At 53.2% G+C, this 57,671-nt stretch carries 45 protein-coding genes (1 of these 45 running past the window's edge); 20 read left to right on the top strand and 25 right to left on the bottom strand.

Annotated elements, in window-relative coordinates; translation table 11 throughout:
• Positions 1–944, top strand: the final stretch of a protein-coding gene (gene lpdA, locus KDM89_RS16395) for a dihydrolipoyl dehydrogenase (RefSeq protein WP_212689005.1). 1,174 nt of this gene lie to the left of the window's left edge; 944 of the gene's 2,118 nt are visible here — the last part of the coding sequence; its start codon lies beyond the left edge, outside the window; its stop codon occupies positions 942–944.
• Between the two features lie 289 nt (positions 945–1,233).
• Here the strand turns inward: lpdA and KDM89_RS16390 are convergent, their stop codons facing one another.
• The gene (locus tag KDM89_RS16390) at positions 1,234–1,656 is read right to left on the bottom strand and encodes a helix-turn-helix domain-containing protein (RefSeq protein ID WP_212689004.1); all 423 of its coding nucleotides are present in this window, start codon (positions 1,654–1,656) and stop codon (positions 1,234–1,236) included.
• A gap of 82 nt (positions 1,657–1,738) precedes the next feature.
• On the opposite strand from KDM89_RS16390, the gene tmpT reads away from it, so the two are divergent.
• Together tmpT and KDM89_RS16380 are read left to right on the top strand one after the other, a co-directional pair.
• Positions 1,739–2,377 (top strand): thiopurine S-methyltransferase, encoded by a 639-nt coding sequence (gene tmpT / locus KDM89_RS16385; RefSeq protein ID WP_212689003.1) that lies wholly within the window; start codon positions 1,739–1,741, stop codon positions 2,375–2,377.
• 448 nt (positions 2,378–2,825) lie between these two features.
• Positions 2,826–3,431 carry a DUF4124 domain-containing protein gene (locus KDM89_RS16380; RefSeq protein WP_212689002.1) on the top strand — a complete coding sequence of 202 codons (606 nt, stop codon included), beginning with the start codon at positions 2,826–2,828 and terminating at the stop codon, positions 3,429–3,431.
• 9 nt (positions 3,432–3,440) lie between these two features.
• On the opposite strand, the gene KDM89_RS16375 is transcribed toward KDM89_RS16380, so the two are convergent.
• A complete protein-coding gene (locus KDM89_RS16375; protein ID WP_212689001.1) occupies positions 3,441–3,905 on the bottom strand; it encodes an Lrp/AsnC family transcriptional regulator in 465 nt (154 codons plus the stop codon).
• A 169-nt stretch (positions 3,906–4,074) separates the two neighbouring features.
• Between KDM89_RS16375 and KDM89_RS16370 the strand changes: the two genes are divergently transcribed.
• Entirely contained in the window at positions 4,075–5,301 is a 1,227-nt protein-coding gene (locus tag KDM89_RS16370; protein ID WP_212689000.1) for a methionine gamma-lyase, read from the top strand.
• Positions 5,302–5,418: 117 nt separating this feature from the next.
• On the opposite strand, the gene KDM89_RS16365 is transcribed toward KDM89_RS16370, so the two are convergent.
• Positions 5,419–5,745 (bottom strand): TrbG/VirB9 family P-type conjugative transfer protein, encoded by a 327-nt coding sequence (locus KDM89_RS16365; protein WP_212688999.1) that lies wholly within the window; start codon positions 5,743–5,745, stop codon positions 5,419–5,421.
• Between the two features lie 252 nt (positions 5,746–5,997).
• On the opposite strand from KDM89_RS16365, the gene KDM89_RS16360 reads away from it, so the two are divergent.
• Positions 5,998–7,107, top strand: a complete 1,110-nt coding sequence (locus KDM89_RS16360) for an HD-GYP domain-containing protein (RefSeq protein ID WP_212688998.1) — start codon at positions 5,998–6,000, stop codon at positions 7,105–7,107.
• Positions 7,108–7,226: 119 nt separating this feature from the next.
• Here KDM89_RS16360 and KDM89_RS16355 read toward each other — a convergent pair whose 3' ends face one another.
• Positions 7,227–8,786, bottom strand: a complete 1,560-nt coding sequence (locus KDM89_RS16355) for a DUF4139 domain-containing protein (protein ID WP_212688997.1) — start codon at positions 8,784–8,786, stop codon at positions 7,227–7,229.
• Between the two features lie 237 nt (positions 8,787–9,023).
• On the opposite strand from KDM89_RS16355, the gene KDM89_RS16350 reads away from it, so the two are divergent.
• A complete protein-coding gene (locus KDM89_RS16350) occupies positions 9,024–9,986 on the top strand; it encodes an alpha/beta hydrolase (protein ID WP_212688996.1) in 963 nt (320 codons plus the stop codon).
• A 178-nt stretch (positions 9,987–10,164) separates the two neighbouring features.
• Positions 10,165–11,040 (top strand): DUF2189 domain-containing protein, encoded by an 876-nt coding sequence (locus KDM89_RS16345; RefSeq protein WP_212688995.1) that lies wholly within the window; start codon positions 10,165–10,167, stop codon positions 11,038–11,040.
• A 27-nt stretch (positions 11,041–11,067) separates the two neighbouring features.
• On the opposite strand, the gene KDM89_RS16340 is transcribed toward KDM89_RS16345, so the two are convergent.
• Both KDM89_RS16340 and KDM89_RS16335 read right to left on the bottom strand, forming a co-directional pair.
• Entirely contained in the window at positions 11,068–11,961 is an 894-nt protein-coding gene (locus KDM89_RS16340; RefSeq protein ID WP_212688994.1) for a hypothetical protein, read from the bottom strand.
• Positions 11,962–12,373: 412 nt separating this feature from the next.
• Positions 12,374–15,778: a S41 family peptidase gene (locus tag KDM89_RS16335; protein ID WP_212688993.1), complete on the bottom strand. Its 3,405-nt coding sequence runs from the start codon at positions 15,776–15,778 to the stop codon at positions 12,374–12,376.
• Positions 15,779–15,960: 182 nt separating this feature from the next.
• Here KDM89_RS16335 and KDM89_RS16330 point away from each other — a divergent pair, with 182 nt between their 5' ends.
• Positions 15,961–17,739, top strand: a complete 1,779-nt coding sequence (locus tag KDM89_RS16330) for a glycoside hydrolase family 44 protein (RefSeq protein WP_212688992.1) — start codon at positions 15,961–15,963, stop codon at positions 17,737–17,739.
• Between the two features lie 473 nt (positions 17,740–18,212).
• Here the strand turns inward: KDM89_RS16330 and KDM89_RS16325 are convergent, their stop codons facing one another.
• Both KDM89_RS16325 and KDM89_RS16320 read right to left on the bottom strand, forming a co-directional pair.
• A complete protein-coding gene (locus tag KDM89_RS16325) occupies positions 18,213–19,403 on the bottom strand; it encodes an acetylornithine transaminase (protein WP_212688991.1) in 1,191 nt (396 codons plus the stop codon).
• A gap of 414 nt (positions 19,404–19,817) precedes the next feature.
• The gene (locus tag KDM89_RS16320; RefSeq protein WP_212688990.1) at positions 19,818–20,846 is read right to left on the bottom strand and encodes a CDP-6-deoxy-delta-3,4-glucoseen reductase; all 1,029 of its coding nucleotides are present in this window, start codon (positions 20,844–20,846) and stop codon (positions 19,818–19,820) included.
• A 12-nt stretch (positions 20,847–20,858) separates the two neighbouring features.
• Here KDM89_RS16320 and KDM89_RS16315 point away from each other — a divergent pair, with 12 nt between their 5' ends.
• On the top strand, positions 20,859–21,776 hold the full coding sequence (locus KDM89_RS16315) for an NAD-dependent epimerase/dehydratase family protein (protein ID WP_212688989.1): 918 nt from the start codon (positions 20,859–20,861) through the stop codon (positions 21,774–21,776).
• Positions 21,777–21,870: 94 nt separating this feature from the next.
• Here the strand turns inward: KDM89_RS16315 and KDM89_RS16310 are convergent, their stop codons facing one another.
• The 4 genes from KDM89_RS16310 to KDM89_RS16295 all read right to left on the bottom strand — a co-directional run bounded on the left by KDM89_RS16310 (position 21,871) and on the right by KDM89_RS16295 (position 27,875).
• Positions 21,871–24,561, bottom strand: a complete 2,691-nt coding sequence (locus KDM89_RS16310) for a CHASE domain-containing protein (RefSeq protein WP_212688988.1) — start codon at positions 24,559–24,561, stop codon at positions 21,871–21,873.
• A gap of 10 nt (positions 24,562–24,571) precedes the next feature.
• The gene (gene tfpB / locus KDM89_RS16305; protein ID WP_212688987.1) at positions 24,572–26,350 is read right to left on the bottom strand and encodes a type IV pilus assembly ATPase TfpB; all 1,779 of its coding nucleotides are present in this window, start codon (positions 26,348–26,350) and stop codon (positions 24,572–24,574) included.
• A complete protein-coding gene (locus KDM89_RS16300; RefSeq protein WP_212688986.1) occupies positions 26,347–27,183 on the bottom strand; it encodes a spermine/spermidine synthase domain-containing protein in 837 nt (278 codons plus the stop codon). The genes tfpB and KDM89_RS16300 overlap by 4 nt, the downstream gene beginning before the upstream one ends.
• A 179-nt stretch (positions 27,184–27,362) precedes the next feature.
• Positions 27,363–27,875, bottom strand: coding sequence for a DNA-deoxyinosine glycosylase (locus tag KDM89_RS16295; protein ID WP_212688985.1), 513 nt, complete (start codon positions 27,873–27,875; stop codon positions 27,363–27,365).
• Between the two features lie 245 nt (positions 27,876–28,120).
• Here KDM89_RS16295 and KDM89_RS16290 point away from each other — a divergent pair, with 245 nt between their 5' ends.
• Both KDM89_RS16290 and KDM89_RS16285 read left to right on the top strand, forming a co-directional pair.
• Positions 28,121–28,576: an outer membrane lipoprotein gene (locus KDM89_RS16290; protein WP_212688984.1), complete on the top strand. Its 456-nt coding sequence runs from the start codon at positions 28,121–28,123 to the stop codon at positions 28,574–28,576.
• Positions 28,577–28,645: 69 nt separating this feature from the next.
• Entirely contained in the window at positions 28,646–29,158 is a 513-nt protein-coding gene (locus tag KDM89_RS16285; protein ID WP_212688983.1) for a DUF3016 domain-containing protein, read from the top strand.
• A gap of 68 nt (positions 29,159–29,226) precedes the next feature.
• On the opposite strand, the gene KDM89_RS16280 is transcribed toward KDM89_RS16285, so the two are convergent.
• From KDM89_RS16280 to KDM89_RS16245, 8 genes are all read right to left on the bottom strand, one after another.
• Positions 29,227–29,868 (bottom strand): putative metalloprotease CJM1_0395 family protein, encoded by a 642-nt coding sequence (locus tag KDM89_RS16280; RefSeq protein WP_212688982.1) that lies wholly within the window; start codon positions 29,866–29,868, stop codon positions 29,227–29,229.
• A gap of 302 nt (positions 29,869–30,170) precedes the next feature.
• Positions 30,171–33,287 carry an efflux RND transporter permease subunit gene (locus KDM89_RS16275; protein WP_212688981.1) on the bottom strand — a complete coding sequence of 1,039 codons (3,117 nt, stop codon included), beginning with the start codon at positions 33,285–33,287 and terminating at the stop codon, positions 30,171–30,173.
• A gap of 14 nt (positions 33,288–33,301) precedes the next feature.
• Positions 33,302–34,468 carry an efflux RND transporter periplasmic adaptor subunit gene (locus KDM89_RS16270; RefSeq protein WP_212688980.1) on the bottom strand — a complete coding sequence of 389 codons (1,167 nt, stop codon included), beginning with the start codon at positions 34,466–34,468 and terminating at the stop codon, positions 33,302–33,304.
• 12 nt (positions 34,469–34,480) lie between these two features.
• Positions 34,481–35,899: an efflux transporter outer membrane subunit gene (locus KDM89_RS16265; protein WP_212688979.1), complete on the bottom strand. Its 1,419-nt coding sequence runs from the start codon at positions 35,897–35,899 to the stop codon at positions 34,481–34,483.
• A 35-nt stretch (positions 35,900–35,934) separates the two neighbouring features.
• Positions 35,935–36,585, bottom strand: a complete 651-nt coding sequence (locus tag KDM89_RS16260) for a TetR/AcrR family transcriptional regulator (RefSeq protein WP_212688978.1) — start codon at positions 36,583–36,585, stop codon at positions 35,935–35,937.
• A gap of 576 nt (positions 36,586–37,161) precedes the next feature.
• On the bottom strand, positions 37,162–39,069 hold the full coding sequence (gene htpG, locus KDM89_RS16255) for a molecular chaperone HtpG (RefSeq protein WP_212688977.1): 1,908 nt from the start codon (positions 39,067–39,069) through the stop codon (positions 37,162–37,164).
• 183 nt (positions 39,070–39,252) lie between these two features.
• Entirely contained in the window at positions 39,253–40,626 is a 1,374-nt protein-coding gene (gene cysS / locus KDM89_RS16250; protein WP_212688976.1) for a cysteine--tRNA ligase, read from the bottom strand.
• A 301-nt stretch (positions 40,627–40,927) separates the two neighbouring features.
• A complete protein-coding gene (locus KDM89_RS16245; RefSeq protein WP_230427921.1) occupies positions 40,928–42,349 on the bottom strand; it encodes an aminotransferase-like domain-containing protein in 1,422 nt (473 codons plus the stop codon).
• A gap of 204 nt (positions 42,350–42,553) precedes the next feature.
• Between KDM89_RS16245 and KDM89_RS16240 the strand changes: the two genes are divergently transcribed.
• The 7 genes from KDM89_RS16240 to KDM89_RS16210 all read left to right on the top strand — a co-directional run bounded on the left by KDM89_RS16240 (position 42,554) and on the right by KDM89_RS16210 (position 49,130).
• On the top strand, positions 42,554–42,850 hold the full coding sequence (locus KDM89_RS16240) for a DUF2917 domain-containing protein (RefSeq protein WP_212688975.1): 297 nt from the start codon (positions 42,554–42,556) through the stop codon (positions 42,848–42,850).
• Between the two features lie 293 nt (positions 42,851–43,143).
• The gene (locus KDM89_RS16235; protein ID WP_212688974.1) at positions 43,144–43,602 is read left to right on the top strand and encodes a RidA family protein; all 459 of its coding nucleotides are present in this window, start codon (positions 43,144–43,146) and stop codon (positions 43,600–43,602) included.
• 231 nt (positions 43,603–43,833) lie between these two features.
• Entirely contained in the window at positions 43,834–44,442 is a 609-nt protein-coding gene (locus KDM89_RS16230) for an outer membrane lipoprotein (protein ID WP_212688973.1), read from the top strand.
• Positions 44,443–44,640: 198 nt separating this feature from the next.
• Positions 44,641–45,468, top strand: coding sequence for a substrate-binding periplasmic protein (locus KDM89_RS16225; RefSeq protein ID WP_212688972.1), 828 nt, complete (start codon positions 44,641–44,643; stop codon positions 45,466–45,468).
• 12 nt (positions 45,469–45,480) lie between these two features.
• Positions 45,481–47,532 (top strand): ATP-binding protein, encoded by a 2,052-nt coding sequence (locus tag KDM89_RS16220; RefSeq protein ID WP_212688971.1) that lies wholly within the window; start codon positions 45,481–45,483, stop codon positions 47,530–47,532.
• 56 nt (positions 47,533–47,588) lie between these two features.
• A complete protein-coding gene (locus KDM89_RS16215; protein WP_212688970.1) occupies positions 47,589–48,326 on the top strand; it encodes a pseudouridine synthase in 738 nt (245 codons plus the stop codon).
• A gap of 219 nt (positions 48,327–48,545) precedes the next feature.
• Positions 48,546–49,130, top strand: coding sequence for a lysophospholipid acyltransferase family protein (locus tag KDM89_RS16210; RefSeq protein ID WP_212688969.1), 585 nt, complete (start codon positions 48,546–48,548; stop codon positions 49,128–49,130).
• A 475-nt stretch (positions 49,131–49,605) separates the two neighbouring features.
• Here the strand turns inward: KDM89_RS16210 and KDM89_RS16205 are convergent, their stop codons facing one another.
• Positions 49,606–50,643 carry an acyltransferase family protein gene (locus KDM89_RS16205; RefSeq protein WP_212688968.1) on the bottom strand — a complete coding sequence of 346 codons (1,038 nt, stop codon included), beginning with the start codon at positions 50,641–50,643 and terminating at the stop codon, positions 49,606–49,608.
• A gap of 210 nt (positions 50,644–50,853) precedes the next feature.
• Between KDM89_RS16205 and KDM89_RS16200 the strand changes: the two genes are divergently transcribed.
• Positions 50,854–51,474, top strand: coding sequence for a flagellar basal body-associated FliL family protein (locus KDM89_RS16200; protein ID WP_212688967.1), 621 nt, complete (start codon positions 50,854–50,856; stop codon positions 51,472–51,474).
• Between the two features lie 105 nt (positions 51,475–51,579).
• Here KDM89_RS16200 and KDM89_RS16195 read toward each other — a convergent pair whose 3' ends face one another.
• The 3 genes from KDM89_RS16195 to thiL form a co-directional block, all read right to left on the bottom strand.
• A complete protein-coding gene (locus tag KDM89_RS16195) occupies positions 51,580–52,065 on the bottom strand; it encodes a CinA family protein (protein ID WP_212688966.1) in 486 nt (161 codons plus the stop codon).
• Positions 52,066–52,228: 163 nt separating this feature from the next.
• Positions 52,229–52,750: a phosphatidylglycerophosphatase A family protein gene (locus KDM89_RS16190; protein WP_329604683.1), complete on the bottom strand. Its 522-nt coding sequence runs from the start codon at positions 52,748–52,750 to the stop codon at positions 52,229–52,231.
• On the bottom strand, positions 52,747–53,715 hold the full coding sequence (thiL, locus tag KDM89_RS16185; RefSeq protein WP_212688964.1) for a thiamine-phosphate kinase: 969 nt from the start codon (positions 53,713–53,715) through the stop codon (positions 52,747–52,749). The genes KDM89_RS16190 and thiL overlap by 4 nt, the downstream gene beginning before the upstream one ends.
• 414 nt (positions 53,716–54,129) lie before the next feature.
• On the opposite strand from thiL, the gene KDM89_RS16180 reads away from it, so the two are divergent.
• Positions 54,130–56,439 (top strand): NADP-dependent malic enzyme, encoded by a 2,310-nt coding sequence (locus KDM89_RS16180; RefSeq protein ID WP_212688963.1) that lies wholly within the window; start codon positions 54,130–54,132, stop codon positions 56,437–56,439.
• A gap of 58 nt (positions 56,440–56,497) precedes the next feature.
• On the opposite strand, the gene KDM89_RS16175 is transcribed toward KDM89_RS16180, so the two are convergent.
• Positions 56,498–57,394, bottom strand: coding sequence for a 5'-nucleotidase (locus KDM89_RS16175; RefSeq protein ID WP_212688962.1), 897 nt, complete (start codon positions 57,392–57,394; stop codon positions 56,498–56,500).
• Between the last annotated feature and the right edge of the window lie 277 nt (positions 57,395–57,671).

Below are 57,671 nucleotides of genomic sequence, written 5' to 3'. Positions count from 1 at the left end.
TGGACAGCACCGGCGCGCTGGAATTGCGCCAGATTCCTAAACGCATGCTGGTCATCGGCGGCGGCATTATCGGTCTGGAAATGGCAACGGTGTATTCCACACTCGGCGCACGCATCGACGTGGTTGAGATGATGGATGGCCTGATGCAGGGCGCAGACCGCGACATGGTCAAAGTCTGGCAGAAACACAATGAGCACCGCTTCGACAACATCATGGTGAAAACCAAAACGGTTGCCGTAGAAGCTTTGCCGGAAGGGATCAAAGTCAGTTTCGCTGCTGCAGTCGAAGGCGAAAAAGCGCCGGAACCGCAACTGTACGATCTGGTACTGGTTGCTGTTGGCCGCAGCCCGAACGGTAAGAAACTGGCGGCTGATAAAGCCGGTGTGATTGTGAATGAGCGCGGCTTTATTCCGGTTGATAAGCAAATGCGCACCAATGTGCCGCATATCTTCGCGATCGGCGATCTGGTCGGTCAGCCTATGCTGGCACACAAAGCAGTGCATGAAGCGCATGTGGCAGCAGAAGCGGCACACGGCGAAAAAGCTTACTTTGATGCACAGGTGATTCCATCCGTTGCTTACACTGATCCTGAAGTTGCATGGGTAGGTGTGACCGAAGATGAAGCCAAAGCCAAAGGCCTGAAAGTCGAAAAAGGCGTGTTCCCGTGGATGGCTTCCGGTCGTGCGGTGGCCAATGGTCGCGATGAAGGTTTCACTAAACTGATTTTTGATGCGGAAACCAAACGCATTATCGGCGGCGGTATCGTGGGTACCCACGCCGGTGACATGATCGGTGAAGTGGCGCTGGCGATTGAAATGGGGGCAGATGCGATCGATATCGGCAAAACCATCCACCCGCATCCGACCCTCGGTGAATCCATCGGTATGGCGGCAGAAGTGTACAAAGGCGTTTGTACCGATATGCCACCGCAGCGTAAGAAGTAATCATGCTGTGCTGCAGGAGCAATCCTGCAGCAGACAAATCCGGTAGTCAGAAGCCCGTGAATATTGCAACGCAATCTTCACGGGCTTTGTTTTTGTGCGCTGACTTTTCTCTGGCGCGGATACTGATACTGATGCTGAGGATGTTTTTGTGCAGAAATCGTCATTCCCCGATTTTGAAAGCCCGGACTTTCTGCCGACGACCGCCAGATCGCTGTGCTGAACACCGCATTTGAGGCTAAAACGGCGGTGTCGGCCTGTTTTCTCAGCTGCTCCTGCATCTGCTACTGAGTCAGCGCGGTTCTTCCTTCCTGCCACCACGTAATTTCCTTTGCTTGCGCTTCTGCGCTATCTGCAACAGTTGCTGAAACTTCGGACAATCCAGATGCTGCGGGTGAGGGCAGACGGCGGCGTGGGACAGGGCGTTGCGTACTGCTTTCAGCTGGCGTATTTGCTGATCGAGTTCTGCGATTTTTTCATGCAGCGGTTCCCGTGCAATCTGCCCGTCGTCACCCAGCATCGCTGCGATTTCCTGCAGAGAAAATCCGGCTTGCTGACCGAGGCTGATCAGCGCCAGTCTGGACAGCACGGCGGGCGCGTACTGGCGGCGCAAGCCTTTTCTTCCGGCTGACTGTATCAATCCCAGTTCTTCGTAATAGCGCAAGGCCGAAGCGGGTATGCCGCTGGCCTGACTGACTTCGCTGATATCGCGCATCGCTTTCCCCCGCTTGACTTCAAGTTGACTTGAACTGCTATTCTAGGCGCAATCAAAATACATTTTGCAGAAGGAGTACGGAATGGAAGCAGATTTCTGGCATCAGAAATGGGAGCGTGGCGAATTAGGGTTTCATCTGAGTGAAGCCAATCCGCTGCTGGTACAGCATTTCAGCGCGCTCGGTTTGCAGCGCGGGCAAACGGTATTGCTGCCTTTGTGCGGTAAGACCCGCGATATGGTGTGGTTGCTGGAACAGGGTTATCAGGTGCGCGGTGCGGAACTCAGTCAGCTGGCGGTGGAAGCGTTTTTTGCTGAACTGGGTGTGACGCCTGAAGTGTCGGATTGTGGTGCGCTGACTTGCTATCAGGCGGAAAGCATCGCGATTTACTGCGGCGATTTTTTCAGCCTGCAGGCGGATCTGCTGGGGACGGTGGATGCGGTGTACGACCGCGCGGCACTGGTTGCCCTGCCGTCGGACATGCGCAGCGCGTACACCCGGCATCTGCGCGCTTTGTCGGGACATGCACCGCAATTGCTGATTGCGTATGAATACGATCAGCTGGCGGCAGACGGGCCACCGTTTGCGATTCTGCCTGAAGAAATCAGCCAGCATTACGCCGACAGTTATCAACTGCATTTGCTGGACAGGGTGGATGTGGAAGGTGGCCTGAAGGGCAAGGTGGCGGCAACGGAAGCGGTATGGCATCTGACGCCGCTGTAGTCAGCATGGCGGTTGTTGTGGACCGAGTTTGTCCCAACGCCTGAGGGACGCTTTCGCAGCATCTGTCAGCGTCCAGAACTGCCGGAATGTGCCGGAAAGCGCCTGAAAATGCCTCAAATGCAGATTCCGGCACAGCGATCCGGCGGTCGTCGGCAGAAAGTCCGGGCTTCCGGAAATATGTAATGACGATCTTTGCATAGTACGGCCTTCGTTCAGCCTTTGTTGATGCCGATATAAGGGTGCGAACGGACTTGGGTTTGCCGGTAAGCAAGCAATGTTCGTCTGGCAAATAGCTGCTTTTTCGGAGGCGGGTTGGTAGCGGAAGGAAACCTTGTGCATAAATTGCCGCAATCCGCAAAAAATGATTCGCTGCGATGCGTTTTTACATGTCACTGATTCCGGCGGCAGGTAGAATCATGCATTCCGTATAATTTTCTGTTCATCCGGTATGTCGATTTCTCCTTCTCTTCGTTGGATTGTGTGCGCTGTTGGTTTGCTGTGCTGTAGCGCAGCCAGTGCACAGATTCGTAAATGCGTGACGGCCTCCGGTCAGTCCATCTATACCGACAAACCTTGTGAAGCGGCAACGCCGGAAAAAAGTAAGGAAGTGGCTGATCCCGGTGTCGCCAAGCGTTTGTCTGAAATGAATGGCCAGAATGATCTGGACAAGTCGTGCTGGACTATCAACTACCGCATGGGGCAGTGCTATGCGCGGATACAGGAAGATATCCGGATGATTTTTCGTGATCAGTGTGAAATCCCGCAGCGTCGCTTCGTGAAAAATCAGGAAGCAGCGCTGTACAGCAATCGTCGTCAGGCACAGTACGTTGCAAAGCAGCGTGAGGAAGAGCTGGATACGATTGAATACCATCAGCGCCATGCACCGAAAAGCCGTGCGGTGCTGCGTTGTGAAGAGCTGGAAAGCGATACCTGGAAATTCCTGAATCAGAATTTCGCGTCCAAAATCCAGCCGGAAGAGCGTCAGCGTATCGAGTACAAACTGAAATACCAGCCGGAAAAAGCGACAGAAAACCGTTCCGGTTCCCGTCGCTGATCGTTTGTCTTACAGCACCGGCACCACGTCGGTGCGTTTCACTTCTTTCAGCGAAAAGCTGGTCGAAATTTCTTTCACGCCCGGAATGCTGCGGATCTGATTGCGCAGCAGATTCGAAAATTCTTCCAGATCCGCTGCAATCACTTCCAGCATGTAGTCGTATTTGCCGGATAAGTTGTGACAAGCCACGACTTGCTGCAGCGCCACCACTTCGCGTTCAAACGCATTGGTAATTTCCGGAGAATGCCCTTCCAGCTGTAAATGCACGAAGCCGGTCACGCCGAAGCCCATGCGGTTGCGATCCAGCCGTGCGCCATAGCTTTGCACCACGCCTTGCTGCTCCAGCTGACGTACACGTCGCCAGCACGGCGATTGCGACAAGTTCACTTTGTCGGCCAGCTCTGCGATGCTCTGGCGACCGTCACGCTGTAATTCTGTAAGAATTTTTTTATCCGTTGCATCTATCGTTTTCATGGCAAGAATCTTGTTTCATCAGGCTGATTGAGGGATAAATCTGCCTTAGATGCTAGTGGAAGTCTGAGATATTTGCCAGAACTTTGTTTCCTTACAAGCGCAGAATAGGCAGGTAGCGGTCATCCCGCACATCATTGCCGGAACAGGCGAAAACAATAACGGAGACAATATGCAAAACGATGCACAGGCTGCACACAGCCACGATACCGAAGCCGGTTTTGATACCCGCGCCATCCACTTTGGCTATGACGCACAGGCGCATCAGGGCGCACTGGTGCCGCCACTGTTTCAGACCTCGACTTTTTCTTTTCCGAATATTGAATACGGTGCCAAGTGTTTCGCCGGCGAAGAAAAAGGTCATTTCTACACACGCATTTCCAATCCGACGCTGGCTTTGTTTGAAGGACGTATGGCCAGTCTGGAGCAGGGCGGTGGTGCAGTCGCGTTTGGCTCAGGTATGGGCGCAGTGACGGCAACCTTGTGGACGATGCTGGAACCGGGCGATGATCTGATCGCCGATATCACGCTGTATGGCTGCACATTTGCCTTCTTCAATGCTGGTCTGGCGAAATTCGGGATCAATCTGACATACGTTGATATGAACGATCACGCCGCGCTGCAAAAGGCACTGGCGGCCAGCAAGGCGGCGCGTAAAGTCGTGTATTTTGAAACGCCGGCCAATCCGAATATGCGTATGGTGGATATTCCTGCGGTCTGTGCGCTGGCAACCCAGTACGGCGCGAAAACCGTGGTCGATAACACTTACTGCACGCCGTATCTGCAGCGTCCGCTGACGATGGGCGCGGATGTCGTGCTGCACTCTGCCACCAAATATCTGGGCGGACACGGTGATCTGATCGCCGGTGTTGCGGTATTCAAAGATCCTGAGCTGGCGCTGAATGTGCGCGTCTACGGCTTGAAAGATATGACTGGCGCAGCTTTGTCACCGCATGATGCGCAGCTGATTATGCGCGGTATGAAAACCTTGTCGCTGCGTCTGGAACGCCATTGCGACAGCGCAGAAATCATCGCAGAAAAACTGCAGGCGCATACGCTGACCGAAGTGGTGTATTACCCGGGTCTGAAGAGTTTCCCGCAGCATGAACTGGCAAAACGTCAGATGAAGCGTTTCGGCGGCATGATTGCCTTTGAACTGAAAGGCGGTTTGGAAGCCGGTATTCGTTTTATGAATGCACTGAAACTGATCAGTCGTGCGGTCAGCCTTGGCGATGCTGAATCGCTGGCACAGCATCCGGCCAGCATGACGCATGCAACCTACACACCCGAACAGCGTGCAGCCCATGGCATCAGCGATGGACTGGTGCGCTTGTCGGTGGGTCTGGAAGATGTGGCCGATATCTGGGCAGACATCGAGCAGGCTTTACGGGCAGTCTGAACATCCTCAGACTGACACCGGCAACCGGTTACCACCGGTTAACGAAAAATCCCCTGTACAACAGGGGATTTTTTTATGTGAGCTGAACGCGAAAAGCAAGGCCTGCGGAGTGGCAAGTCAGTCTTTTTCCAGAACAATATCCGCAACAGTCTGCTGTCCGTTCAACAGTTTCAGATGACGGAATTTGCGCGGTATCAGCAAATAATCGCCGTGACGTTCACCAGTGAATGCTACCTGACGGCCATCTTCTTCAATGACCACCATTTCCGGTGTCGGAGCACCCGGATTCAGCGTAATACGAACTTCTTCACTGATATCTTCCACAGCCAGTGGCCACAGTGGATTGCTGCTGTCTCCACGAATCACATAGTGGTGTTTCTCCGGCGGATTCACTGCTTTCTGGCAGCCAGCCAGTGTGCAGAGCGAAACGCATACACCCAGCAATATGGCTTTCGAGTACCGGTTTGAGTTGTTCAGGTAATTTGTTGCAGCCCTGCTAAGCATTGTAAGAATTTGTGGCATGAGAGACAGAAATCAATAAGAAATGAAAGTTTATGCACTATAGTAACCTCAATCTCCGGCAATAAGAACAATACATTGTCAGGTGTTGATGCTGCGTCAACCATTGACCGAAGCCTCCACTTTCAGCCATACGGGAGCCAAGGTCTGTTTCGTCTGTCACAGAAAGTGTTTACGATGAATAGCCCAGACACGAGCGCTACCTTTACCTGCCCAGAATTCCTGAATATGGAACGGGCCATCATCGACGAATTTGTCGACTGCACCACCGAATGCCATACCGAGGTCGAAGCCTGCGTCAGAGCACTGAATCAGCATGGCGGCCCCGAATACATCCACCGTATGTTCCGCTCTATGCATTCTCTGAAGGGTAATTGCCAGATGGTGGGGCTGACGCCGTTTAAAGATCTGATGCACAGGGTGGAAGAAATTTTTGCCCAATTGCGCGCAAATCCCGATCAGTACTTTCAGGAGCTCGGCGACTTTCTGCTGATGGCAACCGATCAGATTGTTGATCTTCTTTACGAGTTACTGAAAAACGGACACGCCGATGAAACAAGGCGCGCACTGCTGGCGGGTGTTTGTGAAACCCTGCGTCAGCAAACTGCCGGCGGTTTGCGTCCGGAAGCTTTCCGCGAAGCGATTGAAATGCTGGGCGGACGTGCTGCTGAAAAAATATCCAATGATCGCGGAGAACGTGTCAGCCTGCAGTTGCAGGATGATTTCACTCTGATGCGTTATCTGGCTGAAAAAATCGATGCACTGACAGTATTCCGTAAAGACCGCAATATACGTAGTGTGGATATGGCGCGCGAACTGAATGCCGCACTGGGGCAAATTGTCGATCCACGCCAGCTGGAAGCAGCTGTGCTGATGCATGATATGGGCATGGCCTTCATTCCGCATTCTATCTTCAACAAAGAAACCAACCTTTCGCGCGAAGAAATCCGGATTGTGCAGGAGCATGTGCAAATCGGTGCGCAATTACTGATGCGTCTGGGTGGATGGGATGAAGCGGCGGCTATCGTGCTTGATCATCATGAGCGCTATGATGGAAGTGGCTATCCGAACCATAAAAAAGCGGAACAAATCCATGTTGGCGGGCGTATGCTGACGATCATCGATACGTTCTGCTCCATTACGACAGAACGTTCTGATCGTAGTTATAAGAAGAGCTTACTGAGTGCGATATCAGAAATTAACGCGAATATTCACACGCAGTTTGATCCGAATATCGTTGGTGCTTTTAATGATGTGGTGCGTAGTATGATGATGCGATCTTCTTAATTTTTTAATGTAAAGATTTTCGTTTTTAATTTGATGTTGAATAAAAAAAGGGATCGCTCAGCGATCCCTTTTTGTTTGTGCCGGACAGTACCTTGAACAGTCCGAAGTTTTTCGCGATATCAGCGCAAACCGGTAATGCCGGGTTCTTTCGGAAAGCTGATCTGATAGATTGCCTGCAGATCGCTGCTTTGTCCCGGTGCCAGTGTGAATTTCCAGACGCTGACGCCAGCCTGTTTATTCCAGTCGGTTTCAGTGAATGCCGGAGTGACTTGCTTCTCAACTTTAATATCCTGATGCAATGCCACCGGCGTTGCTTCCAGCACCTGTATCACACGCGGCTGCTGATGCTGATTTGTGATGCGGTAAGCATGTTTCAGCGTTTGCTGCTGGCGGCTGCCGGTAAAGCCTTTGTCTTCCGCATCTTTACGTGTTGGTGTCACGCTGACCAGAATTTTTTCATCTTTACCGAATGGCAGTTCGACTTTATCTTCGGTGCCAAAATTCAGCGGCATTTGCGAAATGTATTCCTGATCACGGTACAGCTGTAATTGACCTTGTGGCCAGCTGCCGGCAGGGCGGTCAAAACGCGCCAGCAGCCATGCACTGTTATTTTGCGCAGGCAGAATGCGTGTCAGCACTTCTGCTGTTTGCTGCACTTGTTCCAGTGCATAACTGAGCTTGCGGCCATCGGAAGGCAGGCTGACTTTACCCGGTACTTTGTATTCAGCGCTGAATGCGCCCTGGAATACGCTGATATCAAAATCAGCTTCCGCCGTACGACGTGAGCCTGTAACAGAAACAGCCTTCGCTGCCATCACGGGCGAGGGGATAGGGACGGGCTTCGGCATGGCATACACTGGTTCCGGCTGGCGTAAATCCAGTTGCCACGCGCTGGCAAACGGCAGACGGTTGAACTGATTCGGTTGTGTGGTCGATAACACCAGATTCACTTGCTGCCATTCTTCACCACTGCGCTGACTGACTTGCGCATGTTTGTCGAAACGCAGATTTCCATTGCGGGTATCTAAAGTGGCGCGGTAAACCGGTGTCCAGCCGGCGCCCGGCACCATGTACTGCAATTGCAGATTGCCTTCCTGCGCGGCAGATACACGGATGCTGACACTGCGCACTTCACGCACATTGCCGGATTGCTCGTCGCGTTCTGCAGTCAGGTTCGCCAGTTCTTTATTCAGCAAACTCAGGCGCCGTTCAGTCTGCGCCTGCTTGTTCAGCAAATCCTGACTCTGGCGGCGTAATGGTTCAACCGCAGTCAGCGGTGCTGCGGCATTTTTGTCGCCGGGAAAACGCCGTAAATAATCCAGTGCAATATTTCCGGCCTGAATCTCTGCATTTCCAGCAGCGATCTGTTCTTCGAGTTCGCGAATACGCTTATTCTGCGGCGAGTCTGCGCATTCCGGTGCCCGCTCAACGGGGATATTCTGTACGCGGATGTCACCAAACCGGATACCGTTGTCGGCCTGTACGCGCAGACTGTCGGTGTCGAATATCGCACTCAGACAAGGGATGGTGATTTCTTTATCGCCAGCGCCGATATGCAGTTGCCGTTCAACTTTTGCCATACCCGGATATACCGTAACCTGAGTGATTTTTGCCTGTGTGCTCTGTGCTTGTGCCAGTACCGGGAGCAAACCCGCAGTCAGTAACAATATAGTGCGCATACCGTTTCCTTTTCTGTGATGAGTCTTCATAACGTCCTAGCGTTATTGTAGTTGACAATATCCTCATGAAAATGACATCTCCGTAGGTCGCTTTGTGGTCGCTTATGGTCGTTTACTGTCGGAACAGTTCATCATTTGGAGAAAAAGCAACAACTGAAAACATGAGATTGTCTGTGCTTGATGCACTGCGCAAACAGGCGTAAGGTGCCGAGTCAGGTTGAATCAATGGAAATAAATATGTTGAAAAAGCTGTTGTTCATGCTGCTCACCGGCAGTCTGCTGTTTGCTGCAGTTGCCAGTGCAAAAGAGTCCGGTGTCAGCGTGCAATCCGGTATTTATACACTGATGGGTTCGCTGGAATTACCGGATCGCGCAGATAAACCACCGGTGGTGCTGATCATTGCCGGTTCCGGCCCGACTGACCGTGACGGCAATACCATAGATTTGAGAAACCCTGCCGGCGGCAAGCGCAATACCCTGCGCATGCTGGCGGAAGGCTTGTCGGAAGCCGGCATTGCGTCTGTGCGCTATGACAAGCGCGGTGTCGGCGCCAGTCATCTGATGTCGGTGCCGGACAATTTGCGTTTTGAAGATTTTGTTGACGACGCTGTAGCATGGCTGAACTGGCTGCAGCAAAGCGGCAGATTTTCGAAAATCATCATCATGGGACACAGCGAAGGCGCGCTGATCGGCATGCTGGCGGCCCAACGCACCGAAGTACAGGCGTTTATTTCGCTTTGCGGTCCGGCAGACAATGTTGGCGATTTACTGCAATGGCAATTGTCGAAGAAAATCACAGCAGCAGACAGCAAGGCGAATCAGCTTTTTCTGCAGCAGTTAAAGCAGGGAAATCTGCAAGCGGAACCGCCATTCTATTTGCGGGATTTATATCCGGTGCATGTGCGCGGTTTTCTGAGTTCAGAAATGGCATACACACCGACAGCGGAAATTCAGAAACTGAAAGTGCCGGTTTTACTGATCGGCGGTACACACGATATTCAAGTGTTGCCTGAGCAGGCGCAGAAACTGGCAAAGGCTCAGCCCGGTGCACAACTGACTGTGATTGAAGGCATGAATCATGTACTGAAACAAAGTCCGGAGGGCGAAATAGCACAAATGCCGACATACAGCAATCCGCTGTTGCCGCTGGCGCCGGAACTCATGCCGGCTGTGTTGTCATTCGTTCGTCAGCTTCCGTAAATACGGCCGCAGTCATTGTGAGGCAGCTCCGGCGCTGCCGTCTTTATTTTCTATTGCGCTGCAGCGTTACGCCCGTATTGTCGCCCCTCCTTTTTCTGCACTAGACTGAGCTATCTGCACCGACAGGCATCCGGTGCATGTTGGCGGCTTTCAGCAGTTCTTTCTGGCAGGAGAGGCTATGACGCATGACGCACAGGGTGACAGCGCACATCCCGATATCACCACAATGATTGATAAAAACACCGCATTTCCGCCTATCCGGCGGGTGACGGTGGCAGCGCCTTTCCGCTGGCTTGCAGCAGGCTGGCGCGATTTGCGTGAATCCGGTGGCAGCAGTCTGTTTTACGGTGTCTGTTTCGCGCTGATGGCAACGCTGATACGCATCGCGCTCAGTAACGCGCCGCAGTTTTTATCGGCACTGACCTGCGGCTTTTTACTGCTGGGGCCATTGCTGGCACTGGGTGTGTATGACATCAGCCGCCGTCTTGAAAATGCACGCTCGGGCTTACTTGGCAGTGTGTTTTCTATGCGTGGTCGCTGGGGCAATATCGGCGTGCTGGCGCTGGTACTGGCCGTGATTATGATGGTCTGGGCGCGCGCGTCGCTGGTGATTTTTGCGCTGTTCTACAACAAAGGCATGCCGACGATGGAGCGCTTTCTGGCGCAGTTATTTTCTATCGAAAATCTGGAATTTGTATTTGTTTATCTGTGCGTCGGTCTGGTGTTTGCCAGTATCGTTTTTGCGATCAGCTGGGTATCAATTGCCCTGATGCTGGATCGTGATACCGACGCCATCACTTCCATGATTATCAGTTGCGTCTCATTATTTATTAATTTTCCGGCAGCGATGCTGTGGGCGGGTATCGTCGTGCTGTTTGTCATTGCCGGTTTTTTTACATGGAATATCGGCATGATTGTACTGATGCCATGGATAGGTCATGCGACCTGGCATGCCTATAAAAACGTAGTAGGGAAGGAAGATGACAGAGCGCAGATGCCGCAGTATCAGTCTTCCGCCGCAGAGCAGACGAGTGAACAAAGCCATGCAGGCTGATTATCAGCCTGCATGGAAATATGGTGCTTAATATTCTGACGACGCAGGGCATTTCACCTTACTGACGGGTTTAATCTCCAGCAATTGCAATTTGCTGTCGATCATCCATGCGCTGACGGGTTTAGATTTGCTGCCTTTTGTTTTGTGATAGCTGTCCAGAAATATCACCAGTGTTTTGTCGTATTTACCATAGATACAGTCGCCTCTGAAGGAAATGCCTTCATCTTTAGCCATTGGCGGTAAAGGCAACGGAAACATTTGCAACGGAGCTTTTGCTTGCTGTGCAGGCGGCAGTTCGCGTGCGATTTCAACACTGTCGATAAAGAATGCAGCCTGTGTGAAACGCTCCAGCGGGATATCGGGAGATACTGATCCGCCGGATTTTGCAAACATTGCGATATGTTTTCCTGCAATACCATCGATCATGATGTTCGACCATGATGACAACAGCTCTTTACGGCTCGGCAGAGAGGGTGTCGCAGTGGCTGCAGTACTTGCAGCAGTAACTGCAGGTACTTGAGTAGCCGGAGTCGTAACAGCACTTACCGGTTTTGCTGCCGCAACAGTGCTGTTCATGCTTGCTGGTTTGGAAGTAATTTCACCTGCCAGTTTATATTTTCCGTCAAAGCTGACATCTCCCCAATTGCTGCTGCACCCTTCTACGTGCATCTGCATGCCGCCCATTGCGCGTTTCAGCGTCATTGTGCAGCGCCCCTGACTGAAGTCCCAGCCACCCGGTGCATCGTTAAGCTTTCCACTGCCACTTCCGCTGCGTGCAGAGCCATTTTTGCTTTTCTCACTGACTTCCAGCGTGAATTTACCATCCGCAGTGATGATTAACTCCCGATTGAAGTGCGCGTCGCTGCCGTCATACACACCCGGTTTTGGGTAAAGGCTGTATTCGGCTGAAAAAGCATTCATGGAAAGTCCTGCGCAGGTGAGCGCAATCGCAATTTGCAGCGGAGTTTTAAGCAGAAAAGGTGTCATGGCCAGGCATTCGGAAAGAGAATAGAGGGAAATCGCAATGTATGCATCACCGGGTATGCGGTATGAATATAGCATTGCCATTATGGAAATTTCTGGGTCGAATGCGAATAATGTTTACTTATGTAACCGTTGTTTCAAATACAAAACAAATATTTGCTTAGCGATAAATATTTCCTCATGCTAGCTAAACAAAATTGCCAAGCTTTTTCGCAAATGATGTTTGTAGTTAATATTAATGAAGGTTATTAAATGCGCGGATAAAATTAAATGGATTCGTAAAGTAACATTCAACAAAAAAAGCCGCCCATCCATGAAGGATGAGCGGCTTTTCAGTGTGTAGGCAGAATTACTTCTGTGCAGCAGAGCGTGACGGGATTGCCTGCGGAATCAGCGGTTTGAGTGGCTGTTCCTTCATTTTTTCCATCAGCATGCGGATCGCAGTTTCCAGCTGCTGATCACGGCCTTCGAAAGTCGCGTTCGGCATGTTTTCGACTTCCACATCCGGTGCAACGCCGACACCTTCCACCAGCCACTGACCATCCATACCGAACTGTGCCGTTTCGGCAGCACGGATCTGGCCGCCATCGGTCAGGCGGTTGCCGTCCGATAACCAGACACCGGCACCTGCAGTGCGTTTACCAACCAGTGGTGCCAGCTTGAGTGCTTTGATACCGGCAGCAAATGTTTCGCCGTCAGAGTACGTCAGTTCATCGACCAGCACGATCAGATGACCACGGAAAGTCTGTTGCATATTGGTGTATGGTGCGACACCTTTTTTAGACCAGAAAGCCCAGGTTTTGCGTAACAGTTTTTCGATGATCCAGCTGTCAATATTGCCGCCACGGTTGCGACGCACGTCGATAATCAGACCTTCGCGGTTGTAGTTCGCATAGAACTCGCGCGCAAATGCGTTGATATCCTGAGCACCCATTGCACGTAAATGCAGGTAACCGATTTTGCCGCCGGATGCCTGATTTACTTTGGCTGCCATGGTTTGTTCCCAGTCTGCATAGCGCAGATCTGCATTTTTCGGCATGCTGATCGGATGCACAATCACTGCATGCGGCGCACGGTTGCCACGGCGCACGTGCAGCAATACTTGCTTGTCGGCCTGATTCAGCAACAGATCAGAAATATCACGTGCTTCGCTGACCGGCTGACCATTCACTGCAAGAATCACATCGCCTTCTTTCACATCCACGTCCGGCTGTGCCAGTGGTGCGCGTTCGTTCGGCAGATCCGGTTCACTGCGGTAGATATGATCTACACGCACGCCGCCCTGTACGCGGCTCAGTACCGCGCCCAGTGTTGCCGGTGTGCCTTCGCTGCCTGCACGACGGGTTTCGCCCGGACGGAACTGAGAGTGCAGGGTGCTGACTTCCGCCATCATCATGCTCAGTAAATCATTCAGCTCATGACGGTCGGTGATGCGGTCTACCAGCGGCTCATATTTGCTGCGGATTTTTTTCCAGTCCATGCCGCGCATATTGGCGTCAAACAGATAATCGCGGTGCATACGCCATGCATCGTTAAACATCTGTTTCCATTCCGATTTCGGATCAACACGGAAAGACCAGTCATTTAGCGCGACTTTGGCTTTGGCAGTGTCAGGCGGTGCTTTGGCTCCGGCATCAACAACATAGAAGTCACCCGGAGCAGTAGGAGATACAGTACGGAACACGATACGTTTGCGGTCCAGTGACAAATCAAATGACTGAATGTTTCCGGCGAATACTTCCACAGTTGCGCCGGTGCGGCTGAAAGCCACCGTTTTAACCATTGGTACATTGTCAAAGTCAGCCAGATACAAGCGTTTGTCATCGGTGTGCAGACTGCGGTAATTACCTGCAGGAACCGGAACCTGATACAGACGTTGTTCGATACCTGCCCAGTCAATCGCTGGTGCGCGCGGTGCAGGTGCTGCGGCCGGTGCGCTTGCTTTGTCATCGGTTTTTGCAGCCGTCTTGTCCGCCGCTTTTTCTGCAGGCTTATCGGCTGGTTTGTCTGCCGGTTTGTCGTTGCCCAGATCAGCACCGGACGCAGGTTTATCCGCTGGTTTTTCAGCCGGTTTCTCCTCTGTTTTCGGTGCGGCTTTACTCAGTTCATCATCGGCTTTGAAAGGGAAGCGTGCGCCCGCCTTCAGTGCGATTGCAAATACGCCGGTACGTTTGCCGAAGGCCGGGCCCATATTGCGGTCGCCCCATGGAGAGCCATTCGATACCTGGAAGTTGCGTTCCGACAGGAAGTACAGCCACTGACCATCGGCAGAGAATACCGGTGCGTGGGAATCAAAGCGGTCGCTGGTGATGAATTGCAGCTTGTGGCTATCCAGACTGTAGAGGCCGATCTGGCTGCGCTGCATACTGTTATCGCTGCGTACGATCGCGAGAGTTTTGCCGTCGACAGACCAGACAACACCGTTATGACCACGCTGGCCCAGTTTGCCTGCGTCATCAATCACTTTGTTCTGACGGGTTTGTAAATCCAGCAGCCACAGGCGACCCAGTTTATCGGTGTGTGCCAGATGCTTGCCATCCGGCGACGGGAAAATATTTTCGCGGTGAAACTGACCATCATTCGTCAGCATTTCACCTTTGCCGATGCCATTTGCCGGGAAGCGCCAGATTTCATTTTCGCCGCTGGTATCGACGAAAGCGAATACCCATTTGTCGTCAGCGGAAAACACGGCACTGCGCGCGCGGGAACCCGCTGGCAGCGGAATGTTGATACGACGCTGAGAACCAGGACCGGCAATCGCGATATGACCGTGCGCGGTAATGACCACTTTGTCGCTGCGGGACGCGATTTCGGAATCTGTTAAAAATTCCAGTGGATTGCGGATCAGCTGACCGCGTTGCTGATCAAAATCGGAAACCAGTTCGACAGAAGGTGTGCTGTCGTTACCGCTGGCGATGTCGTACACATGCAGATCAGCACCGAGCTGATACACGATTTTGCCGTCACCCTGCGCAGCATTGCGCACTTCCCAGTCTTTATGGCTGGTCAGGGCTTTCGCCTGTGTGCCATCCGCTTCGGCTACCCACAGATTGAATACGCCGTCTTTATCGGCAGTAAAGTACAGTTTGCCGTTATAGAACATCGGGCGACGGTGATTCCATTCTTCGCCGCTGAACAGGCGCTGCGCTTCACCTTTCGCTTTCAGATCATAGCGCCAGATACTAGCCATCGCACCGCCACGGTATTCACGCACATTGTCGTTGGTCATTTGCAGACCAAAGCGGGTGAAATACAGGTAACGTCCACTGTCATCCAGTACCGCTTCATTCGCATCAGCGACCGGGAAAACGCGGCGCTTCAGGGTTTGCGGATTAACTGCGGCGATGATGCGGTGCGCATTCGGGCCGGTACTGTTCAGGGTGCTGACCAGCACTTCGCCTTCCGGTGTCCAGCCCAGTACATTCACCACTTCGTTTTCAAAGGTAATGCGCTTCGGTACGCCACCCTGTGCCGGCATCACATAGGCTTCGCTGCTGCCTTCATAGGCGGCGACGAAGGCCACCCACTTTTTATCAAAAGAAATCGCAGATTGCGTTTCCGCTGCCGGATGCGTGGTCAGACGCTGCGCCTGACCGCCTTGCAGACTGGTTTTCCATAAGTCGCCTTCAGCGGTAAACACCAGCTGATCGCCACGCACCGCAGGGAAACGCAGATATGCCGGTGCTGCCCATGCACTTCCCAGAACACCCCCGAGTGCGAGTGACAACACCATTTTTTTCATTATTAATTTCATAATTTATTTTCTTGATAAAAAGATCAGAAAAATGCAACAAACCGGCAGCGGATTCCCTGCAAACGTAAAAAATGTTACCGCTGTGTAAGTAAAGTTGATGCAGGGAAACTCTCTGTTTATAACGACTCCCGACGATAAAAAATATTTCCAACTGGAAATAAATTAAATTCAGGGAGAGCTGTATGAGACCGACCACTCTGGCAAAAGTTCTGCTGACAGCAGGCTTACTGACACAAATTCCACTGGCGCTGGCGCAAAACGTGACATTTACCGTCAATACCCAGACCGAACGCAAAAATATCAGTCCGCTGATTTATGGCTTTAATGCCTATGCCGATGGCAGCGGACGCGCTGGCTGGGATGCGCACGGCGGTCGTGCCAGTCTGGAAGGCTTGAATCTGACTTCCCGCCGCCTCGGCGGTAATAATATGACCAGCTATAACTGGGAAAACGGCGTCAGCAATTCCGGCGCTGATTTTTGCCATTCATCGAACTTCGGCGTGACTTACTCCACCGGAGCTGGCTGGCCGAATCAGCAAAATGGTCTGGCGTATTACACACCGGGTGCAGGGCTGATCAGTTTTCATGATCAGTCGCTGGCGCTGAATACCTTCTCTTTGTTGCAATTACCAGCCGCCGGAAAACTGCCGAAAGATATTCAGTTTCTGAATCCGCCCGGCAATTGCAATGGTCAGCAATTATGGCAATCCACTGCCGGTGCTTCGAATGTGGAAACTGCGCGCTGGCTGACAATCGTCAATGATAAGCCTGCCGCCGCCGGTGCTGTATCGCTGAATCCATCGCTGAACGATAACGTGGTGTATATCGATGAAGAACTGAATTTCCTGATTAAGAAATACGGTAAAGCATCTGCTGCGAAAGGCGTGAAAGGCTATGAGCTGGATAATGAACCGGATTTGTGGCACTTGTGGCCAACCTATCTGGGAGCGGGAACGCATGAAAATCTGCATCCGGATCTGACTACGGTTGCCGAAGTTTTGCAGAAAAATGTATCGCTGGCACAAACTGTTAAACGTATGGATGCATCGGCCAAAACCTTTGGTCCTGCACTCAGTGGCTATCTCGGTTTATACAGTCTGTGGTCTGCATGGGATGGCAGTGCAGCGCACCAGCCATCCGACTGGACACAGTACAACAAAGAGCCTTACATCACGAAAAGCACCGGTGACCGCTATCGCTACAACAATATGACGTTTGCCAATGTGTATTTAGATACGATGAAGCAGGCATCGACCACGGCCGGTAAGCGTTTGCTGGACGTTTTCTCTTTCCATTACTATCCGCAGGCTTCGTACGATCAGGCCACACGTTCACAAGCCTCGCGCAGTCTGTGGGACCCGCAATACGTAGAACCAACTTGGATTACGCAGCCGGGCTACGGCTTTACCGACGGTAACGGTTTGCAAATGTTGCCGAAGCTGAATCGCGCGATTGCCGATTTTTATCCGGGCACCAAACTGGCAGTCACTGAATATGATTTCGGTGGCATGTACGATGCAACCGGCGCGATTGCGCAAGCCGATGCGCTGGGCGCTTTCGGTAAAAACGGTGTGTATCTGGCGACCTACTTTGGTGACGTAGAAGGTTATATCGCATCGGCCTTCCGCCTGTTCCGTAACTACGATGGCAATAAATCGGTGTTTCCGGAAATTTCGGTACGCGCTGTGTCGACCAATAACGCGAATGGCACGGTGTACGCTGCGGTCAGTGCTGCCGATCCGAATACCGTTCACCTGATCACAATTAACCGCTTGCCAACCGCACTGAATGCCAGCGTGCAAATCACGCATCCTGTAGCGCTGAACTATGTGCAGGCATGGGGTGTGGACAGCAGCAGCCCGAACGTCAGCGCACGTCAGGTACAAACCACACTGAATGCAAACAAATTCAGCACTTCGCTGCCACCGTACTCTGTCATGCACTTTGTGCTGAAACCCTGATCCCTTCCCCCGGGAATTCCGGCCGGACATCCCCCGTGTCCGCACCGGCAAACCGCTCACCGGCAACGGCGGGCGGTTTTGTTTTGTGCTGCGTTTGCAGTTTGGACAGGGGTAACTTTTCCCCGACGCATCACCATGCCAGCCCGGATGCTGTCTGAACCGCCGGAATTGCCCGAAAATGGCTCAAATGCGGTGTTCTGCATAGCGATCCGGCGGTCGTCGGCAGAAAGTCCGGCTCTCCGGAAATGCTAAATGACGATATTTGCACAATGAGCAGAGGGTGAATCTGCGTGCGATTGGATAGATGGGATACAGCGCTTGCGTCGTGTCAGCAAGGCCTGAGACGGAAACTAGAACTGAAACAAAAAAGCCATGCAATTGTCAGATTGCATGGCTTTTTTTTAATGCGGCGTGCAGGGCTGCTAGTTTACTGATGCAGCACTGCGTCGCCGGCTTACGGCGAATCAGCTTTATCAGCCTTTGATTTCGCGCAGAATGTCTTTCAGGCCGTTCAGCATCAGGTCCAGCTCTTCGCGGGTGACGTTCAGGGCTGGCATGAAGCGCAGCAGGTCAGGGCGCGGGGAGTTCAGCAGCAGGCCGGCAGGTTCCAGATTACGTGCTTTCTCTACGATTTCAGCGCCGATGTTGCTGCCCAGTTTCAGCGCGCGCAGCAAGCCTTCGCCGCGTTCGCCTTCCAGACCGAATTCTTCCGACAGTTTGATCAGTTCTGCGCTCAGGTAAGCTGCGTTTTCACGTACTTGTTCCATGAAGCCCGGTTTCAGCAATTCCTTCAGTACAGCCAGACCCACAGCCGTCATCAGCGGTGCACCGTTGTATGTACCGCCCTGATCGCCCGGCACGAAGCAGGCGACTGCTTCGCGGCACAGCAACGCGCCCAGCGGGACGCCGCCGCCGATGCCTTTGGCCAGTGTCATGATATCCGGTGTGATGCCGGACAACTGATAGCCGAACAGTTCACCGGTACGACCCATACCGGTTTGCACTTCATCCACGATCAGCAGAATGTTGTGGCGTGTGGTCAGTTCGCGCAGCGCCTGCATGAATTCACGTGTCGCCGGAATAACGCCACCTTCGCCCTGTACCGGTTCCAGCATGACTGCAACGGTTTTGTCGGTGATCAGTTTTTCAACGGAAGCGATATCGTTCAGATCTGCTTTCGGGAAGCCGGTGACTTGCGGCGCAAACAGCGTATCCCAGCCCGGTTTGCCGGACGCGGACATGGTGGCCAGTGTACGGCCGTGGAAGCCGTGATCAAACGTGATGATTTCAAACGCGCCGTTTTTGTTTAATTGTCCCCATTTACGCGCCAGTTTGATCGCGCCTTCATTCGCTTCTGCACCGCTGTTGGTGAAAAATACGCGGTCGAAGCAGGAATTTTTGGTCAGCGCGTCGGCCAGTGCAATCATGCCTTCGTTGTAAAACGCCGGTGACGGGTTCAGCAGTTTTTTGGACTGCGCAACCAGTGCTTCGTGGATGCAGGCAGGGCTGTGGCCCAGGCAGTTGACTGCCCAGCCTTGCAAAAAGTCCAGATAGCGTTTGCCTTTGTGATCGGTCAGCCACATACCGCTGCCTTCGGTAAACACGATGTCAGGGCGTGGGGTGATATACATCAGGGCATTCACGTTGTACTGGCTGAATTCCATTTCTACAGACTCCTTCAGAGGTCAAAGCAACAGGGATGAGGGACAAACAAAAACGAAAGGGCGTAAAAAAAGCCACAGGTGCGGCCTGTGGCTTTTGGGTACTGTGCTGCGCATTCAGAATGCGCGCGTGCACTGACACATCGGCCCAGGCTCACTGTGTGAGCGGCGACGTAGGATGATATTCGGTGAAGACATGTCAGGTAGCATTTTCATAGTGCGGATGGTAGGACTTTTTTCGCACTGCGTCAAAGCAAATTTTGCGGAATTTTGCTGAAATATTTTCAGAGGCGGCACAGTGTTGGCATGTGATTAAGCATGCTGTAACGATTGCGGGTGTTCAGATATAAAAAAACGGGAAGCAGCGGCTTCCCGTTTTTCCTGCTGTGCAGCGCAGCGTGTGCCGGTGCGATCAGATTAACCTGCAGCCAGATCTGCTTCGGAAGTGAAAGAGTCCGCGTAGAACTCATCTGCCGGTAACTGGCATTGTGCGCTGAAATCGCGTTTCGCCGATTCCACGACCACCGGTGCACCGCAGGCATAAACCTGATAGCCGGACATATCGGCGATATCTGCCATCACCGCCTGGTGCACGAAGCCGGTGCGGCCTTGCCACTGATCTTCGGCTTGTGCATCTGAAATCACCGGTACATAACGGAAGTTCGGCAGGCTGGCGGCCCATTCTTCACACAACGCGCTCATGTACAGATCAGACGGACGACGTCCACCCCAGTACAGCACGACCTGACGTTCTGATTTCAGATGAATCAGTTGCTCCATCAGCGCTTTGATCGGTGCAAAACCAGTGCCGGAAGCCAGCAGAATAATCGGCTTATCGCTGTCTTCGCGCAGGAAGAAACTGCCGTGCGGGCCTTCAAAGCGCAGGATATCGCGCTCCTTCATGGTGGAAAATACCTGATCGGTGAACAGACCACCGGGCATATGACGGATGTGCAGTGTCACGTGCTCACCATTGTGCGACGCATTTGCCATACTGTAGCTGCGGCGTTTGTTATCACGCAGCAGGAATTCAATATACTGACCGGCGCGGTAGGCAAATTTTTCAGTGGCTGGCAATTGCAGCGAGACCAGCATCACGTCGTCGGACAGTTTTTCCAGTTTGTGTACACGGGTCGGCAGTTTTTTGATGGGATAATCACTGCTGGCAGCGATTTCGCGCACATCGACGGCGATATCGGATACCGGTTTGGCGCAGCACAACAGAGTAAAGCCTTCTGCGGCTTCGGCTTCGCTGAGGGCGCGTTGCTGATGCGGGCCATGCTCAACCTGACCATTGTTCAGTTTGCCTTTGCAGGAACCGCAGGCACCGTTTTTGCAACCGTAAGGCAAGCCTATGCCCTGACGGAGTGCTGCATTGAGTACGGTTTCATCGGCTTCGCAACTGAACTGACGACCACTCTGGGTCAGACTAACCTGAAAAGTCATAATGTAGTGAATATGAAAAAACAATTAAATAAAATGCGGCGTCCCCGCTTGCTGATTATCGGCTGCGGAGATGTCGGTATGCGTTTGCTGCCTTTGGTGCGGCAGCGTTTCCGGGTGATTGCCGTGACCAGTAACCCGCAGCGCTGCGCGGAATTGCGTGCAGCCGGTGCGATGCCTGTGGTGGCCGATCTGGACTGTCGCCATACGCTGGCGCGCCTGAGCGGACTGGCAGATTGTGTGGTGCATCTGGCACCGCCACCGGCGGATGGTCAGACTGACCGCCGTACCCGTCATCTGGCCGCCATTTTACCCGACAACGGCCGCCTTGTTTACGTCAGTACGACCGGGGTGTACGGCGATTGCGCTGGCGCACAATTTGATGAAACCCGGCCGGTTGCACCGCGCAATGTACGTGCAGTGCGCAGGGTAGATGCCGAGCGCACTCTACGCGGATGGGCAAAGCGCCGTCATGGCCGCTTATCGATTCTGCGTGTGCCGGGCATTTATGCCGCTGACCGTTTGCCGCTGGAACGTCTGCAGCGTGGTACACCGGCCTTGTTGCCGCAGGAAGATGTTTATACCAACCATATTCACGCTGATGATCTGGCACGGCTGATTCTGCGGGCAATCTGGTACGCCCGCCCGCTGCGCGCGTATCACGCTGTGGATCACAGCGATTGCAAGATGGGTGAGTATTTTGATCAGGTGGCTGCCGCGTTTGGCATGACGCCACCACCACGATTGTCACGCACAGCGCTGGCGCAGCAAGTGACGCCGGTGATGCTGTCATTTATGTCGGAGTCACGCCGCTTGCTGAATCACCGTATTACGAATGAGCTCGGCTTTCGCTTTCAGTATCCGGATGTGGCGGCAGGGTTGGCGGCAGCGGTAGCCGCAAAGCATCAAAAAGATCCGGTCAGCGATACCTGAATCCGCGCTTCAGTGTTTCTGTAGTTCGGCGCAGCGCCAGAGCAGCAGGGTATATGCTCTAACCCGCGCTGCTTTGCCGGGCGGTCAGTTCTGTCTATTTTCCTGTTGTATCGTCACTACGCACAGTTGGCAATAACAAATAGAATACGCTGCCGACGCCGACCTCACTCTGGAAACCGATGCCGCCATGCATTTTTTCAATGAGGGTTTTGCTCAGTGATAAGCCAAGGCCAGTACCTGCATATTTGCGTGCAGCGCTGGCTTCGGCCTGCGAGAATTTATGGAAAATGCGGTCTTTGAAATCATCCGGAATGCCGATGCCACGGTCCCGCACTTCGATGCGTACCCAGTCATTACGCTGCAAAATCGCAATTTCCACATCCTGATGTTCAGATGAGAATTTGATTGCGTTTGAAATCAGATTACTCAGCACCTGAATAAACCGGCCTTCATCCACAACCACGGTCAGTCCCGGTGTGTCATCCGGCAGCAGATGCAAATGCACACGGTAATTCTCGGCGTAACCCTGATTTGCCGTAATCGCTTTTTCCACCAGACTGCGTACGGTGTGTGTCTGCATATCGAACTGCATACCACCATATTCCAGCTTATCAAAATCCAGCAAATCATTGATCAGTTTGGTCAGCCGGATGGCATTTTCGTTTGCCATGCTGAGCAATCCACGGGTTTTTGGCGGTAACTCTTCACCGATACCGCCTACCATGAGACCGAGCACACCGCGTATTGAAGTCAGCGGCGTGCGCAATTCATGCGAGACTGCGGAGACAAACTCACTTTTCAGGCGTTCGGCACGCTTGGTTTTGCTCAGATCGTGCAGCATGATAATCAGCATGGTTTGCTGACCCAGCCGCACTTTGGTGACAGCCAGTTCCAGTGGCAGGATTTCACCATCCTGCCGTTGCGAACGAATTTCGATGCGCTCAGGGTTGATATGATGCAATTGCAATTCTGCCGGCAGGACTTGTGACAGTTGCTGGCGCAGCAGATTTTGTGCTTCCTGATCCGGAAACAGACTGAGCAACTGGCGTCCGCGCATTCCGCCCGGTGCGAGCCCGAACAGATTTTCTGCAGACGGATTGGCAGACTGAATCAGCCCATTGGCATTGCAGGTCAGAATCGCTTCGGCGGCGTAATTCAGAATTGAGCTGAGGCGGTTTTCGCTGTCATGTAACTGTGCAGTACGCTGGCGCACCAGATTTTCGACGTTATGCGTGTGGGCGCTGGTCATCAGTAAATGCGCACCGAACAGCGCGGTGAATGAAAGACCACCGATAATCGCCGCCCATGTCACCCATGAAATATGGGTTTTCCAGTATTCCGCAGAAGGTTGTGCTTGCAGAACGTACTGGTGGCTGCCGAAAAGGATCGCCGACTGGAATAGCGGTGCTTCTTTCAGTCCGGCGGAATAATCCAGAAACACGGACTGGCCATCCGGAAAATCTTTGTCAAAGAAGCGGACGTGAAACTCTTTTTCTTCGGTATCAGTCAGCGTTTCATGCAGGATATCAGCCAGCCGGAATGACGCCGTCACCACACCGGTGAAAGCCTGACGCCTTTCCTCTGTATTCATCAGGCTGCGTCCGTTCTGATACACAGGCGCAAACAAACTGACGCTATCGGCTTGTTTGCCGGCACCACTGATCGCCGGCGGCGTGGTTTTGGTTTCTCCGCTGTCGCGTGCATTTTCAATGGCATGCAGGCTGGCAGGCTGTAAAGCCAGGTTAACACCCGGCAAATCCGGATGATGATTCAGCGGTGTCAGATACAACACCGGATACATCGCCTGACCATGCAGGTGCTGACTGTCACGCGATGTTGCAGGCGGCAGAATATGCCAGCCCGGGAATTCATCCTTGTTCAGGTTTTGTTCAAAAACGCTGGCGGCACCCGGTGCCACATACGGAACCCATGCGAGATAACTGATGCCTGGAAAGTCACGCAGCGCGTGTTCAGAAAAGACGGCAAATTCGTGCTGGCTGACCCGGTTTGAACTGGCAAACAGACGTTCCAGATAATCCAGCACCATTGCATGGTGATTCAGGCGGCTTTGCACATTCTGGCTCATACGCTGGGCTTCCAGCCGGAATTCCAGCGCCTGTTTATCGCGTTCGCGATCCCGGATAAAGACAAAGGCGATGACGACTATCAGAATGCATGCGCTCAGCGGAATCAGCACTTTGTAGCGTCGTGATGCCCAGAGTTTATGTGGTTGCCCGGCAAATAACAGCCACGCCGGCGCTGCGATGATCATACCCAGCGTATCACCGACCCACCAGATCAGCCAGTTATTGTCTGACTGCACCCGGGTCAGTTGTCCGAGTACGCGCAGAATGCCGATATCGGTAGTAGTACCGGCGGCGGCAGCCACTGCGGAGAACAGAAAAAAAACAGCAATATCTTTATTGCTGTCCAGCGTAATGGATTGTCTTTGCCGTGACTGAATCAGCCAAGCTGCGAGCCCTGCCTGCAGCACAGCAACCATGGATAACAGCATGGCGACTGATAAGGTCGCCACGTTGAACGGGATCGTACGCTCGAAAGAAACCGACAGGCAGAACGCCAGCGCGCCAACAAAGACGCCGGGGATGGCATGCAGTCCGTATGTGAGCATGGCACCGAGGGCCAGACCAGCAGCAGGATAGAATGCGGTGGCGTAGCCCGGTGGCATGGACAACAACAGGGAAAAGCGCCCGGCCAGAAAATAGCAGAGCGCCACGGCAAAAAATCGGAATACTCCTGATGACAGCAGTTGCCGGTAGTTCATGGCCCGTTTTTCAGTTCAGTGCGGACGTCGCTTTCAGGACTTCTTCCGCGGTGGTTAAACCTTCTGAAATTTTCTCTGCGCCGGCGATGCGCAGTGGTTTCATACCATCTGCGATACTCTGACGCCGTAATGCCGGTAAATCGGTTTCTGCATGGATCAGTTTGCTGAAGGCTGGTGTAACTGTCAACAATTCATAGAGGCCGGTACGTCCAAGGTAACCGGTCTGACGACACTCCGGACAACCGACGGGACGGTAAATGTGTGCGGGTTTGGGCAGATTCCATTGTTCAGTCAGACTTTGCCAGATCACATCCGGCATATCACCATCCGGTTTCTTGCAATGCGGACACAAGGTACGCACCAGACGCTGCGCCATGATGCCAATGATGGTGGCATCCAGCAGGTAGTGCGGCACACCAAGATCCAGCAGACGCATAATCGCAGAGGGCGCATCATTCGTGTGCAGAGTGGATAACACAAGGTGACCGGTCAGTGCGGCCTGAACCGCCATTTCCGCCGTTTTCAGATCGCGGATCTCACCAACCATGATGATGTCAGGATCTTGCCGCATCAGGGCACGGATACCATCGGAAAAATCCAGATCAATCGAATGCTGTACCTGCATCTGATTGAAACTGGCTTCGACCATTTCAATCGGATCTTCAACTGTACAGACATTGACATCGGATGTGGCCAGCGCCTTCAGTGTGGTGTACAGCGTAGTGGTTTTACCGGAACCAGTCGGGCCGGTGACCAGAATAATGCCGTGCGGCTTGTTGGTCAGTTGTTGCCAGCGCAGCGCATCGGCTGGCGGGAAGCCCAGCTCCGGCAGAGTTTTGACGACCACTTCCGGATCAAAAATACGCATCACCATTTTTTCGCCAAACGCCGTTGGCAGTGTGGACAAACGTAACTCTACTTCCTGACCATCATTGGTACGGGTCTTGATGCGGCCATCCTGCGGACGGCGTTTTTCGATGACGTCGATACGTCCCAGCAGTTTGATACGCGCAATCATAGCGATCATCACCACCGCAGGAACCTGATACACCTGATGCAGCACACCGTCGATACGGAAACGGATTGCCGCCATATCGCGCTTGGGTTCCAGATGGATATCTGAGGCGCGCTGTTCAAATGCAAATTGCCACAACCAGTCTACGATATTGATGATGTGCTGGTCGTTGGCATCGACTTGTTTCTGATTGCCGAGTTCGACCAGTTGCTCCAGATTCTGACGCAGGTTCAGATCATGGGTATTCGCTTTACGCGCATTTTTGATCGATTTTGCCAGCGAGAAAAACTGCGTGATGTACTGCGCAATTTCCAGCGGATTGGCAAATACCAGCCTTACCTGTTTACGGCTGATGCGTGCGATTTCACTCTGCCATTCGGTATTGAACGGATCGGTGGTTGCTACAACGACCGTGTCGCCATGCAGTTCTACCGGCAGAATATTGAAGCGGGTTGCGTAACTTGAGGACATGATGTCGGCAACCGAAGTGAAATCAATTTTCAGCGGATCGATACGGTAAAACGGCAGTAGTACATGGCGCGCAGCCCATTCCGTCAGCCAGTCCAGCGTCAGCAAAGCATACGGCGGTTTACCGGACACCAGCTTGCACTGGGCGGCAGCAGTCAGCGGATGCATCGCGACGGCGCTTCTCAGTATTCCCTGTGCTTCCTGATATTTCTGTCGGGCTTCTTCTTTACTCAGAATGCCGTCTGAGACCAGCCAGGAAAATATCTGTTGCAGGCCGAGGCTGCGTTCCGCTGTTTGTGCACTCATGGTGTGTTGGATTCTTCCTCTGAAATGGCTTCCTGCAGGGCGCTGACCCAGCTGTCGGCCGGTAATTTGGTGGCAGCGCGAATCGCCGCTGCCCGTTCATGCAGTGTTTTCCAGTTCAGGCGCGGGGCTTTTTTGAAAGCGATGGCAATCACATTGCCATCATGAATTTCAGGCAGGTAAATGACTTGCTCAAAGGCGGCGTCCAGCGCCACGCGGTTAATCAGGAAACTGCGGTGGCCACCACCGAACAAGTTAACTGTCATGATGCCGCGTAATTTCAGGCAGTCTGCACAGGCTTTATAAAACTCCGGGCTGTCCAGTACCGGTCCGCGAGCGGTGGCATCGTATAAGTCTACCTGCAGGATATCCAGTTTCTTATGATTTTTACGGTCAGAAACAAAATCCATCGCATCCATTTCCAGGACTTCCAGCCGTTCATCATCCTGCGGCAGTTTGAACATGGCACGTGCGACATTAATGACTTCCGGATTCAGTTCCACCGCCTGCACCGATGCTTCGGGAAACTGGCGGTAACAGAATTTGGTGATCGCTGCGCTGCCCAGACCGAGCTGAGCGATGCGCGCCGGTGCTTCCTGAAACAGCATCCAGGCCATCATTTGCTGTGAATATTCCAGTTCCAGCCAGTCTGGTTTTCTGACCCGCATCGCACCCTGTACCCATTCGGTGCCGAAATGCAGATAGCGGATGCCATCCGATTCGGACAGGGTAATCGGTGCAAAACGCGGCTTGCGGCGCGCAGGGCGGGTGGCAGCGGCTTTCGGGCCGCCGCGCAGGTTGGATTCAGCTTCGATAGATTTTCGTTTGATCAGCATAACTGGGTGGCAGCCATCACTGGCTGCCGGAATTCGGGGTTATCGGGGGTGCAGGCAAGCCCGGGCTGGTATGACTGGTATTCAAGGCTGTCGCATTCATTGTAAGGATACGGCATCCGTCCGGATGTTGTAAAACCGGATAGTGCATTGTACCGGTGCAGGCCGGAGTTGCGCAGCGTTCAGGGTGCCGCCGGCGCATCACATAACTGCTGCCAGACTTCCAGTTTTTGCGCGAAAGACCAGCTCGCATGTGCGGGTGAGGAGGATGGCAGCGTCAGTGTCATCAAACCCCAGTCACAGAATTGCTTTTGCAGACGTGCTGCCACTTTACCGTTGAAAGCGACACGCTGCAGTTGCGGAAATTGCTGACGCAGACTGACAAAATCATTGCATTCCGGTTTGCGTATAGCACTGTCCAGACTGCCTTCACGTTCGCACTGACGATAAATATCCCACAGGCCAATGCCTGCAGACAGCAATCGCTGCAAGCGTTCCGGATACGGCAGGCTGACAAGATCGCTGTTCAGAACGGCAGATAATAAGCGCCAGAACTGATTTGCCGGAAAGGCGTAATATTGCTGCGCTTCTAATGAAGCGATACCGGGAAAACTGCCGAGTATCAGGGTGTGTGTATGCTGGTTGATGACCGGAGGAAAACCTTGCGAAAACGGTGCAGAAGAAATGGCATTCATGGTGTATGGTGGTATTGTCTGTCCTGCATGTTTGTGGCGATGCGGATGGCGACGGTTCCGGCAGCCTGACCTGTGCGTCCTGTGAGATGCGCCTTATGCAGATAGCATGAACCGGCAGGTCAACCCGGGGTCAGAATCAGCGTTACAGTCATATAGCACATCCACCGGCGAATGGGTCGCCGTCGCTTTGCAGTGTACCTGATGATGTGCTGTCTGAATCTCATTATCCGTGGAGGGAAAACATCATGTGGAAACGTGCAACGATTATTGTTATGAGCATCGCGGCGCTGAGCGCTTGTGCAACGCAGTCGAATTCCGGCAGTGTGTACCGTGCCGGACAGACCATGAATGAGCAAAGTGTGCGTATGGGTGTGGTGGAATCCGTGCGTGAAGTGACGATTGAAAAAGGTCGCAGCGGCGTAGGCACGGCGGCTGGTGCAGCGCTGGGCGGTATTGCTGCCGGTTCGAACATCGGCGGTGGTAATGGTGCGGTGGCTGCCGGTATCGTTGGTGCGATTGCCGGTGGTCTGGTTGGTCAGAAAATCGAAGGTAATATGAACCAGACGAAAGGTCTGGAAATCACAGTACGTCTGGACAATGGCGACATGAAAGCGATTGTGCAGGAAGCGGATGAAATGTTCCGTCCGGGTGAGCGTGTGCGGTTGTTGTCGAATGGTCGTACGACACGCGTTACTCACTGAACCAGTTCACCGTGATCTGAACGGCTACCGCTGCGGCGGTGGCCTGTTGTCTTTGGAAAGGAGAATCAAATGGATAAACGGAAATGGCTGTTGCTGGGGGCAATGATGGCTTCCAGTCTGGCATGGGCTGGCGATGTCAGCGTGCGCTGGGAAAAACCGGATGATTACACTGATATCCGCCCGACCAATGAGAGCCGCGAAGGATTTCGCGACCGTGTTTGCAAAGAACTGGGCAAAGTTTTTGAGGGTTATGGCAAGAAGCTGCCGGATGGCGTGAAGCTGGAGATCACGGTGCTGGATCTGGATCTGGCCGGTGATGTGCGGCCGATGATGCATGGTAATAACGACGTCCGTATCGTCAAAGACATTTACTGGCCGCGTATGACGATTAACTATGTGCTCAAAGATGCGTCTGGCAAAGTCTTATCGGAAGCGACGAAAGAAGAAATTAAGGATATGAATTTCCTCATGGCTTCCCATATCCCGACCGGCAATACCAGCCTGTTTTATGAAGAGAAAATGTTGGATGACTGGTTCCGCAACAAGCAACGCAGCGGCGCTTTTCCTAAGCTGCCTTCCTGAACCCACGCTCTGCGGCGCGCAGGCTCAGAAAGCGATTACAGCCAGTCTGCGGACTGGCTGTTTTATTATCAGGCATAGGTGTCAATCCGCGTAGTATCGCTGTTGTTCTGATCACCGGAGTTGCCTGATGCATCCGCTGTTTGCTTGTCATCCTTATAGGCTTTGGCGGCATCACTGAGTTTCTGTGCCTGCTCCTGCTGGATAGCGACCTGCGCTTCCACTGCCATCTGTCGTGCCTTTGCGGCGACGGCATAATCCTGACCGGAAGGATCTGACGGTGCCAGTGCTGCTGCGGCGATCACGTCAGCGCGGCGCAGTGTTTCCTGCGGCGTGCGTCCGGCAGATGTATCAATCCCGACTTCACCGCCAACCGCATAATTCTGCCCGTCCGGTCCGCGCTGATACTGAAAGCTCGGGCCGCCGGTAGCTAAGCCGCTGGCGGCAACCAGATGCGCCATTTCGTGTGCACGTACATGGGTGTCGGTGGTTTGCAGTTGCCTGACCAGTGCCAGTGCTTCCGGGCTCAGTTGTACCGAGGCTGATCCGTTGCTGCTGTTGCCGGCGTCGCCTGACTGAACGGACTGCGTACCGGTGCTGGCTGGTTCTGCGCCGCTTGCACGGCTGCTGCCGGAGCCGGACGTGACTCTGCCGGTTCCGGCAGCAATGCTGTCAGACTGGTAACGTCCCGTATTGGTAACTGGTGTAAACATTGCACCCGGCTGCATGATGAAAAAATTCCCGCAAATATCAGATTCAGCTTAGTACAAGACCCGTGTTTATCCAATGTACTGACGATAAGCGTCGGGCAGGACAGCGGGGCAGGTGTGGTGTGAAGCCTGAAAAAGCCGGTTTTTGCCTGAAATGCGGAGTTCAGCACAGAAAAAAGGCCATTTTTGAGTGTCGTCCGCGAATTTGCTGGCTGAGCGGGCAGGGGGTAAAACGGGGAAATGCGGAGAACTGCACAGTCCGTCCCGTCAGAAACGGGCGGACTGTGGCTGTAGCGGACAGAAGATCAGCTTTCGCTGCGGCGCTTGCCGAACAGGTGCGCCAGACCTTTTTGCAGATCGTCGATGTACGTGAACACGGCAGGCACGACCAGCAGGCTGAGCAGCGTAGACGTAATCAGACCGCCGATCACCGCAATCGCCATCGGCGCACGGAAGCTCGGATCTGCGCCCATGCCCAGTGCCAGCGGCATCATGCCGGCGCCCATCGCAATCGTGGTCATCACAATCGGACGACTACGTTTATGGCAGGCATCAACCAGCGCTTCAAAGCGGGCGATACCGCGCTCACGTGCCAGAATCGCGTAATCCACCAGCAGGATAGAGTTCTTGGTCACAATCCCCATCAGCATGATCAGACCAATCATCGACGGCATCGACAAGGCATTCCGGGTCACCAGCAGTGCAACAAACGCACCACCGATACTGAGTGGCAGCGCCGCCAGAATCGTGACCGGTTGCAGGAAGTCCTTAAACAGCAGCACCAGCACGCCGTAAATACACAGCACACCGATCAGCATCGCAATACCGAAGCTGGCAAACAGCGCCTGCATTTCCTGTGCGTCGCCCAGCTCCACCATGCGCACACCGGCCGGCAGATTCTGCAAAGCTGGCAGCGCACGGGCTTCTTCATTCACTTCGCCGAGCTGACGGCTTGCCAGTTCCACGTCCAGAATGACATTGCGCATGCGGTTTAAACGGTTAATTTCGGCCGGACCGGAATCCATGCTGACAGTGGCAACCTGAGCCAGCATCACATTGCCGTTTTTGCCCGGCACCTGTAAGCGTTCAATCTGCGCCAGATCGGCACGCACACTGTCCGGCAGCTTCACGCGGATCGGTACCTGACGCTGCGCCAGATTCAGCTTGGATAAGGACATATCGTAATCACCGGCCGTGGCGATCCGCACCGTGTCAGCAATAGCGCTGGCAGTGACGCCGAGGTCAGCTGCTCTGGCAGCGTCCGGCTGGATAATAATTTCCGGACGCACCAGATTGGCATTGGAACTGACATTGCCGATACCTTTCAGGGTACGCAGTTCGCGTTCCAGCTGTTTTGCGGCGACAGATAACGCGACCGGATCTTCACTCTGCAATACCAGCTGCATTTTGACACCGGTATCCGGCGGGCCGACCGTAAAGCGGGCACCGGGAATCGCGCTGATTTTGTCGCGTATCGACTGATCAATCGCGGCAATGCCGGTCTTGCGCTGACTATGGTGCGAGGTAGTGATGGTCATGACCGCGCGACGTGCTTCTGCAGCAGCGCCCGGCGCAAACGCATCGCCACTGGAACCGCCACCGACTGACGCATAGACGCTGCGGACTTCTTTCTCCGCCATCACTGCGCTGCGCACCTGTTCCGTAATGGCGGCAGTTTGCGCCAGTGTACTGCCTGGCGGCAACTCAATCGTCACCTGCGTCTGCGCACGGTCTGCCGGTGGCACAAAGCCGGTAGGCAGCAAGCCGACCAGACTGATCGAGCCGATAAAGAACGCCAGCGCGGCCAGTATGGTGTACAGACGATGGCGCAGACACCATTGCATAGCACGCATATAAGCGCGCATCACAGCACCATCCGGCGCACCATCTTCACCATCAGGATGTTTGGCGTCGCCGTGTTTCGGTTTCAGTATGTATGCCGCCATCATCGGAGTCAGCAAACGTGCCACCACCAGCGAGGCAAGAATCGCAATCACCGCTGTCCAGCCGAACTGTTTGAAAAACAGCCCAGGAATACCGCCCATAAAGGCGGTCGGCAAAAATACCGCAACCAGTGCAAAGGTCGTGGCAATCACCGCCATCCCGATTTCATCTGCCGCTTCCATCGCCGCCTGAAACGGTGTCTTGCCCATGTGCAGATGGCGCTCGATATTTTCGATTTCCACAATCGCATCATCCACCAGCACCCCGACCACCAGTGCCAGCGATAACAGTGAAACTGTGTTCAGGGTGTATCCGAAGTATTTCAGCCCCAGAAAGGTAGGAATTACCGACAGTGGCAGCGCCGCTGCCGATACCAGCGTCGCCCGCCAGTCGCGCAGGAACCACCAGACCACCAGCACAGCCAGTAAAGCGCCTTCGTACAACAGATCCATCGAGCCTTCAAAGTTTTCCTGTACCGGATCTGCATTGTTGACTGCTGTTTCAAACTGTACATTCGGATAGGCTTGCTGTAATTCAGCAATCAGCTTACGGGCAGCATTGGCCACATCCACTTCGCTGGCCCCTTTACTGCGCAGAATTTCAAAGCCAACCCCCGGTTTGCCATCCAGCGTCGCTAAAGAGCGCGGTTCGGCAATGCTGTCGCTGACGCGTGCAATCTGTGCCATCCGCACCTGACGGCCATCGGGCAAAGAAATATCCAGTGCAGCGATTTCTTCCGCAGTTTTCAGACTGCCCAGTGTACGCACTGCCTGCTCGGCACCACTGATGTCACCACGTCCGCCGGGTGCATCCAGCTGTATGGTTTTCAGACGGCGCGACACATCGGCGGCGCTGACATTCAGTGCCGCCATCGCTTCCGGCATTAATTCAACGTTGATTTCGCGATACACTCCGCCGCTGCGTTTGACTGCACCCACGCCGGTAATGCTGCGCAAGCGACGCGCCACGGTGTTATCCACGAACCAGCTGAGTTCCGCCGCATCCATCTGATGCAGTTGCGCTCCTTGTTTTGCCGGTGCTGCGGCGCTGACGCTGTAGATCAGTACCGGACGACCGGCAGTCGGATTTTTGCTGATCACCGGATCACGCATTTCAGACGGCAGATCAGCACGGATGGCGCTGACTGCATCTCTGGCTTCATTCACGGCATCAGAAATCGGTTTTTCCAGTACGAACTCAATCGTGGTTGTGGAAACACCGTCCAGCACTGTGCTGTAAATGTTTTTAACGCCCTGCAGCGTAGCCGCAGCATCCTCAATTTTGCGCGACACTTCGGTTTCCAGCTGCGCCGGTGCAGCGCCGGGTAAGGAGGCTGAAATGGTGACGATCGGTAATTCAATATCCGGAAAGTCCTGCACGATATTGCCTTTAAACGCCAGCAGACCAGCCAGCGTCAGCAGCGTGAACAACATAATCGCAGGAATCGGATTACGTATAGAGAGCGCGGAAAAATTCACATGACTCTCCTGTTTCAGCGGGCTGCCGGAGCAGTGGCCGGTGCAGCAGGCGCAGGTGTTGCCGCCACTCTGACCAGATCACCGTCGTTCAGAAAACCCGCACCCTGTGTGACGACAGTCGCATCTGCAGCCAGACCGCTGAGGATTTCCACCTGTTCACCGGCCGCAGTTTTAAAGCGGCGTCCGGTCTGTACTTTGATCAGCGTCACGCGCTGATCGGCATTCAGGCGGAATACATAGCTGTAACCATCGCGCAGCACCACGGCCAGTTGCGGCACGCTGAGTGCATTGCTTTGTCCCAGTATCAGTTCACCACGGGCAAACATACCGGCTTTCAGACCACCGGCGCTGCCGGCCGGAATATCCACATAAGCCAGACCGTTACGGGTTTGCAGATCAACCGTCGGTGCCACGCTGCGGACTTTCGCTTTCACCAGTTCACCGGACGGCGCGGTAATCTGCACTTCCATACCGGCTTGCACCCGAGTCAGTTCCTGCCCCGTCAGCTCGGCACGCCATTCCAGCCGTCCCTGACGTACCAGTTTAAATAAATCGCTGCCTGCACCGACGACGGCACCGACACTGCTCATGCGTGCGCTGATCACACCGTTATCCGGCGCAACGATGCGGGTCTGGTTCAGACGGGTTTGCTGTAACTGCACAGCGGCAGTTGCCGCCTGTAAGCGTGCTTTGGCAGCGGATTCCTGCGTCAGGAATTGCTCGGTTTGCTGCTGACTGTAGGCGCCGGAATTGCTGAGTGCGCGGGCGCGGTCGGCATTTGCATGCGCATCCTGCCATGCTGCCTGTGCTTCTGCCTGAGCCGCCTGTGCCTGCGCCAGTTCAGCCTGAATCATGGCGGCACTGAGCGTGGCCAGCAACTGGCCTTTTTTGACCTGATCGCCGACATTCACCAGAATCTCAGCCACGCGCAAGCCATTTGCTTCAGCACCGATCACGGCTTCCTGCCATGCCTGTACATTGCCGTTAGCGGCAATTTTGAGTGCGGCATTTTGTTGCTGCGGTTTGGCGGTTGTGACCGTCAGGACAGGGCGGGCCGCCGCTTTTGCGCTGGCGCTGGCAGATGCATCCGCCGCGACGGTGGCCGGCGTTGCGCAGATCAGCAGCACCGCCAGTGCCGCTGGCAGGCTGAATACGGAATACTTAGATGGGGTAGTGTGCATAATCAACTCGTCTCAGGATTGCGGTGAGGTGCTGTGTGGTCCGGTCGCGCCGGTATCGCTGATGCCGCCGCCGACAGCGCGGTACAGTCCCAGCCAGGCGCGGTTACGTTCCAGTCTGGCCTGCAGTTGTTCCAGCTGGCTGTTCGCGTGTTGCCGCCGGGCTTCTTCCATTTCCAGCTGACTTGCCATGCCTTGTTGCAGACGGGCAGTGGTGGTTTGCAGGCTCAGACTGGCGGCTTGCTGGTTAAAGCGGATTTGCTGCAGCGTATCGAGGCTGCTGTTCAGTTGTATCAGTGCCTGATTGACTTCCGCCAGCGCCTGACGGATACGTGCCGCGTAAGCGATACGTGCTTCATCAAGACGGGCATCTGCCGCTTTGACCTGCGCATCGCGCTGACCGCCGTTAAATACAGGTACGCTGATCTGCACAGGCCCGATGGAAAACACCGAACCACTGAGCTGATCATTGCCGGTCAGAATTTGCTGGCGGCCAATATTGCCGCTCAGACTGATGCGCGGCAAGCGCTGGGCGCGGGCGGCATCTGCCTGAGCAATGCTGCCGCTGAAATCCTGTTCAGCAATCACCACATCCGGACGGCGCGCCAGCACGTTGGCAGGTAATTCCTGCACGCTGAATGCACGCAAATCGGACAGCGTACCCGCTTGCTGCAATTGCGTATGCAGACTGGCAACCGGCATACCGGTCAGGGCAGACAGCGCCTGTTCCTGCAGGGCACACGCCGCAGCTTGCTGATTTGCGCGGCGCTGACCATCGGCTGCGCTGGCTTGCATACCGGCGGCCGTGACTGAAGAGGCCGCACCGGCTTTCAGCATGGAAGCGACGATACCCTGACTACGCTGCCACGAAGTGGCTTCTTCGCTGAGTAAGCGGGAGGCTTCTGTGCAGTAGCGCGCTTCGTAATAACGCTGTGCAATATCCGCGCTGACACTCAGCACCGTGGCACGCATCGCGGCGGCGGCACTGGTTTTCTGGCTACCGGCATAACGGCGTGCAGCCTGATTTGCGCCGAAGAAATCTAATTCCCAGCTGGTTTGCAAACTGGCCTGACGCACCTGCGCAACCGGCGTGCCTGCCTGCGTACGTCCGCGGCTGGCGCTGAGTGCAGCATCCACCGTCGGTAAAAACAACGCACCGGCGGCTACCCAGGTGGATTGCGCGCTTTCCTGCCGGGTTCTTGCTGTTGCCAGATCAGGGCTGACGGCAAGACCTGCATCCAGCAATTGCATCAGCAAGGGATCCTGCTGCGCTTTCCACCAGTCAGTGATATCTGCGGCCGCAGCTTGTTCCGGCACGGCGGTTTGCCATGCGGTATCAGATGCAATCACAGGTGCTTTCGGTACGGGTGTCATCAGGCAGCCTGATAACAGGGTACAGGCACTGAGTGAAATGCCCGGTATCCATTTTTTCATCAACGTTCACCTCATCAGATCAACAGAATTTTTTATCAGCCAGCGCGCCGCTGCCGTTCCGCTTCCACCATCGCCACAGCATAGCCCACCATGCGCTGCATAAACAGATCAATCGCCGCATCGCTTTTAAACAGTTGCGGGCGAATCACCTGCACCAGATCGGAACTGATCATCAGCGAAACCGGTAAGCCGACGATGGCAAATGTCAGCCTGTGGATATCATCATCCGGTTTTTTTAAACCCAGATGACGGCACAAAAAAGCGGCGAAAGCCAGATGCGCCGGCTTAATCGACGTTTCGATTTCTTCATTCCACAAGCCCGTCGGCTCCAGCATTTCACGGCAGTGCAGCGTCATCGCATCGCGGGCTTTTTCACCATCGCGCAGTGAACCTGCCAGCGTGAAAATCAGCGCTTTTATGCCTTGTTCCAGTGGTAAATCTTCTTGCTGCAGATACGCCGGATCAATCGTCGGATTGAATTGCGGATCATTAAATACCGCACGGTACAGCGCTGCTTTATCACCGAAGTAATAGCTGACCGCTGATACATTCACTTGCGCGGCTTTGGCCAGTTCGCGCACGGAAGTTTTGGCGTAACCTTTTTCCGCAAACATCCGTAACGCGGTTTCCAGTAATCGCTGACGTGCCTGCACACCGTCTGCGCGGTGGAGTTGGGGATCATTCATAGGATTACCTGTTGCAAACGCCGGTTCCGGCGCGTTCGTTGATGGATACCAGCCAGCAAACCTGAATCTCCGTTGAATATTCCCTGCGTATCGTTGCGATCGCGGACTGGCGGCTGGCTGATCCTTACATGTTGGCGCGGATATTAACAGATAAATCAAACGTTTGTTTGAATTAAAAAGCGACTCTGTGCGTTGTGTACTGCACAGCGCTACCGCGCGGTGCAGTGCATGCAACCGTCACAGAAATGTTTTTTGACAGAGCGTGTTTCCGGCGCGGTGGTAAACGGCGGTGTCAGCTTTTCTGGGGGAGCAGCAAAAACAAGGCGGAAAAGCCTGTTTTTGCCTCAAATGCGGAGTTCAGCACAGCGATCCGGCGGTCGTCGGCAGAAAGTCCGGGCCTCCGTAAATCACAAATGCGCAGTTCTGCACAATGCACAGGGTTTGAAGTACGCCCGCAGGCTGTGCGATGTCCGGGGCAGAGTCAGTATGAAGCGGAAACAAAAAAGCCGGTTCACAGAACCGGCTTTTGGCTTTTGTTGTGCACTGCGCTGACAGCAGCGCAGATGCGTCAGCACATTATTTGCTGAGCAGCATTTCATTCAGACGACGCACGAAACTGCTCGGGTCTTCCAGATGACCGCCTTCTGCCAGCAGTGCCTGATCAAACAGAATATGTGACCAGTCACCGAAACGCGCTTCTTCGTATTTCAGACGCTGCACCAGCGGGTGATGCGGGTTGATTTCCAGAATCGGTTTGGATGCCGGTGCAGCCTGACCAGCCGCTTTCAGCATACGCGCCAGATTGCCGGACATATCATGCTCATCCGCTACCAGGCAGGCCGGAGAATCAGTCAGACGGAAAGTCACGCGCACTTCTTTGGCTTTGTCGGCCAGCGTGGTTTTCATTTTTTCGACCAGATCTTTGAACTCGGTTTCGGTTTCTTCGTGCTGTTTCTTTTCAGCTTCATCTTCCAGCTGACCGAGATCCAGACCACCTTTCGCCACGGAAGTCAGTTCTTTGCCTTCAAAATCTGACAGGAAAGACAGCATCCATTCATCAACGCGGTCAGTCAGCAGCAAGACTTCCACGCCTTTTTTGCGGAAGATTTCCAGATGCGGACTGTTTTTCGCTGTGTCATAGCTTTCAGCGGTGACATAGTAAATCTTGTCCTGACCTTCTTTCATGCGGCCGAGGTAGTCCGCCAGCGACACGTTTTGTGCATCACTGTCATTGTGGGTGGATGCAAAGCGCAGCAGTTTGGCGATACGGTCTTTGTTGGCCTGATCTTCGCCGATACCTTCTTTCAGCACCTGACCGAATTCTTTCCAGAACGTCGCATATTTTTCGTGTTTCTCTGCAGCGTCATCACCCTCTGCATTCGCCAGTTCTTCCAGCATAGACAGAACACGTTTGGTCGAACCTTCGCGGATTGCTTTGATATCGCGGCTTTCCTGCAGAATTTCACGCGAAACATTCAGCGGCAGATCCGCAGAATCAATCACGCCTTTCACGAAGCGCAGATAAACCGGCATCAGTTGTTCAGCGTCATCCATGATGAATACGCGTTTGACGTACAGCTTGATACCGCCGCGTTTGTTGCGGTCCCACAGATCAAACGGTGCAGCTGCCGGAATGTACAGCAGCTGGGTGTATTCGCTGCGGCCTTCCACACGGTTGTGGGTGTAAGTCAGCGGTGCGTTGTAATCGTGAGAAACGTGTTTGTAGAATTCTTCGTACTGCTCTTTGGTCACGTCAGATTTGCTGCGTGCCCACAGTGCGCTGGCCTGGTTGATGGTTTCCAGTTCCTCTTTGCGCACCAGTTCTTTTTTCTCTTCATCCCACTCTTCTTTATGCATTTTGATCGGCAATGCAATGTGATCAGAGTAAGTACGGATGGTGGATTTCAGTTTCCATGCGGACAGGAAATCATCTTCACCTTCGCGCAGATGCAGGGTGATGCTGGTGCCGCGGCTGGCTTTGGCGATGGTTTCCACGCTGAAGTCACCAGTGCCTTCGGATTCCCAGCGCACGCCTTCGGCAGCGCTGACACCCGCACGGCGGGATTCCACGGTAATGCGGTCAGCAACGATAAAGCCGGAGTAGAAACCCACACCGAACTGACCAATCAGCGCAGCATCTTTTTGCTGGTCTCCGGACAGTTTGTCGAAGAATTCTTTAGTGCCGGATTTTGCAATCGTACCCAGATGCGAAATCGCTTCCTCTTTGCTCATACCGATACCGTTATCGCTGATGGTGATGGTACGTGCGGCTTTGTCGAAATCGACGGTAATCTGCAGTTCGCTGTCGTTTTCGTACAGTTCCGGATGGTTGATTGCTTCAAAACGCAGTTTGTCGGATGCATCGGAGGCGTTCGAAATCAGTTCGCGCAAAAAGATTTCCTTGTTGGAATACAAGGAGTGAATCATCAGTTGCAGCAATTGTTTGACTTCGGCCTGAAAGCCCATTGTTTGTTTTTCTGACATGCTTTTCCCTCGAATGAAAACGATATGTAGAAGAAGTTTTGTGGGCAGGAGATGGGGACAGCGAAACGCTTTTCAAGAGTGTCTGTTTGAAACCATGAACGACAGACAATAAAAAACGCCGCTGTCTGCACAGCGGCGTTGTTCCTGAAGCTGAAAAGCAGAATCTGATCGGTTCAGACCGGATCAGATACGGCGGATATTGATGCTGCCTGCTTTATCTTCCACTACCCAGCCCTGTTCCTGCAGTGCAGCGCGCAGACGGTCGGCTTCTGCCCAGTCTTTGGCAGCACGTGCGGCCTGACGCTGGTCTGCCAGTTGCTGAATCTCTGCCGGAATTTCCAGCGCTTTCGGCTCCCACTGTGCCAGACCCAGACCAAAGATCTGATCGAAAGCGGTCAGTGTGGCTTTCTTATCTGCATCGCTGAGATCCGATTTCAGCATTTCCCAGCTCAGTGCCAGCGCGCGCGGTGCATTCAGATCATCGTTGATGAAGGCACTGAAGCGGTTTTTCCATTCGTCACTGACGCTGCCACCGGCAGGCCAGCTGAAATACACATCACGCAAACGCTGCAGGGCGGTTTGTGCGGATTGCAGCGCTTCAAAGCTGAATTGCATCTGGCTGCGGTAATGCGCGGTCAGGCACAGGTAGCGGTAAGCCAGCGGATCGATATGCTGATCCACCAGGGTTTGCAGACGCAGGAAATCACCGGTCGATTTCGACATTTTGCCGGAATCGATTTGCAGGAAATAACCATGCATCCAGAAATTCGCCAGACGGGTGCCGTGGCACGCCATGTTTTGCGCGATTTCATTGCTGTGGTGAATCGAAATATGGTCTTCGCCGCCGCAGTGAATGTCAAACCACGGTGTCAGGTATTTTGCCGACATCGCCGAGCATTCAATATGCCAGCCCGGGAAACCACGACCCCACGGGCTATCCCATTCCATCTGACGCTGTTCGTCTTCAGGGCTGAATTTCCACAGCGCAAAATCGGTGGCATTGCGTTTTTCACCCAGTTCCACGCGGCTGCCGGCCTTGATCGCATCGCGCTTGATACGTGCCAGATAACCGTAGTCATCCTGTTTGCTGGTATCAAAGTAAATGCCGTCGCTGGTGCGGTAGGTGTAACCGTTTTTCTCGATGCAACTGATGAAATCGATTTGTTCTGCGATATGGTCGGTTGCTTTACACCAGATCGCCGGTTCCAGAATATTCAGGGCGCGGAAATCGTTTTTGAAGGCGGTGGTGAAGCGGTCTGCGATCTGCCATGCAGATTCACCGGCTTTACGGCTGCCTTTTTCCATTTTGTCTTCGCCGTCATCGCCGTCAGACACCAGATGGCCGACGTCGGTGATGTTAATCACGTGACGCACGTTGTAGCCATTCCATTCCAGCGCACGGCGCAGCAAATCTTCAAACAGATAGGTACGCAGATTGCCGATGTGCGCATAGTCATACACGGTAGGACCGCAGCAGTACAGGCCAACCCAGTCTTTGTTAAGCGGGCTGAACGGACGCAGGCTGCGTTCCCAGTTATCGTAGAGCTGTAATTCCATAATCAGATGTAAAGAGTTAAACCGGAAAAAGGGCGCGGGGCTGCCAGAGACAGCGGACAGAGATCAGCAGCAACAACAGCAACGCACAGACAGCAGACTACCGGCCGCGTGGCGGCTGTGTGTAGTTGGCTTGAATGTCATGTGGTGCATAGCGGGCTGAAATCAGAAAGGATGCTTGAATACCGTAAAGGTCAGGCAGAAATGTAGCACAGAACGTCTGATTTTCCTAAAAAGCATAAGGATATGCAGGCAAGGGCGGCTTGCACTGTAACAATGCCGCCCCTGATACGAATGCCAGGCTTCAGCGCATTGCCCGTTCCAGAAAGTCCCAGACGCCGGGGTCAGACATCGATGCGATATTGATGCGCATACGGGTGGATGGCAGCTGATTCGGCGAAAACAGGCTGCCCGGTGACAGCAGATAGCCTTGTTCCAGCGCCTGTTCGGTCAGCTTATTGGTATCGGTGCCGGTTTCTGTCCATAAAAACATACCGGCCGGTGTGCGGTAGTCGACTTTCATGCCCAGCGATTCTATGCGCTTGCAAATGCCGTCACGCACACTGTCCAGCCTTACCCGGATACGATCTACGTGTTTGCGGTAATGGCCTTCCGATAAAATTTTATACACAACCCGTTCACTGATTTCGGTGGTGGTCAGCGTGGACAGCATTTTGCGGTCCGCAAGGCGGATCGCCAGTTCCGGTGAGGTTGCGATAAAGCCGACGCGCAGATTCGCTGCCAGCGTTTTGGAAAAACCGCCCAGATAAATTACCCGGTTCAACTGATCCAGCGTCGCAATCCGGGTTGCTGACTGTACTGCTGAACCCGGATGCAGGTCGCAGTACACATCGTCTTCCACCACCAGAAAGTTGAATTGCTCCGCAGTTTTCAGAATCTGAAAGGCTTTTGCTGCCGACAGGGAAGTGGAAGTCGGGTTGTGTAATACCGAATTGGTAATGTAAAGCTTAGGTTTATGAATCGCCGCCAGTTCTGCCAGTTTATTAACGTCCGGGCCATCGTGCAGACGCGGAATGCCAATGACTTTGGTACCGAAAATCGCAAACGAACCGAACATCAGAAACCAGGCCGGATCATCGACAAAAATCGTATCGCCCGGATGCGTGAACTCACGCGCTACCAGATCCAGTGCCTGCGTAACGCCGCTGGTGGTCAGAATTTGTTCCGGTGCGGCCGCGATTTCCAGCTCTGCCAGCTTAAGTTGTAATTGCTGGCGCAATGGCAAAAAGCCTTGCTGGGTTCCGTAATGCAGCAGCAGGTTCTGATTCAGACGGCTGATCGCACGCAAGCCATTGGCAACCAGATCACCATCCAGCCAGTCGTGCGGCAGCACACCGGAGCCCGGCATTTTGTGCGGTGGCATCTGGCGCAGCATATTTCTGACCAGCCAGACCACATCCATTTGCTGAGTATCTGCAGTTTGTGGTTTCACAGGGGCAGGCTGGCTCAGCATGGAGGCGCGTTCGCGCACAAAAAAACCGGCACCGCGCCGCGATTCCAGATAACCCTTGGCGACCAGCCGGTCATAGGCTTCCACCACGGTAAAACGGGATACGCCTTGTTCATCGGCGAACTGGCGAATCGAAGGCATGCGGGCACCGGTGCGCAGCAGTTTGTCGTCAATACGACTGGCAACTGCCTGCACGATTTGCTCCACGAGCGAGCCTCCCGACTCGCGTGAAATGTAAAACGCGGGGGATTTCAAAACTTGTCTCCTGCAACTGTCATGGTTATATGTGCAGTACAGTGTGTAAATTATCGTTTTTTGTGTACTGGTACTGTACAGGTTTTTGCAGGTAGGATAGCACAGTCCCTGCTGAAAAAGCAGGCAACCCGGTCGCAGAAGGCGGCGTACTTACCCAAAATACGACAAAACCTGCTGGCCAGCTCGCACAGAATGGAGTGAAAGATGAAAGATATGAGCCAAACGCGCCAGATTCGACTGGCAAATCAGGAGTTAAGCAGTTTTCAAATGCCTTACAGTAATTTATTGCAAGTGCAGTCCGGCCGCATCTGGCTGACTGTGGAAGGTGACGCGCAGGATTACTGGATTGGTGCCGGTGAACAAATGCAATTGCCACGCGGACGTAAAGTCGTGATCGAAGCAGCAAAAGGAGCTGCCCGTCTGGTGCTGACACCACTGAACAGCCATTTTGCACAAGCATTGCCATCACCAGTCGCCGGTTTTCTGAAAGCGGCTGCCTGAAAAATTGATGAGATTGCAGTGAGTTCACTGCGCATCTGCATCTGAATCTGATGCGGTAAGGGAGGAGACGCCCTGACATCACCACCGCAACCGCCTGACAAAGCGTCACAACGCTTCATCAAAGAATTCTCTGTATTTGCCGAATTTTCTCTGCCGCGCACTGAAAAATGCGGGGTAGGAATGCGGCTGACTGCGTCATACAATACTGGCCGGTCTTTGACGTGTTATTGCACAGCGCATGCTGACTGAATGCATACACACCTCTGTCTCAACTTTCTTCTACAGGAATGATTATGTCCGTCTACGAAAAACTGAAAGCCCTGAATATTGAACTGCCAGTCGTGGCAACACCTGCTGCAGCCTATGTGATGTTTGCGCAGACAGGTAACACTATTTTCCTGTCCGGCCACATCGCCAAAAAAGACGGCAAGGTCTGGGAAGGCCAGCTCGGTAAAAATGTGACGACAGCCGAAGGTAAAGAAGCCGCCCGTTTGGTGGCCGTGGATCTGATCGCAACCCTGCAGGCAGCCTGTGGCGGCGACCTGACCCGTGTTAAACGCATTGTGAAACTGATGAGTCTGGTGAACTCCACACCGGATTACACTGAGCAGCATCTGGTGACCAATGGCGCATCCGAACTGATGGTGGAAGTATTCGGTGACGCTGGCAAACATGCCCGCTCCGCATTCGGTGTTGCACAGATTCCGCTGGGCGCCTGTGTTGAAATCGAAATGATTGTGGAAGTTGCCTGATCGCTATCCAGCGACTATCCTGATCTGACAAGACGGAAAACCCGCGCATGTTCGCGGGTTTTTATTTTTTAAGCTTGTCCTGTGGAAATGTTAGGAATTGTCAGATCTGTCATCCGGTTTGATGAGAAAGCGTTAAGATTCTGACCCTCAGACGTACGCGCACTTGCTAATCCGGCAAAAACGGCGACGTGATTTTCTGCGGGTTCATGCGTCAATCGTGAAAGGTACAACATGAAAAAGCAATTCTTGACCGCGCTGGGACTGGTTTCTGCGCTGACCGCAATCTCGTCGCAGGCGGCAAATCAGGACCCGGCATATGCCAATGCCAGCCGTGAAGCGGCGGCACGGTATTCAGAAGATAAAAAACTGTGCGGCGAAGAACCGAATGCCAGCGCCCGTATGCAATGTCTGCGTGATGCAAAGACGGTTTATAACAATGCGCTTGCTACTGCAAAACAGGCATCGGCAAACCGCCCTCCGGTGCAGCAAAACGGCAAACAGCCAATCTGCGCTGATTGTGGCCGCGTGGCACAGGTAACGGTCAGCGAACGCGAAGGCGAAGGCAGTGCCATTGGTGTGATTGCCGGTGGTGTCGCAGGTGCTTTGCTCGGTAATCAGGTGGGGGGCGGTACAGGCCGTGATCTGGCAACCATCGCCGGCGCTGCCGGTGGTGCAATGGCTGGACACAAAATCGAACAAAAAGTGAAAAGCAGTAAAGTCTGGAATGTCGTAGTGCAGTACGACAACGGTAACCGTCGTACGTTTGTGTTTGATCACGATCCTGGTTTCCAGAACGGAGATCAGGTCGTCAATCAGGGTAATTCCATCGTTCGTCGCTGATATCAGTGACGGCAAACTGCCCGCCGGTACGTGGCGGGCTGGCGACATCGGGCCATATGCGGATGTCGCTTTTTTGTTTTTGCTGAGTAAGCGCAACACATCCGGCAGATTTTGACGCGATTCTTGCGTCTGTACCGGAACCCCGTTTAGACTGCCTGTCGAACAGAAGTAAAGTCATTCAATACAAGAGGTGTGCTGATGAAAACGAGTCGCATGCGCCATCAATACCAGTGGGGTCGCCTGATTGCGGGATTACTGTTATTGACCGGCTTAGGGACCATGCCTGCGACATATGCTGACGAGTCTTGCAAAAAGCTGACCGTCACGGGGAATCCGGAATATCCGCCATATCTGTGGCGTGATCCGGCAGATGAGAACCGTCTGGTCGGTGCAAATGCAGAATTCGCACAAGCCATCGGCAAAGAGATTGGTATTCCGGTGGAAGTGCGTTATATGGGCCCTTGGGGGCGTGTGCAGGAAGAAGCGCGACTTGGACGGGTTGATATGCTGGCGGGCGCATTTCTGACCATACCACGTATGGAATACATGGATTATTTTTATCCGGCATTCCGCGAAACCCGTACGGTTATCTGGGTGCGTAAAAATTCTAAATTCCGCTATCACAAGTGGAGCGATCTGGTCGGTAAAAGCGGTGTCACCGTCATTAATAACAGTTTTGGCGAGGACTTTGACCGTTATGCGAAAGAAGCTTTGAAGATCGGTTCGGTGCCGGCTCTGGAGCAGGCTCTGACCATGGTGAGTCTGGGGCGTGCTGATTACCTGATTTACGAAGAAGATCCCGGTATGGCAACTGCTGCGAAACAGAATATCAGTGAGTTGCAGCCTTTGTATCCGGCCATTACCAACGAAAATCTGTATATTACGATTCCGCATAAATCCCCATGCAATACGCCTGAAATGCGCGGTAAGATTGCGAAGGCTGTTTATAAGCTGGAAAAAATTCGTGTCATGGATAAGTTCATGAGCAACAGTATGGAGTTATGGCGTAAGAAGTACGCCAAATAAAACGGAGGGCAATTGAAATTCAGTGTACGTAACTTGTCGCTCAGACAGATCTCGGTATTAGGGGTTGCGCTGGGTATCCTGCTGCCTGCACTGATTTTCGGATCGCTGATTGCCCGATCCCGTTATGATCGTGAGATCGAGCTGCGCGTCCAGGCGCCCATGACGCAATATACTGAAATGCTGTCGAAAGCGATGGCAGTTCCTATCTGGAATGTAGACCGGCAGGTCGGCAAGCAATTTGTCGAAGGTGTGATGCGTAATCCGGAAGTAGCGCGGGTTGTCGTCACCGATGAGGCTGGTGCAGTGTTCGTCAGTCAGCAAAAACTGCAATATGCCCCGAATCAGCTGCGCCGCATGATGCGGCCTGTGGTGCTGGAAAAACGTATTATCGGCCGTGTCGAAGTGGCGGTGACAACGGAATACGTGGCGAAAGATTTGCTCGAAGATTTACTTAAACTGATGGCTGCAATTACGGCGCAGGTCATTCTGTCATTTGGAATGGTCTGGTATGTGTTTGACAGGCGCGTTGTACGTCCTGTGCAGCGCCTGCAAACTGAAACCAACCGGCTGGCCAGCGGCCAGTTGTCTGAACCGCTGGTGTGGCAGCGCAGCGATGAAATCGGTGATCTGGCCAGCGGCCTGAATGTCATGCGCCTGAATCTGGGACGATTGATTTCCGAGCGCGAACAGCAAAATAAAATTCTTAAGCAGGAACTGACGGAGCGCATGCGGGCGGAAGCTGCACTGCGCGAAACCGAAGAAAAATTCATCGCGATTTTTCAGGCCTCTCCGGTCGCGATGACGGTAATGAAGTGTCATCCGGTATACCGGATGATCGATGTCAATGACGCCTGGGTGCGTCAGTTTGGCTGGTCTCATGACGCGATTCTGGGTCAGATTTCCATGCAGGAATACCTGTGGTGTCAGCCGGAAGATATGCAGCATGTGATGAAGGTGCTGGAACGTGACGGCGAGATTCATGCGTTTGAGGCATGGTGCCGTTCCGGTCTCGGTCATCACAATTTGCTGTGCGAAATTTCCGGTAAGCTGGTCCATATCGCGGATGAAGCGTTTGTGATTCTGGTGCAGGAAGATATCACCGAAAAACGGAAGAATGAGCAGGAAGTGCACCGCATGAACCAGACGCTGGAGCGCAGAGTGTCTGAACGTACACGCGAGCTGCAGGAAAAAAATGCTGAACTGAATGTTGTGCTGAATAATCTGAAGCGGGCGCAACAAGAACTGGTGCGTACTGAAAAAATGGCTGCGCTGGGTTCGCTGGTCGCCGGTGTCGCGCATGAACTGAATACGCCGATTGGTACCAGCGTGACAGTTGCCAGTACGCTGCATCAGCAAACCGAGGATCTGGCAGCACAGTTTGAGCAGGGATTGCGTAAATCCTCGTTGCAGGATTTTCTGTCAAATGCGCGACTCGGCACCGATCTGTTGCTGCGGAATCTGAATAAGGCATCCGAACTGGTCAGCAGCTTTAAACAAGTGGCGGTTGACCGTACCAGCGCAAACCGCCGCCGTTTCGCCTTGCATGAAATGATGGATGAGCTGATCCTGACGCTGGGCCCGATGATTCGTAAAAGCCGTCACGGTGTGCAGTCGGATATCGCGGAAGGGCTGGTGCTGGACAGTTATCCGGGCGCACTTGGTCAGGTGATGACGAATCTGATCAATAATGCATTTATCCATGCATTTGATGAAGAGCATGAAGGTGTTGTGCAAATCGTTGCGCGGGCAGCTGCGGATGACAAAATAAGTATTGTAGTCAGTGACAATGGCAAGGGTATTTTGCCAGCGCATATCAGCAGAATTTTTGATCCTTTTTTTACGACACGGCTGGGTCAGGGCGGCAGTGGTCTTGGCCTGAATATTGTGTATAACCTCGTTCATGAAGTGTTAGAGGGCAGTATTTCCGTTGACAGTAAACCGGGGCAGGGTACGCGTTTTGAATTATTGCTTCCCGCTGTGGTCAGGGCGGCTGCGGAGGCGCATCAGACTTCGGTGCTGGCGCAGGATGCGGTGCCGGAAACCCCGACCGGGTATCAGCCCTGATTCTGTTTGCCCTGCAATACTGGCGTGTCTGCCTGCCCATCTGCTAAAGTGCCGCCATGCGTAAAATTTCCTTAGATAAGATCCTGCAATCGCAGGGATTCGGTACCCGTAAATACTGCCGCAGCCTGATTGAAGACGGCGAAGTCAGCGTCAATGGCGTTGTAGTGGACGATTACCGTGAAAGCTTTGATACAGACAACCTGACACTGCGCGTGTTTGATGACGAATGGCTGTATCGCGAACATGTGTATATCGCACTCAATAAGCCTGCCAATTTTGAATGTTCCCGTAAGCCCAGCCACCATCCCGGCGTGCTGACTTTGCTGCCGGAACAATTCAGCTGGCGCGATATTCAGCCGGTCGGACGACTCGATCACGACACCACCGGTTTGCTGCTGCTATCCGATGATGGCCCGTTTATTCACAAGCAATCGTCTCCGCGCCATCATGTGCCGAAGGTGTACCGCGCTACCACGGCCGAGCCGGTAACCGAGGCGCTGATCAGCACCTTGTTGTCCGGCGTGCAATTGCATGATGAACCTGAACCGCTGGCCGCAGTCAGTTGCCGCCAGACCGGTGAGCACGAAATCCATATCATTCTGGAGCAGGGTAAATACCATCAGGTCAAACGCATGCTGGCCGCTGCCGGTAATCACTGTGCAGCACTGGAACGTGTGGCGATTGGTAAGCTGACGCTGAGCGCGCTGGGGCTGGCGCAGGGCGAATGGACTTTCCTCGATGCTGAGCAACTGGCGCTGCTGGTGCCGGTAGATTTTGCCGATCTTGGCGAATAAGGTTCGCGCAGTTTCAAGAGTTTGCTTTTTTACGTCATCTGAAGACCGCGCCGGTATCCTGTCGGGTGCCGGCGTCTTGCTTTGTCTTGTCTGTTGGTACGGGTCGTTCGCGCCACATCAAAAAAATCTGCTGAAATCCTTTTGTTTTTCGGCATACTCCTTATAATGCCGTCTCCCGTTGGACGGGGTTATTTTCTTTTATTATCAAATACTTACGTCATGCATCTGACTATCTTTCAAACTCCTGTTATCAATCATCTCATGCGCTGGGTGGCATTGTTGTCGATGCGGCTGACCGGCTGGAAAGTGGAGGGCATGACGCCGCAGGAAAAAAAATATGTGCTGATCGCAGCGCCGCATACGAGTAACTGGGATTTTCCGGTCACGCTGATGGTGTGTTTTGTCATGCGTTTGCGGGTGTACTGGATGGGTAAAGCCAGCTTGTTCCCGCCAGTGGTCGGCGGCGTCATGCGCTGGCTCGGCGGCATCGCGGTGGATCGCAGCAAAGCGAATAATCTGGTGCAAGGCACGATCGATGCGTTTCATGCCAATACGGAATTAACCGTGATCGTTCCGCCGGAAGGAACGCGCGGCAAAGTGACACGCTGGAAAACCGGTTTTTATTACATCGCGCTGGGTGCCGGTGTCCCGATTGCGCTTGGTTATCTGGATTTCAGCCGCAAAGTCGGCGGTATCGGCAAAATGTTTATGCCTACCGGCGATATCGAAGCGGATATGAAAGAAATCCGTGCGTTTTACAAAGATATCAAAGGTAAGAACCCGCAGTTTTTTGAAGCAGAATAAGCCCGACAGAACCGGTCTGAACGCCGGTGCTGTGCAAAGATCGTCATATGGCATTTTCGAAAGCCCGGACTTTCTGCCGACGACCGCCGGATGCCTGTGCTGAAGTCCGCATTTAAGCCATTTTGATCTGATTTTCGGCTGATTCAGCCTGTTCTGACTGACCACAACACCGTCAACCTGAAAAGGGGACGGTGTTTTGTTTTTCAGGAATCCTCCTGCCGGTTCTGCATCCGCGAACCGGCGGACAGCGCAGCCATCCATCTGCCTGAACGGAAAACGGCATGCGTTATGCAGAGATCGTCATATGGCATTTCGGGAAGTCCGGACTTTCTGCCGACGACCGCCGTATGCCTGTGCTGAACACCGCATTTACGGCTGAAAATGGCAGAAAATGGCTGAGAATTCCCTCCTCAGAAGACAAAAAGCAGCGCACGCGCTGAGGCGGTCGCTGCTTTCAAATGGGTATGGTCAGGAATCAGTGTGACTGATGGCGCTGCAGGCCCAGTAACAGGCTGCGCACCGGATGCAGAACCAGTTTGTCGGTCAGCAGCGCAGTCCAGCGGTGAGCGGTGATCCAGGTGATCAGGATGCTGGCGAGTACAGACAGGGTGACGCGCCAGAATTGCGGCAATTCAAATAACTGCTTCAGCCATCCGTTTGCGTTCATCACAATCAGCGCCATGCCGTGCCACAGGAAGACATAGACCGAGTGCTTCCCCAGTCTGGACAGCCCCAGATTTCTGCGGCTCAGTAAATACAGTGCCGCAAAACCCGCGGTGACTGAGCACAGGTATTGCAGCGCCTGATACATATTGCCTTTCGGCGTCGCCATACCCAGACGGTGCAGTGAGAAACTGCCGTAGAGCCAGCGGTAATCAAAATCCTGAGGCAGTTGCGCGGATATCGCAACAGTTGTTATCAGGATCAGTACAGATGCACCGGTATACAGTTTTGATGCCGGTAGTTTGCTCCAGAAATCCGGCCCCAGTTGCCAGCCCAGAATGAAAAATGGCAGGAACATCATGGTGCGCGATAAGCTCAGCAGATAGCCGGAATGCTCGGAGTACGCGGTGACACCGGCGACCAGCAGCGCAGCAATCAGCGGATAGCGCAGTCGGGAAAACAGCGGCAGCATCAGTCGCCAGCTCAGTAAACTCATCAGATACCAGAGCATCCAGTACGGAGCAATCAGGCCAGCGTAGACACTGGTTTTGCCGGTCAGTACATATTCGGTTGTTTCGTAAATCAGTTCAAACGCCAGCAAAGGCGCAAGGATATTGCGTACGATTTGCACAGACTGATGTGCATTCAGTTCCGCTTTGGAAACCATGCCTGAAATCAGAATGAACATCGGCATATGGATGGTGTAGATTGCAATCCAGAGTGGTCGCAATACACTATCATGATGAAAGTACAATTCAATCAGGTGACCGAATACCACCAGAAAGATCAGGACGCCTTTTATCTGGTCCAGTGCGGAATTTCTGTTGTCCTGGTTTGGCGACGCAGACATAGTTTTTCTAGGTAGACAAAAGCGGCAATCATAAACGATTCGGAACGCTTGTACGCAGTTGTGCAGTAGTTGCCGCATGGAAATTTTGGGCGGGAAACGGCAGGCTTCAGGTAAAATACCGACGCCGCAGCCGGTTTGCTGATCTGTCCGTTTTTCCGACATCCGCCGGCGTTCCGACAGACTGACACCGATCAAAACCTTGCTCGCAACATGACCGACAAGCCGAAACGCCCCAGATTACTGAGCTCTGAGCTGGACTTTGAGGAAATCACCGACCCCTCCAATCCCGGTACTGCCAAATCCGCGCCTGTACCGGATTGGGCGAATGATGCTGAGGATCAGGCTTCTTCTCAGCGGCCGCAGCCAGCCTTATTCAAATCTGCAGCCAGATACGGTAGCGACGAAAGAAAGTCCGCAAAAGAAAAAAACAGCGGGCGTGATAATTTCACCATGTATGCTGCGGTGATTGCCTTACTTGGTTTCATCGTGATTTTCGGTACGATTGTCTACACCAAACAAATCAAGTCGGATGAACTGACGCCGTCTTATCTGACGCTTCCGCAAAATGTGGTTACCGTTGATGACCAGACGATACGCATGGTGGTAACGATTCAGGTATCAAATGCCGACGGTGGCTGGCTGGCCAGTCACAAACAGGCGTTGTCGGATTTATTTCCGATCGTGATGACGACGATAGACGTGAATGATCTGAGCACAGAAGAAGGGATGGAGCGGGCGAGAGAGAAACTGCGTACCGAACTCAACACCCGTTTGCAAACCGATAAAATTCAGGCGGTGCTGGTGGATGAATTACTGACCCGCACACATTAAGCCTGAAATTAAGTCTGAACCGGCAAACAATTTCATATCACGGATACATCCGCATCCATTTCCCGGTACCACGCAGCACCGGGAAAACACTTCAGCTATCCGGCCTTACAGTTCCTGTACGTACATCAGCAGTTTTTGCAAAGCGTAGTTCACGGTTTGTTCGCGAACTGCTTTACGGTCACCGGAAAACACTTTGCGCTCGGTGTGTGTGATGCCGCCGACACGCCACCCGAAACAGATTGTACCGACTGGCTTACCCGGTACTGCACCGCTGGGGCCGGCAATACCAGTGGTGGAAATGCCGATATGCGCTTCTGAGCAGGAAACCGCACCTTCCGCCATTGCGGCAGCAATTTCTTCACTGACAGCGCCATGTTGCGCCAGCAGGGCGGCCGAAATTTCCAGAATTTCAGTTTTAGATGAATTCGAGTAAGTAATGAACCCGCAATCAAACCATTCAGATGATCCGGGAATTTCGGTAATGGCATGACAAATACCGCCACCTGTACATGATTCCGCCACGCTGAGTAATAAACGGCGGGATTTCAGTTCTTCGCCGACCCGTGTCGCCAGTTCAATCGGATTATGCATGGTGCGCCTCCTGTCAGATCGTTTGAGTTGTTATTGCCGGGTTTGCGGATCCCGATACAGTCGCATGGGTATTGCGACGATTTCACTTTATCACCTGCCGCCGGAATTTGCCTGTTCCGGCAACAGATTTTTTCATTGTGCGCGACAAAAGCGCAATGCGCGCTCAGATCACTTTCCAGATGGCGAGGCAGAGCAGGGTAAAAAATGCGGCAATAATGTCGTCAGCCATCACACCGAATCCGCCCTTCCACTTCTGATCGAAATAACGGATCGGGGGTGGTTTGACCATATCAAAGAAGCGGAAGATCACGAAAGCGGCCGTTTGCATTTGCGTATCTGACGGAGCCACGAAAATCAGCACCAACCAGAACGCAATGATTTCATCCCAGACCATACTGCCGTCATCCGGTTTGCCCAGATGTCTGCCTGTTACCTCGCACGCCCAGATGCCGATGGTGAATCCAACCGCAATTATGATGGGCCAGCTATCCGGATGAAACCACTGTGGCCAGTATCCCGAAAGCCAGTGAAAACTGAGCCAGGCGAACAGGGTTCCCATTGTGCCGGGCACCACAGACGATAAGCCGCTGCCAAAGCCTTGTGCAAGGATATGCGCCGGGTGGCGCAGCATAAAATACAATCCGGGTTTCGGATTGGCAGGATTAGAGGAAGGCGAATGCGTCATGGCGAACGGAAATGGTCAAATGAGGTGATTGCCAGCTCGATGACTTCATCGCTGGCGTCGGTCAGTACCAGTCCGGGACTCGCGGTCATCGTGCCAATACGGGTAACCGGCGTCTGTGCAAGCTCTGCAGCACGTAAAACGTCAGCGCGGTGGTCTGGTGCTGCGGTAAAGCAGAGTTCGTAATCATCACCACCAGCGAGGCAGAACTGACGTTGCAATTCCGGCGTCTGCTGACGCAATACCGGACCCGCAGGAAGGGCATCGCAGTTCAGGCGCGCACCGAGCTGAGAGCGTTTCAGGATATGACCGAGATCGCCGCAGAGACCGTCAGAAATGTCCAGTGCTGCATGGGCAATACCCCGTAAAGCCAGTCCGAGTGTGACGCGTGGTTCCGGCAGATGCATACGGTTTGCTGCCTGCTCATGCAGTTCGTCGCTCAGTGTTATTTCGCCGAGGTAGGCTGCCAGCGCCAGCCGGGCATCGCCGAGGGTGCCGGACACCCAGATATCATCACCGGCTTTTGCCGCATCACGTCGCAGTGCTTGTCCTGGCGGAATTTCTCCGAAAACCGTAATGCAGATATTCAGTGGGCCTTTCGTGGTATCGCCGCCGATTAACTGGCACTGGTAGCGATCTGCAAGCCGGAGCAAACCTTTGGAAAATCCGGCAAGCCATTCAGCGTTCGCTTCCGGCAAGGAAAATGCCAGCGTAAAACCGACGGGTTTTGCACCCATAGCGGCCAGATCGGACAAATTTACAGCGAGTGCTTTGTGCCCGAGTCGTTCCGGATTTTCACCCGCAAAGAAATGACGCCCTTCGACCAGCATATCGCTGGATATCGCCATTTGCTGACCGGGAGCGGGCTGTAATAAGGCACAGTCGTCGCCGACGCCGAGCGCGACACTTTTTTGAGTGGTGCGGTGGCTGGCGAAATATTGATAAATAAGATCGAATTCTGAAAGCATCCGGCCATTTTACCCACAACATGCACCGGCGCGTTTGTCGGGCGCACAATATTTCGCAAAGCGTTTCCAGACCGGATGTTATGAAGACGTATGGTCTGATCAGATGCCGCAGATTGTCATCAGCATGTTTTTCAGATCATCTGAATATTGCAGTTCACTGAGAAAATGTTTCATATCACCTCCGTTTGCTTATATGTATGAAGCATAGATGTCGGGAGCGGTATACGGAAATTGAATTTGTTAATTAAATGCATAGATTTTGCCATTCATAAGGGCAGATTTATTCTTTTTTCAACGCGTCCTATGCGATAAAAGCATAGAAACCGTACAAATACGTATGAAAGTTGAAAGCATCGTCTGCTAGAATCACAGCCCAATGTCAGTTTTCCGTAAGCAATAGAGAAAGAAGGCCCTATGGATACAGCAGATCAAAAAGAGCAGATACGCCAGCAATTGCGCCAGGCGGCCCTGGAATACCATGAATGTCCGGCACCTGGAAAAATCAGTGTCACTCCTACCAAGCAATTGACTAACCAGCGTGACCTCGCTCTGGCCTATTCGCCGGGCGTTGCTGCACCTTGTGAAGAAATCGTCGCTGATCCTGCGGCAGCGTTTCGCTACACCGCACGCGGTAATCTGGTTGGTGTGATCACCAACGGTACAGCCGTTCTGGGTCTGGGTAATATCGGCCCGCTTGCGTCCAAACCTGTGATGGAAGGTAAGGGCGTACTGTTTAAAAAATTCGCCGGTATCGATGTGTTCGATATCGAAATTAACGAACCTGATCCGGATAAACTGGTCGATATCATTGCATCGCTGGAGCCAACTTTCGGCGGTATTAATCTGGAAGATATCAAAGCACCAGAGTGCTTCTATATCGAGCGCAAACTGCGCGAACGGATGAAGATCCCGGTCTTCCATGATGATCAGCATGGCACAGCAATTATTGTTGGTGCAGCGATCATGAATGGTCTGAAGGTCGTTGGTAAAGATATTAAAAATACCAAGATGGTCGTTTCCGGTGCCGGTGCAGCAGCGCTGGCCTGCCTTGATTTGATCGTTGATCTGGGCTTCCCGATCGAAAATATCTATGTGACAGATCTGGCTGGTGTGGTTTATAAAGGCCGTACCGAGTTAATGGATCCGGATAAAGAGCGTTTTGCTCAGGACACACCACTGCGCACGTTGAGAGAAGTGATCCCCAGTGCAGATATTTTCCTCGGATTGTCTGCTGCGGGCGTTCTGAAACAGGATATGGTTGCGCAGATGGCGGCTAAACCGCTGATTCTTGCACTGGCCAATCCAACTCCTGAAATTCTGCCGGAAGAAGTCAAAGCAGTGCGCGATGATGCCGTGATGGCAACCGGCCGCTCAGACTTCCCGAATCAGGTCAATAACGTACTGTGCTTCCCGTATATTTTCCGTGGCGCACTGGATTGCGGCGCGACAACGATTACCCGTGAAATGGAAATCGCTGTTGTGCATGCGATTGCAGAGCTGGCCCAGGCAGAACAGTCTGACGTGGTTGCTTCCGCTTACGGCATCAGCAATTTATCGTTTGGCCCTGAATATCTGATTCCTAAGCCTTTTGATCCGCGCCTGATGATCAAGATTGCACCTGCAGTTGCGAAAGCGGCAGAAGAATGCGGTGTTGCGTCGCGCCCTATTCAGGATATGCAATCCTACATCGATCGCCTGCAGCAATTCGTGTATCACAGTGGTACGTTCATGAAACCACTGTTCCAGATCGCGAAAAAAGCACCGAAAGACCGCAAGCGTATTGTGTATGCGGAAGGTGAAGATGAGCGTGTACTGCGTGCGGTGCAGGTTGTTGTGGATGAAAATCTCGCGACGCCGATTCTGGTTGGTCGTCCGCAAGTGCTGGCGCAGCGTGTAGAAAAATTCGGCTTACGTATTCGTCCGGGCGTCGATTTTGAGGTGATCAATCCGGAATTCGATCCGCGTTACCGTGATTACTGGCAAACCTACCACGGCATGACCAATCGCAAAGGTGTGACTGAGCAATACGCAAAACTCGAAATGCGTCGTCGCCACTCCCTGATTGGTTCGATGATGGTGCATAAAGGTGATGCCGATGGCATGATTTGCGGATTGTTCGGCAATTTTGCTTTCCATCTGAATTACATCGATCAGGTGCTGGGTAAACGTCCTGGTGTGAATGTTTATGCGGCAATGAACGGACTGGTTCTGCCAGACCGTCAGGTGGTCGTGGTTGATACTCATGTCAACGAAAATCCTTCCGCAGAGCAGGTTGCCGAGATCACCATCATGGCAGCGGAAGAAATGAAGCGCTTTGGCTTGTTGCCGCGCGCAGCATTGCTGTCGCACTCAAATTACGGATCCGCAAATTCTGAGTCTGCCCGTAAAATGCGCGACGCGCTGGAAATGATCCAGCGTGACGCTCCGGAGCTGGAAGTGGATGGAGAGATGCACGGTGATACGGCGCTGGACAGCTCTTACCGTAAAAAAATCATGCCGGATACACCTTTGAAAGGTGATGCGAATTTGCTGGTGATGCCAAACATCGATTCTGCAAATATTTCCTACAATTTGCTGAAAACGGCTGCAGGTAATAATGTCGCGATTGGCCCTATCCTTTTGGGTTGTGCTCGTCCGGTACATATTCTGACTTCGTCAGCTACTGTACGTCGTATTGTTAACATGACAGCGCTATGTGTAGTGGATGCAGTGTTTGAGCGTTAATCCTGCGCTTTCAATTACCTGAGTTTGAAAAAAAACCGTCACATTTGTGACGGTTTTTTTATTTTCTGATGGGTACTCTCGCTGTGGGCACTACTTCAGATGCTCTTGCGCAATGCGTATGCTGATCATCAAAAAACATATGCGGACGGAAAGCCTCTAAAACAGCCGCCTTGTGGATGCCTCCCATAAAGAAGGTTTCATCGATGACGATATCCCAGGCTCGTAATGTACGGATTACTCTTTCATGTGCAGGCGACGATCGCGCTGTAACAAGCGCCGTTCGCAGTGGCGGCGGTGCATTATTTTTGCTGGCAGCCTGCTGCTGAATCTGCGCCAGTGTCTTAAGTAATTTTGCAAACGGCCCTTCGGCTAAGGGCTGAATCGCTTTTTCCCGTTCATGTCGCTCAAAGGCCTCCAGTCCTTGCTCCTGATAAATGCGCTCGGATTCGTCAGAAAAAAGAACTGCATCACCATCGAATGCAATCCGAATCTGCTCTTCGTTTTCATTTGAGCTCTGCGACGGATACAGCATGGCTGCGGCGATGCCGCTATCAATTGCCACCTGCACGTCGTGCTCGTCAAATGACAGAAATAAGCCGATCTGAAACGCCTTCAGATATGGCGATAACGGTGCGCCACCTGTCAGTGCGGCACGAGTTATATCCATTCCGTAGTGAGAAATCGAATTAAAAATACGCAGCGAGGTTTCGCTGGAGTTACGTGACATCACCACGACTTCCACTCGTCGTTCTTTTTGCAATGTATTCAGGTGTAGCAGCGCTTTGACCAGCGGGAAAGCGACACCGGGCTTCAGAATGACCTGCTCATTGGCAATCTGATGGAGCCGGAAGGCATTCAATCCTTCTCCCTCAAAAATGCGATTTTCGTGCTCCAGATCGAACAGTGCGCGTGAGGAAATGCCGATAACCAACAAATCATCTAATGAATATGCCATGTGATTCCTTATTTATCTCAGTGTTCAATGTATTGGTTAAATGCAATCTTAGCGACGAATTTGTTATGTGTCTGGTTTGATCTTACGCTAATCCCTTTAATTACTTGCCGAGGGTGTTGACAATGCGCATCTGAAAGGTCATAATCTCGATTCTCTGCTGCTGACGAACACAACGCTTCGAAGCGATAGCAGAAAAGAATACAGTTCTTTAACAACCAACAGCCAATAAATGTGGGCACTTAATGAGAGCGAACCGGTTTTGCCGGGAAGCTTAAAA

Origin of the sequence: Cognatundibacterium luofuense, assembly GCF_018139685.1 — a bacterium.
Taxonomy (GTDB): domain Bacteria; phylum Pseudomonadota; class Gammaproteobacteria; order Burkholderiales; family Burkholderiaceae_D; genus Undibacterium; species Undibacterium luofuense.
This window is presented reverse-complemented; position numbering and strand designations above follow the sequence as displayed.

Excerpts from the sequence above, each read along its gene's own strand:
- tmpT (WP_212689003.1), top strand. The coding sequence starts at position 1,739 with ATGGAAGCAGATTTCTGGCATCAGAAATGGGAGCGTGGCGAATTAGGG.
- KDM89_RS16290 (WP_212688984.1), top strand. The coding sequence starts at position 28,121 with ATGTGGAAACGTGCAACGATTATTGTTATGAGCATCGCGGCGCTGAGC.
- KDM89_RS16300 (WP_212688986.1), bottom strand. The coding sequence starts at position 27,183 with ATGCTGATCAAACGAAAATCTATCGAAGCTGAATCCAACCTGCGCGGC.
- KDM89_RS16330 (WP_212688992.1), top strand. The coding sequence starts at position 15,961 with ATGAGACCGACCACTCTGGCAAAAGTTCTGCTGACAGCAGGCTTACTG.
- KDM89_RS16335 (WP_212688993.1), bottom strand. The coding sequence starts at position 15,778 with ATGAAATTAATAATGAAAAAAATGGTGTTGTCACTCGCACTCGGGGGT.
- KDM89_RS16240 (WP_212688975.1), top strand. The coding sequence starts at position 42,554 with ATGAAAGATATGAGCCAAACGCGCCAGATTCGACTGGCAAATCAGGAG.
- KDM89_RS16315 (WP_212688989.1), top strand. The coding sequence starts at position 20,859 with ATGAAAAAACAATTAAATAAAATGCGGCGTCCCCGCTTGCTGATTATC.
- KDM89_RS16225 (WP_212688972.1), top strand. The coding sequence starts at position 44,641 with ATGAAAACGAGTCGCATGCGCCATCAATACCAGTGGGGTCGCCTGATT.
- KDM89_RS16380 (WP_212689002.1), top strand. The coding sequence starts at position 2,826 with ATGTCGATTTCTCCTTCTCTTCGTTGGATTGTGTGCGCTGTTGGTTTG.
- KDM89_RS16200 (WP_212688967.1), top strand. The coding sequence starts at position 50,854 with ATGACCGACAAGCCGAAACGCCCCAGATTACTGAGCTCTGAGCTGGAC.
- KDM89_RS16210 (WP_212688969.1), top strand. The coding sequence starts at position 48,546 with ATGCATCTGACTATCTTTCAAACTCCTGTTATCAATCATCTCATGCGC.
- KDM89_RS16190 (WP_329604683.1), bottom strand. The coding sequence starts at position 52,750 with ATGACGCATTCGCCTTCCTCTAATCCTGCCAATCCGAAACCCGGATTG.
- KDM89_RS16370 (WP_212689000.1), top strand. The coding sequence starts at position 4,075 with ATGCAAAACGATGCACAGGCTGCACACAGCCACGATACCGAAGCCGGT.
- thiL (WP_212688964.1), bottom strand. The coding sequence starts at position 53,715 with ATGCTTTCAGAATTCGATCTTATTTATCAATATTTCGCCAGCCACCGC.
- KDM89_RS16270 (WP_212688980.1), bottom strand. The coding sequence starts at position 34,468 with ATGCACACTACCCCATCTAAGTATTCCGTATTCAGCCTGCCAGCGGCA.
- KDM89_RS16360 (WP_212688998.1), top strand. The coding sequence starts at position 5,998 with ATGAATAGCCCAGACACGAGCGCTACCTTTACCTGCCCAGAATTCCTG.
- KDM89_RS16285 (WP_212688983.1), top strand. The coding sequence starts at position 28,646 with ATGGATAAACGGAAATGGCTGTTGCTGGGGGCAATGATGGCTTCCAGT.
- KDM89_RS16215 (WP_212688970.1), top strand. The coding sequence starts at position 47,589 with ATGCGTAAAATTTCCTTAGATAAGATCCTGCAATCGCAGGGATTCGGT.
- KDM89_RS16310 (WP_212688988.1), bottom strand. The coding sequence starts at position 24,561 with ATGAACTACCGGCAACTGCTGTCATCAGGAGTATTCCGATTTTTTGCC.
- KDM89_RS16375 (WP_212689001.1), bottom strand. The coding sequence starts at position 3,905 with ATGAAAACGATAGATGCAACGGATAAAAAAATTCTTACAGAATTACAG.
- KDM89_RS16340 (WP_212688994.1), bottom strand. The coding sequence starts at position 11,961 with ATGAATGCTTTTTCAGCCGAATACAGCCTTTACCCAAAACCGGGTGTG.
- KDM89_RS16280 (WP_212688982.1), bottom strand. The coding sequence starts at position 29,868 with ATGTTTACACCAGTTACCAATACGGGACGTTACCAGTCTGACAGCATT.
- KDM89_RS16265 (WP_212688979.1), bottom strand. The coding sequence starts at position 35,899 with ATGAAAAAATGGATACCGGGCATTTCACTCAGTGCCTGTACCCTGTTA.
- KDM89_RS16390 (WP_212689004.1), bottom strand. The coding sequence starts at position 1,656 with ATGCGCGATATCAGCGAAGTCAGTCAGGCCAGCGGCATACCCGCTTCG.
- htpG (WP_212688977.1), bottom strand. The coding sequence starts at position 39,069 with ATGTCAGAAAAACAAACAATGGGCTTTCAGGCCGAAGTCAAACAATTG.
- KDM89_RS16180 (WP_212688963.1), top strand. The coding sequence starts at position 54,130 with ATGGATACAGCAGATCAAAAAGAGCAGATACGCCAGCAATTGCGCCAG.
- tfpB (WP_212688987.1), bottom strand. The coding sequence starts at position 26,350 with ATGAGTGCACAAACAGCGGAACGCAGCCTCGGCCTGCAACAGATATTT.
- KDM89_RS16230 (WP_212688973.1), top strand. The coding sequence starts at position 43,834 with ATGAAAAAGCAATTCTTGACCGCGCTGGGACTGGTTTCTGCGCTGACC.
- KDM89_RS16235 (WP_212688974.1), top strand. The coding sequence starts at position 43,144 with ATGTCCGTCTACGAAAAACTGAAAGCCCTGAATATTGAACTGCCAGTC.
- cysS (WP_212688976.1), bottom strand. The coding sequence starts at position 40,626 with ATGGAATTACAGCTCTACGATAACTGGGAACGCAGCCTGCGTCCGTTC.
- KDM89_RS16355 (WP_212688997.1), bottom strand. The coding sequence starts at position 8,786 with ATGCGCACTATATTGTTACTGACTGCGGGTTTGCTCCCGGTACTGGCA.
- KDM89_RS16320 (WP_212688990.1), bottom strand. The coding sequence starts at position 20,846 with ATGACTTTTCAGGTTAGTCTGACCCAGAGTGGTCGTCAGTTCAGTTGC.
- KDM89_RS16205 (WP_212688968.1), bottom strand. The coding sequence starts at position 50,643 with ATGTCTGCGTCGCCAAACCAGGACAACAGAAATTCCGCACTGGACCAG.
- KDM89_RS16175 (WP_212688962.1), bottom strand. The coding sequence starts at position 57,394 with ATGGCATATTCATTAGATGATTTGTTGGTTATCGGCATTTCCTCACGC.
- KDM89_RS16325 (WP_212688991.1), bottom strand. The coding sequence starts at position 19,403 with ATGGAATTCAGCCAGTACAACGTGAATGCCCTGATGTATATCACCCCA.
- KDM89_RS16350 (WP_212688996.1), top strand. The coding sequence starts at position 9,024 with ATGTTGAAAAAGCTGTTGTTCATGCTGCTCACCGGCAGTCTGCTGTTT.
- KDM89_RS16195 (WP_212688966.1), bottom strand. The coding sequence starts at position 52,065 with ATGCATAATCCGATTGAACTGGCGACACGGGTCGGCGAAGAACTGAAA.
- KDM89_RS16260 (WP_212688978.1), bottom strand. The coding sequence starts at position 36,585 with ATGAATGATCCCCAACTCCACCGCGCAGACGGTGTGCAGGCACGTCAG.
- KDM89_RS16345 (WP_212688995.1), top strand. The coding sequence starts at position 10,165 with ATGACGCATGACGCACAGGGTGACAGCGCACATCCCGATATCACCACA.
- KDM89_RS16295 (WP_212688985.1), bottom strand. The coding sequence starts at position 27,875 with ATGAATGCCATTTCTTCTGCACCGTTTTCGCAAGGTTTTCCTCCGGTC.